58 protein-coding genes (1 of these 58 running past the window's edge) are annotated in these 54,974 nt (G+C 64.9%); 26 read left to right on the top strand and 32 right to left on the bottom strand.

Features of this window, described 5'->3' with window-relative positions; all coding sequences use genetic code 11:
* On the bottom strand, window positions 1-351 hold the start of the coding sequence (locus tag E5X34_RS26900; protein WP_292571178.1) for a peptidase S10. It extends 1,149 nt beyond the left edge of the window; only the first 351 of its 1,500 coding nucleotides appear in the window; it begins with the start codon at window positions 349-351; the stop codon falls past the left edge of the window.
* Window positions 352-652: 301 nt separating this feature from the next.
* Here E5X34_RS26900 and E5X34_RS26895 point away from each other — a divergent pair, with 301 nt between their 5' ends.
* Complete coding sequence (locus E5X34_RS26895; protein ID WP_292571175.1) at window positions 653-1,159, top strand: OsmC family protein; 507 nt, start codon at window positions 653-655, stop codon at window positions 1,157-1,159.
* 145 nt (window positions 1,160-1,304) lie between these two features.
* Here E5X34_RS26895 and E5X34_RS26890 read toward each other — a convergent pair whose 3' ends face one another.
* The 14 genes from E5X34_RS26890 to E5X34_RS26825 form a co-directional block, all read right to left on the bottom strand.
* On the bottom strand, window positions 1,305-1,529 hold the full coding sequence (locus E5X34_RS26890; protein WP_041008353.1) for a hypothetical protein: 225 nt from the start codon (window positions 1,527-1,529) through the stop codon (window positions 1,305-1,307).
* Between the two features lie 168 nt (window positions 1,530-1,697).
* Window positions 1,698-2,441: an SDR family NAD(P)-dependent oxidoreductase gene (locus E5X34_RS26885; protein WP_292571172.1), complete on the bottom strand. Its 744-nt coding sequence runs from the start codon at window positions 2,439-2,441 to the stop codon at window positions 1,698-1,700.
* A gap of 144 nt (window positions 2,442-2,585) precedes the next feature.
* Entirely contained in the window at window positions 2,586-4,067 is a 1,482-nt protein-coding gene (purF, locus tag E5X34_RS26880) for an amidophosphoribosyltransferase (RefSeq protein WP_042637921.1), read from the bottom strand.
* Between the two features lie 114 nt (window positions 4,068-4,181).
* Entirely contained in the window at window positions 4,182-4,856 is a 675-nt protein-coding gene (locus E5X34_RS26875; RefSeq protein WP_042637922.1) for a CvpA family protein, read from the bottom strand.
* 42 nt (window positions 4,857-4,898) lie between these two features.
* Window positions 4,899-6,302 carry a DNA repair protein RadA gene (gene radA, locus E5X34_RS26870; RefSeq protein WP_126061851.1) on the bottom strand — a complete coding sequence of 468 codons (1,404 nt, stop codon included), beginning with the start codon at window positions 6,300-6,302 and terminating at the stop codon, window positions 4,899-4,901.
* The gene (locus tag E5X34_RS26865) at window positions 6,302-6,907 is read right to left on the bottom strand and encodes a hypothetical protein (protein ID WP_292571167.1); all 606 of its coding nucleotides are present in this window, start codon (window positions 6,905-6,907) and stop codon (window positions 6,302-6,304) included. Before E5X34_RS26865 ends, radA begins: the two co-directional genes overlap by 1 nt.
* Before the next feature lie 23 nt (window positions 6,908-6,930).
* A complete protein-coding gene (locus E5X34_RS26860) occupies window positions 6,931-8,421 on the bottom strand; it encodes a replicative DNA helicase (RefSeq protein WP_042637924.1) in 1,491 nt (496 codons plus the stop codon).
* A 197-nt stretch (window positions 8,422-8,618) separates the two neighbouring features.
* A complete protein-coding gene (locus E5X34_RS26855; protein ID WP_292571161.1) occupies window positions 8,619-9,584 on the bottom strand; it encodes a small ribosomal subunit Rsm22 family protein in 966 nt (321 codons plus the stop codon).
* 3 nt (window positions 9,585-9,587) lie between these two features.
* A complete protein-coding gene (locus E5X34_RS26850; protein ID WP_292571158.1) occupies window positions 9,588-9,911 on the bottom strand; it encodes a YnfA family protein in 324 nt (107 codons plus the stop codon).
* Window positions 9,912-9,978: 67 nt separating this feature from the next.
* Window positions 9,979-11,274, bottom strand: coding sequence for a cyclopropane-fatty-acyl-phospholipid synthase family protein (locus tag E5X34_RS26845; RefSeq protein WP_292571155.1), 1,296 nt, complete (start codon window positions 11,272-11,274; stop codon window positions 9,979-9,981).
* Window positions 11,275-11,504: 230 nt separating this feature from the next.
* Window positions 11,505-12,089, bottom strand: coding sequence for a 50S ribosomal protein L9 (gene rplI / locus E5X34_RS26840; RefSeq protein ID WP_292571152.1), 585 nt, complete (start codon window positions 12,087-12,089; stop codon window positions 11,505-11,507).
* A 216-nt stretch (window positions 12,090-12,305) separates the two neighbouring features.
* Window positions 12,306-12,554 (bottom strand): 30S ribosomal protein S18, encoded by a 249-nt coding sequence (rpsR, locus tag E5X34_RS26835; RefSeq protein ID WP_006203718.1) that lies wholly within the window; start codon window positions 12,552-12,554, stop codon window positions 12,306-12,308.
* The gene (rpsF, locus tag E5X34_RS26830) at window positions 12,554-13,048 is read right to left on the bottom strand and encodes a 30S ribosomal protein S6 (RefSeq protein WP_127228415.1); all 495 of its coding nucleotides are present in this window, start codon (window positions 13,046-13,048) and stop codon (window positions 12,554-12,556) included. Before rpsF ends, rpsR begins: the two co-directional genes overlap by 1 nt.
* 318 nt (window positions 13,049-13,366) lie before the next feature.
* Complete coding sequence (locus E5X34_RS26825; RefSeq protein ID WP_292571149.1) at window positions 13,367-15,292, bottom strand: LTA synthase family protein; 1,926 nt, start codon at window positions 15,290-15,292, stop codon at window positions 13,367-13,369.
* Between the two features lie 275 nt (window positions 15,293-15,567).
* Between E5X34_RS26825 and fabD the strand changes: the two genes are divergently transcribed.
* From fabD to gmk, 7 genes are all read left to right on the top strand, one after another.
* Window positions 15,568-16,509, top strand: a complete 942-nt coding sequence (gene fabD, locus E5X34_RS26820) for an ACP S-malonyltransferase (RefSeq protein ID WP_292571146.1) — start codon at window positions 15,568-15,570, stop codon at window positions 16,507-16,509.
* A 60-nt stretch (window positions 16,510-16,569) separates the two neighbouring features.
* Entirely contained in the window at window positions 16,570-17,307 is a 738-nt protein-coding gene (fabG, locus tag E5X34_RS26815; RefSeq protein ID WP_042637932.1) for a 3-oxoacyl-[acyl-carrier-protein] reductase, read from the top strand.
* A 204-nt stretch (window positions 17,308-17,511) separates the two neighbouring features.
* Window positions 17,512-17,748, top strand: coding sequence for an acyl carrier protein (locus tag E5X34_RS26810; RefSeq protein WP_006203723.1), 237 nt, complete (start codon window positions 17,512-17,514; stop codon window positions 17,746-17,748).
* A gap of 34 nt (window positions 17,749-17,782) precedes the next feature.
* Complete coding sequence (fabF, locus tag E5X34_RS26805; RefSeq protein ID WP_112125619.1) at window positions 17,783-19,045, top strand: beta-ketoacyl-ACP synthase II; 1,263 nt, start codon at window positions 17,783-17,785, stop codon at window positions 19,043-19,045.
* 160 nt (window positions 19,046-19,205) lie between these two features.
* Window positions 19,206-20,477 carry an endolytic transglycosylase MltG gene (gene mltG, locus E5X34_RS26800; RefSeq protein WP_292571142.1) on the top strand — a complete coding sequence of 424 codons (1,272 nt, stop codon included), beginning with the start codon at window positions 19,206-19,208 and terminating at the stop codon, window positions 20,475-20,477.
* 130 nt (window positions 20,478-20,607) lie between these two features.
* Complete coding sequence (locus tag E5X34_RS26795) at window positions 20,608-21,498, top strand: YicC/YloC family endoribonuclease (protein WP_292571139.1); 891 nt, start codon at window positions 20,608-20,610, stop codon at window positions 21,496-21,498.
* 5 nt (window positions 21,499-21,503) lie between these two features.
* Window positions 21,504-22,178: a guanylate kinase gene (gene gmk / locus E5X34_RS26790; protein WP_112125616.1), complete on the top strand. Its 675-nt coding sequence runs from the start codon at window positions 21,504-21,506 to the stop codon at window positions 22,176-22,178.
* 9 nt (window positions 22,179-22,187) lie between these two features.
* Here gmk and E5X34_RS26785 read toward each other — a convergent pair whose 3' ends face one another.
* From E5X34_RS26785 to lptF, 8 genes are all read right to left on the bottom strand, one after another.
* Window positions 22,188-22,766, bottom strand: a complete 579-nt coding sequence (locus E5X34_RS26785) for a Fic family protein (protein ID WP_292571136.1) — start codon at window positions 22,764-22,766, stop codon at window positions 22,188-22,190.
* 254 nt (window positions 22,767-23,020) lie between these two features.
* Window positions 23,021-23,314 carry a DUF1330 domain-containing protein gene (locus E5X34_RS26780; protein WP_292571133.1) on the bottom strand — a complete coding sequence of 98 codons (294 nt, stop codon included), beginning with the start codon at window positions 23,312-23,314 and terminating at the stop codon, window positions 23,021-23,023.
* Between the two features lie 82 nt (window positions 23,315-23,396).
* The gene (gene rsmA / locus E5X34_RS26775) at window positions 23,397-24,242 is read right to left on the bottom strand and encodes a 16S rRNA (adenine(1518)-N(6)/adenine(1519)-N(6))-dimethyltransferase RsmA (RefSeq protein ID WP_292571130.1); all 846 of its coding nucleotides are present in this window, start codon (window positions 24,240-24,242) and stop codon (window positions 23,397-23,399) included.
* A 7-nt stretch (window positions 24,243-24,249) separates the two neighbouring features.
* Window positions 24,250-25,284, bottom strand: coding sequence for a 4-hydroxythreonine-4-phosphate dehydrogenase PdxA (gene pdxA, locus E5X34_RS26770; RefSeq protein ID WP_292571127.1), 1,035 nt, complete (start codon window positions 25,282-25,284; stop codon window positions 24,250-24,252).
* Between the two features lie 244 nt (window positions 25,285-25,528).
* Window positions 25,529-26,452 (bottom strand): peptidylprolyl isomerase, encoded by a 924-nt coding sequence (locus tag E5X34_RS26765; RefSeq protein ID WP_292571124.1) that lies wholly within the window; start codon window positions 26,450-26,452, stop codon window positions 25,529-25,531.
* A 218-nt stretch (window positions 26,453-26,670) separates the two neighbouring features.
* Window positions 26,671-29,085, bottom strand: coding sequence for an LPS-assembly protein LptD (locus E5X34_RS26760; RefSeq protein WP_292571119.1), 2,415 nt, complete (start codon window positions 29,083-29,085; stop codon window positions 26,671-26,673).
* Window positions 29,085-30,167, bottom strand: coding sequence for an LPS export ABC transporter permease LptG (lptG, locus tag E5X34_RS26755; RefSeq protein ID WP_292571116.1), 1,083 nt, complete (start codon window positions 30,165-30,167; stop codon window positions 29,085-29,087). The genes E5X34_RS26760 and lptG overlap by 1 nt, the downstream gene beginning before the upstream one ends.
* A gap of 2 nt (window positions 30,168-30,169) precedes the next feature.
* Entirely contained in the window at window positions 30,170-31,366 is a 1,197-nt protein-coding gene (lptF, locus tag E5X34_RS26750) for an LPS export ABC transporter permease LptF (protein WP_292571113.1), read from the bottom strand.
* Between the two features lie 377 nt (window positions 31,367-31,743).
* Between lptF and E5X34_RS26745 the strand changes: the two genes are divergently transcribed.
* Both E5X34_RS26745 and E5X34_RS26740 read left to right on the top strand, forming a co-directional pair.
* Complete coding sequence (locus E5X34_RS26745; protein ID WP_292571110.1) at window positions 31,744-33,246, top strand: leucyl aminopeptidase; 1,503 nt, start codon at window positions 31,744-31,746, stop codon at window positions 33,244-33,246.
* Between the two features lie 3 nt (window positions 33,247-33,249).
* Complete coding sequence (locus tag E5X34_RS26740) at window positions 33,250-33,699, top strand: DNA polymerase III subunit chi (RefSeq protein WP_292571108.1); 450 nt, start codon at window positions 33,250-33,252, stop codon at window positions 33,697-33,699.
* A gap of 3 nt (window positions 33,700-33,702) precedes the next feature.
* On the opposite strand, the gene E5X34_RS26735 is transcribed toward E5X34_RS26740, so the two are convergent.
* On the bottom strand, window positions 33,703-34,269 hold the full coding sequence (locus tag E5X34_RS26735) for a T6SS immunity protein Tdi1 domain-containing protein (RefSeq protein ID WP_292571106.1): 567 nt from the start codon (window positions 34,267-34,269) through the stop codon (window positions 33,703-33,705).
* A gap of 136 nt (window positions 34,270-34,405) precedes the next feature.
* Here E5X34_RS26735 and E5X34_RS26730 point away from each other — a divergent pair, with 136 nt between their 5' ends.
* The 6 genes from E5X34_RS26730 to E5X34_RS26705 are packed head-to-tail and all read left to right on the top strand — an operon-like array spanning window position 34,406 to window position 40,587.
* Window positions 34,406-35,395 carry a 3-oxoacyl-[acyl-carrier-protein] synthase III C-terminal domain-containing protein gene (locus E5X34_RS26730; RefSeq protein ID WP_292571104.1) on the top strand — a complete coding sequence of 330 codons (990 nt, stop codon included), beginning with the start codon at window positions 34,406-34,408 and terminating at the stop codon, window positions 35,393-35,395.
* A gap of 3 nt (window positions 35,396-35,398) precedes the next feature.
* The gene (locus E5X34_RS26725) at window positions 35,399-36,382 is read left to right on the top strand and encodes an NAD(P)-dependent oxidoreductase (RefSeq protein ID WP_292571102.1); all 984 of its coding nucleotides are present in this window, start codon (window positions 35,399-35,401) and stop codon (window positions 36,380-36,382) included.
* Complete coding sequence (locus tag E5X34_RS26720; protein WP_292571100.1) at window positions 36,379-37,203, top strand: MBL fold metallo-hydrolase; 825 nt, start codon at window positions 36,379-36,381, stop codon at window positions 37,201-37,203. The genes E5X34_RS26725 and E5X34_RS26720 overlap by 4 nt, the downstream gene beginning before the upstream one ends.
* A complete protein-coding gene (locus E5X34_RS26715) occupies window positions 37,200-38,456 on the top strand; it encodes a F390 synthetase-related protein (protein ID WP_292571098.1) in 1,257 nt (418 codons plus the stop codon). Before E5X34_RS26720 ends, E5X34_RS26715 begins: the two co-directional genes overlap by 4 nt.
* Window positions 38,453-39,595 carry a GNAT family N-acetyltransferase gene (locus E5X34_RS26710; RefSeq protein ID WP_292571096.1) on the top strand — a complete coding sequence of 381 codons (1,143 nt, stop codon included), beginning with the start codon at window positions 38,453-38,455 and terminating at the stop codon, window positions 39,593-39,595. The genes E5X34_RS26715 and E5X34_RS26710 overlap by 4 nt, the downstream gene beginning before the upstream one ends.
* A complete protein-coding gene (locus E5X34_RS26705; protein WP_292571094.1) occupies window positions 39,592-40,587 on the top strand; it encodes a Rieske 2Fe-2S domain-containing protein in 996 nt (331 codons plus the stop codon). Before E5X34_RS26710 ends, E5X34_RS26705 begins: the two co-directional genes overlap by 4 nt.
* A 221-nt stretch (window positions 40,588-40,808) precedes the next feature.
* On the opposite strand, the gene E5X34_RS26700 is transcribed toward E5X34_RS26705, so the two are convergent.
* From E5X34_RS26700 to E5X34_RS26685, 4 genes are all read right to left on the bottom strand, one after another.
* The gene (locus E5X34_RS26700; protein ID WP_292571092.1) at window positions 40,809-41,972 is read right to left on the bottom strand and encodes a hypothetical protein; all 1,164 of its coding nucleotides are present in this window, start codon (window positions 41,970-41,972) and stop codon (window positions 40,809-40,811) included.
* Window positions 41,973-42,058: 86 nt separating this feature from the next.
* Window positions 42,059-43,138 (bottom strand): glycosyltransferase family 2 protein, encoded by a 1,080-nt coding sequence (locus E5X34_RS26695; RefSeq protein ID WP_292571090.1) that lies wholly within the window; start codon window positions 43,136-43,138, stop codon window positions 42,059-42,061.
* A gap of 5 nt (window positions 43,139-43,143) precedes the next feature.
* On the bottom strand, window positions 43,144-44,061 hold the full coding sequence (locus E5X34_RS26690) for a lysylphosphatidylglycerol synthase domain-containing protein (RefSeq protein WP_292571088.1): 918 nt from the start codon (window positions 44,059-44,061) through the stop codon (window positions 43,144-43,146).
* A 251-nt stretch (window positions 44,062-44,312) separates the two neighbouring features.
* On the bottom strand, window positions 44,313-44,786 hold the full coding sequence (locus E5X34_RS26685; protein ID WP_292571086.1) for a carboxymuconolactone decarboxylase family protein: 474 nt from the start codon (window positions 44,784-44,786) through the stop codon (window positions 44,313-44,315).
* 135 nt (window positions 44,787-44,921) lie between these two features.
* Between E5X34_RS26685 and E5X34_RS26680 the strand changes: the two genes are divergently transcribed.
* The 3 genes from E5X34_RS26680 to E5X34_RS26670 all read left to right on the top strand — a co-directional run bounded on the left by E5X34_RS26680 (window position 44,922) and on the right by E5X34_RS26670 (window position 47,171).
* Window positions 44,922-45,536: a TetR/AcrR family transcriptional regulator gene (locus E5X34_RS26680; RefSeq protein WP_292571084.1), complete on the top strand. Its 615-nt coding sequence runs from the start codon at window positions 44,922-44,924 to the stop codon at window positions 45,534-45,536.
* Between the two features lie 98 nt (window positions 45,537-45,634).
* A complete protein-coding gene (locus E5X34_RS26675) occupies window positions 45,635-46,264 on the top strand; it encodes a hypothetical protein (protein ID WP_292571082.1) in 630 nt (209 codons plus the stop codon).
* A gap of 58 nt (window positions 46,265-46,322) precedes the next feature.
* The gene (locus tag E5X34_RS26670) at window positions 46,323-47,171 is read left to right on the top strand and encodes a 23S rRNA (adenine(2030)-N(6))-methyltransferase RlmJ (protein WP_292571080.1); all 849 of its coding nucleotides are present in this window, start codon (window positions 46,323-46,325) and stop codon (window positions 47,169-47,171) included.
* A 15-nt stretch (window positions 47,172-47,186) separates the two neighbouring features.
* Here E5X34_RS26670 and E5X34_RS26665 read toward each other — a convergent pair whose 3' ends face one another.
* Window positions 47,187-48,029 carry a helix-turn-helix domain-containing protein gene (locus E5X34_RS26665; protein ID WP_292571078.1) on the bottom strand — a complete coding sequence of 281 codons (843 nt, stop codon included), beginning with the start codon at window positions 48,027-48,029 and terminating at the stop codon, window positions 47,187-47,189.
* A gap of 95 nt (window positions 48,030-48,124) precedes the next feature.
* Here E5X34_RS26665 and E5X34_RS26660 point away from each other — a divergent pair, with 95 nt between their 5' ends.
* The 4 genes from E5X34_RS26660 to E5X34_RS26645 all read left to right on the top strand — a co-directional run bounded on the left by E5X34_RS26660 (window position 48,125) and on the right by E5X34_RS26645 (window position 50,135).
* Entirely contained in the window at window positions 48,125-48,547 is a 423-nt protein-coding gene (locus tag E5X34_RS26660; protein WP_292571076.1) for a VOC family protein, read from the top strand.
* Between the two features lie 31 nt (window positions 48,548-48,578).
* Window positions 48,579-48,941 carry a DoxX family protein gene (locus E5X34_RS26655; RefSeq protein WP_292571074.1) on the top strand — a complete coding sequence of 121 codons (363 nt, stop codon included), beginning with the start codon at window positions 48,579-48,581 and terminating at the stop codon, window positions 48,939-48,941.
* Between the two features lie 110 nt (window positions 48,942-49,051).
* Complete coding sequence (locus E5X34_RS26650; protein ID WP_292571072.1) at window positions 49,052-49,504, top strand: hypothetical protein; 453 nt, start codon at window positions 49,052-49,054, stop codon at window positions 49,502-49,504.
* A 16-nt stretch (window positions 49,505-49,520) separates the two neighbouring features.
* Entirely contained in the window at window positions 49,521-50,135 is a 615-nt protein-coding gene (locus E5X34_RS26645) for a LysE family translocator (RefSeq protein ID WP_292571070.1), read from the top strand.
* A 57-nt stretch (window positions 50,136-50,192) separates the two neighbouring features.
* Here E5X34_RS26645 and E5X34_RS26640 read toward each other — a convergent pair whose 3' ends face one another.
* The 3 genes from E5X34_RS26640 to E5X34_RS26630 all read right to left on the bottom strand — a co-directional run bounded on the left by E5X34_RS26640 (window position 50,193) and on the right by E5X34_RS26630 (window position 52,623).
* On the bottom strand, window positions 50,193-51,452 hold the full coding sequence (locus E5X34_RS26640) for an RNA polymerase sigma factor (RefSeq protein ID WP_292571068.1): 1,260 nt from the start codon (window positions 51,450-51,452) through the stop codon (window positions 50,193-50,195).
* On the bottom strand, window positions 51,449-51,853 hold the full coding sequence (locus E5X34_RS26635; RefSeq protein WP_126061798.1) for a YciI family protein: 405 nt from the start codon (window positions 51,851-51,853) through the stop codon (window positions 51,449-51,451). The genes E5X34_RS26640 and E5X34_RS26635 overlap by 4 nt, the downstream gene beginning before the upstream one ends.
* A 179-nt stretch (window positions 51,854-52,032) precedes the next feature.
* Window positions 52,033-52,623 carry a TetR/AcrR family transcriptional regulator gene (locus E5X34_RS26630; RefSeq protein WP_292571187.1) on the bottom strand — a complete coding sequence of 197 codons (591 nt, stop codon included), beginning with the start codon at window positions 52,621-52,623 and terminating at the stop codon, window positions 52,033-52,035.
* 104 nt (window positions 52,624-52,727) lie between these two features.
* Between E5X34_RS26630 and E5X34_RS26625 the strand changes: the two genes are divergently transcribed.
* The 3 genes from E5X34_RS26625 (at window position 52,728) to E5X34_RS26615 (ending at window position 54,909) form a co-directional block, all read left to right on the top strand.
* Window positions 52,728-53,273, top strand: a complete 546-nt coding sequence (locus E5X34_RS26625) for a DinB family protein (protein WP_292571066.1) — start codon at window positions 52,728-52,730, stop codon at window positions 53,271-53,273.
* A gap of 383 nt (window positions 53,274-53,656) precedes the next feature.
* On the top strand, window positions 53,657-54,043 hold the full coding sequence (locus E5X34_RS26620; protein WP_292571064.1) for a hypothetical protein: 387 nt from the start codon (window positions 53,657-53,659) through the stop codon (window positions 54,041-54,043).
* Between the two features lie 269 nt (window positions 54,044-54,312).
* A complete protein-coding gene (locus E5X34_RS26615) occupies window positions 54,313-54,909 on the top strand; it encodes a glutathione S-transferase family protein (protein WP_292571062.1) in 597 nt (198 codons plus the stop codon).
* Window positions 54,910-54,974: the final 65 nt, after the last annotated feature.

The following is a 54,974-nucleotide window of genomic DNA, read 5'->3' as shown; positions in this document are numbered from 1 at the left end:
CCCGATCGCGCCGAGATGCAGATAGGCAGACGCCGCGCCTGGCCCGCCATTGAAAACGAAGGTGACCGGCCGATCCTTCGCCGGAGCAGACGACTGCTGCGTGTAGGCGACATAGAAGATCTCGGCCGTGACCTCGCCCTTGCCCGACAGGAGCGAGACCGTGCCGGCCTTGGCCTGGTAATCCAGCTTGCGCCCGCCAAGCGTGATCGAATGCTCGGTCACCTGCGGCGGCGGCAACAGAGATAGCACGCCGCCTTGGGGCGCGGGGCGCTCGGGTGCTTCCGCGGCGAAGCCCGGCTGGGCGAAAGCGGCAAGCGCCAGAAGGATAAGGGGGACGAGCTTGGATCGCATGACGGCTCCGCGGAATGACATCGCAAAGGTATGGCCGGAACGAAGGAAGTCAAAGAAACTATTCGCAAACGTCGAGTTCCTTCGCGCCCCCCTCAGGCCTGCCGGCCATCTCCCCCACGAGGGGGGAGATCAGATGTCGCGTCGGCCTTCGCCAATTTCCGACGTTGACGAAAGGGCGCCGCCGGAGAAGCTGCCAATTCTCCCCCCAAGTGGGGGAGATGTCCGGCAGGACAGAGGGGGCGCTGTCGCGCCAGCATAACAGTGCTATCAAGTTCGGAGACTTATCGAAAAGGACAGCACCATGGACGCCACCGCACTCAAAGCCATGCAGGCTCCGCTGAAGGAAGCCTATCGCGACGACGCCGCCAAGGCGCTGATCACGCTGAGAGCGCGCGGCACGCTGGACGATCAGTCGATCGCCTGCAAGGTGGAGACGGGCAGGGCGCTCGCGGTTGCCGGCCTTCATCCAGCCACCGGCGGCTCGGGCCTGGAGCTATGTTCTGGCGACATGCTGCTGGAGGCGCTGGTCGCCTGCGCGGGCGTGACGCTGAAGGCTGTGGCCACCGCGCTGGAGTTCAAGCTCGGCAACGCCAGCGTCGAAGCCGAGGGTGACCTCGATTTCCGCGGCACGCTCGGCGTTGCCCGCGACGCGCCGGTTGGTTTTCGCGAGATAAGGCTGGAGTTCGACCTCGACACCGACGAGCCGCAGGAGCGCATCGATTCGCTGATGAAGCTCACCGAGCGCTACTGCGTGGTGTTCCAGACGATCAACAACAAGCCGGCGCTGAGCGTAAGCGCGGGGCGGTGAAGCGCGACGCCCCCTCATCCGGCCGCTACGCGGCCACCTTCTCCCCGGTGGGGAGAAGAGATTGGCACCGGCGCTGACAGCCTCCTCTCCCCAGCGGGGAGAGGTCAGCCGAGCGAAGCGGAGGCTGGGTGAGGGGGAGTGTTGCCTACTGCGCCGACGGCGTCTCCGCGTCCCCTTCATCCGTAAACGGCGAGGCGCTCGGCACGCATTGCACGGCCCAGCCCTGCGGGGTCGGCTGCTTCTGATATTCGGTGATGGCGTTTGTGCATTGCTCGCGGGTGTCGAAGGTGCTGGGCAGCACCACCATGCCGCCTTGCGGGCCGGCGATCACCAGATACCAGACCAACGCTACGCTGGGAGTAGCAGCCATGGGAATTCCTCACTTTGCTTGAATGTCGGAGTCGGACCGATCCTAGCAACTCCCTCAGCACGGCGAAAGCAGGGCGGCGGGACATGCTTCCGCAGCACCGTTCACAGACCCGTGAAGAGGGCTTTCGCCAGGCGGGCTCGGCCTGCCGCGACGCTTTTTGAACTCGAATTATTCCGGTTGCCGGTAGGCGACGAAGCGGTTGTGCTTGGCCTGGAAGATCAGGCCCGTCTCCTTCAGTCCCGGGCTTGCCAGCGGCACGATGCGCCTGGCGATCTCGGACGGATGCGGCAGCGTCTCCGGATCCTCGCCGGGCATCGCCTGCGCGCGCATCGCCGTGCGGGTGGCGCCGGGATCGGCGGCGTTGACCCTGAGCGGCAGGCTCTCGGTCTCATGCGCCCAGGAGCGCATCATCGTCTCCACCGCCGCCTTGGACGCCGCGTAGGGCGCCCAGAAGGCACGCGCCGAATGGGCGGAGTTGGCGGACATGATGATGGCGCGGCCGGCATCGGAAAGCCTGAGCAGCGGGTCGACCGATCGGATCAGTCGCCACGTCGCGGTGACGTTGATGGTCATCACCTTCTCGAAGGTCTTGGCCTCGACATGGCCGATCGGCGAAATGACGCCGAGCACGGCGGCGTTGGCGACAAGGATGTCGAGCTTGCCCCAGCGCTCATGGATGGCGCCGCCCAGCCGGTCGATGCCTGCCATGTCGGTGAGGTCGAGCGGCACCAGCGTTGCCTGTCCGCGCCCATCAGCCTTGATCTGGTCGTCGAGCTCTTCCAGCCCGCCCACCGTGCGCGCCACCGCGACGACATGCGCGCCGGCTGCCGCCAGTTCCTTGGCGATGAAATAGCCGATGCCGCGCGAGGCGCCGGTGACGACCGCCACGCGGCCGGAAAGGTCGAGGGTCATGCGAGAATGTCCGTGAGCTAAGCAATTCCAGGAAAAGTGTCTAACGGTTTTCCGTCCGGAATTGCGTCAGAAACAAACACTGCAATTCCAGGAAAGTGTCTGACGGTTTTCCGTCCGGAATTGCGTCAAAACAGATACCGCGGCCTACGACCCGCTCGACGCCAGCAGCGACAGCGTGCGCACATTGTCGTGGCCTTCGAAGTCGAGCAGGCGGGTGGGGTACTGTCCCGTGAAGCAGGCGTCGCAGAATTGCGGCTGGTCGTTGTCGCGGCGCGCCTCGCCGACGGCACGATACAGCCCGTCGATCGACAGGAAGCCGAGCGAATCGACACGGATGAACTCGGCCATCTCCTCGACCGACATGCGCGATGCGAGCAGCTTCGACTTCTCCGGCGTGTCGACGCCGTAGAAGCAGGATGCGCTGGTCGGCGGCGAGGCGATGCGCATATGCACTTCCTTCGCGCCGGCATCGCGCACCATCTGCACGATCTTCTGGCTGGTGGTGCCGCGCACAATCGAATCGTCAACCAGCACCACGCGCTTGCCCTCGATCATGCGGCGGTTGGCGTTGTGCTTGAGCTTCACGCCCATGTGGCGGATCGAATCGCCAGGCTGGATGAAGGTGCGCCCGACATAGTGGTTGCGGATGATGCCGAGCTCGAAGGGAATGCCGGCGGCCTGGGAGAAGCCGATCGCCGCCGGCGTGCCGGAATCCGGCACCGGCACGACGATGTCGGCCTCGACCGGGTTTTCCTGCGCCAGTTCCGCGCCGATGCGCTTGCGCACCTCATAGACGTTGCGGCCCTCGACCGAGGAATCCGGCCGCGCGAAATAGACATATTCGAAAATGCAGAAACGCGTCTTCTGCGGCTCGAACGGGAAGATGCTCTCGATCCCCTTGGAGGTGATGACCACCATCTCGCCGGGCTTGATGTCGCGCACGAAGCGTGCGCCGATGATGTCGAGCGCGCAGGTCTCCGAAGCGAGGATCCAGGCGCCGTCGAGATCGCCCAGCACCAGCGGCCGGATGCCGAGCGGGTCGCGGCAGCCGATCATCTTCTTGGCCGTCATCGCCACCAGCGAGAAGGCGCCCTCCACCTGGCGCACCGCCTCGATGAAGCGCGAGTTCAGGTCGCGCTCCTTGCTGGTCGCGACCAGATGCAGCAGCGTCTCGGTGTCGGAGGTCGAGGAGAAGATCGAGCCCTGCTTCTGCAGCGCGCGCTGCACGGTGAGGGCGTTGGTGAGGTTGCCGTTGTGGGCGACGGCAAGACCGCCCTCCGCAAGCTCGGCGAAGAAGGGCTGGATGTTGCGCAGGCCGGCGCCGCCGGTGGTGGCATAGCGCGTATGGCCGATGGCGCGATTGCCCTGCAAGCTGTCGATGACACGCTGCTTGGTGAAGGTGTCGCCGATCAGACCGACATGGCGTTCGACATGGAACTGGGTGCCGTCATAGGAGACGATGCCGGCCGCTTCCTGGCCGCGATGCTGCAGGGCGTGCAGGCCGAGTGTGACGATTGCCGCCGCGTCCTGCCGGCCGAAAATGCCGAACACGCCGCATTCGTCATGGAAATGGTCGTCGGCCTCGGCGGAAAGGACATTGCCTGCATCTGCCGTTGAGTCTGCCATCTGGTGCTCAAGCTCCGCTAAAGCCGCCATATAGGGCGATCTCTGACGGAACGCAACGCACCTCGTCAGGCATTCACAAAATGCCTCACGCCAGCGCTATGGCCGGCCTGGATTTCAGTTTGCCGGCGCTGGAGCGGGAGCCGGGGCGGGCGCCGGAGCCGGCTCGTTGTCGGCAGGCGCCTCACCCTCGCTGTCGTCGGGCGCCGGCGCGTTGTCGTCGCCGGCCGGCGGCTCGGCCGCGGGCTGGTCGGTCGTGGCCGGCGCGCCAGCCTGGGGCGTGCCCTTATGCGTGTATTTGTTGACCAGTTCCTCGGTGTTTTCCGGCAGCACGCTTTCGAGCTTGGCGCCGATCGTCTCGAGCAACGGCCGCGACTTGGCGTTGGCGATCCAGGCGGGCGCCTTGGCGCCGGCCAGCCAGTTGAAGAACAGAAGCGCCACCGCAACCACCAGGATGCCGCGCGCCGCGCCGTAGAGGAAGCCGAGGGTGCGGTCGAGCGCCCCGATGCGCGAATCGATGATCCAGTCGGCAAGCTTCATCGTGATGACGGAGACGACGATCAACGCGATCAGGAAGACGATACCCGCTGAAGCGGCCATCGCGATCTTGTCGTTGTCGATATAGGGCTGAACGTAGGGCAGGACCGGCTTGTAGAAGAAGAAAGCCGCTGCCGCCGCCGCTGCCCAGGAAACCACCGACAGCACTTCGCGGGAGAAGCCGCGCACCATGGCGAGCATTGCTGAAACCAGGGTGAAGCCGACGAGAATTCCGTCAAGCAGCGTAATCGGCATGGTCCTCGCCCCACTTCCTGTCTAACGGCCCGACGAGCCGCGTCACTCATCGTCGTCGGCACGGCTGCGCCGTGAGCCGGCTATACGCGCCACAAGGTCGGCAAGCTCGGTGGGCTGGAACGCGCCGGCCCCGATCCCCCCGGCAACTTCCTCGCTGCCGAGCGGCAGCACCGCGCTTCCAAAGCCCAGCTTTTCGGCTTCCTTGAGGCGTTGCTGCGCATGCGCAACCGGCCTCACGGCGCCCGATAGGCTGATTTCGCCGAAATAGACGCAATCGGCGGGAAGGGCAAGACCGGTGAGCGACGAAACCAATGCCGCGGCCACCGCCAGATCGGCCGCCGGCTCCGAGATCCGGTACCCGCCGGCGACGTTGAGATAGACGTCGTGCTGGCCGAAGCGCACGCCGCAATGCGCCTCGAGCACGGCGAGCACCATCGACAGCCGCGCTCCGTCCCAGCCGACGACGGCGCGGCGCGGCGTGCCGAGCGAGGAGGGAGCGACCAGCGCCTGGATCTCGACCAGCACCGGCCGCGTGCCCTCCATGCCTGCGAAAACCGCGGCGCCCGGTGATTTCGCGTGGCGTTCGCCGAGGAAAAGCTCGGACGGATTGGAGACCTCGCGCAGGCCCTTGTCGGACATTTCGAAGACGCCGATCTCGTCGGTCGGCCCGAAACGGTTCTTCACCGTGCGCAGGATGCGGAAGTGATGGTTGCCTTCGCCCTCGAAATAGAGCACGCCGTCGACCATGTGCTCGACGACGCGAGGGCCAGCGATCTGGCCTTCCTTGGTGACATGGCCGACGAGCACGATCGCAGCACCCGTGGATTTCGCGTAGCGGATCATCGCTTGAGCGGCGGCGCGCACCTGGGTGACGGTTCCCGGCGCCGAATCGGCAAGATCCGTCCACAGCGTCTGGATGGAATCGAGGATGACGAGGTCCGGCCGCTTGCCGTCGGCGATGGTGGCGAGGATATCCTCGACATTGGTTTCGGCGGCAAGCTCGACCGGCGTCGAGGCGACGCCGAGCCGCTGGGCGCGCAGCCTGATCTGCGCGACGGCCTCCTCGCCCGAGACATAGACGATGCGGTGGCCCTTCGAGGCGAGCGCGGCGGCGGCTTGCGTCAAAAGCGTCGACTTGCCGATGCCCGGGTCGCCGCCAACCAGCAGCGCCGAGCCGCGCACGAAGCCGCCGCCGGTGGCGCGGTCGAGCTCGCCAATGCCCGACACGATGCGCGGCGCATCCTCGATGTCGCCGGCGAGACTGGTCAGCACCACGGCGCGGCCTTTTCGCGCGTTGCGCGTGTTGGCCGGCCCCGATCCGATGCCGCCGGCGGTGCCTTCCTCGACCAGCGTGTTCCACTCGCCGCAGGCGTCGCATTTGCCGGCCCAGCGCTGATGCACCGAGCCGCAATTCTGGCAGATGAACTGAACGCGCGATTTGGCCATCAGTTTATTGGTTCCAAGAGGTATTTCTGGCGATCCCAATAGATCGGCAACGCCTCTTCGATCGTATCGAAATGGATGCGGCGCTGTCGGTTGACCTGAGCCCAATTGTCATACGCGGACCAACAGGCATGAATGAAGAGGCCGACTGCCAATTCGTTATCTCGTCTGAGTTCTTCGTGCAGCGTCTCCAACAATTGCCCGAGCGCCAGAGAGAGACGACGGTGCTGAAGGCGATGCATGAGAAGGAATGCGCATCCGATCGCGGAAATAGAGGTGGAGTACCGAGAATCTTCTGGCCAAAGTGCTACAAGGCCGAGAAGATCGTCGATATCGGAGGTCGTTCCCAGCTTCCAGATCCGATAAAGACCAGTCACCGCTGCGCTTCGTGAGTAGTCCTCAACATCTTTGGCAAGGAATTTCCTGACTAACTCAACGTTCTCGCGCGCCGGCTCGCTCGAATAGCAAAAAACTAGCAATCCGGCGTGAGATTTCGCGCTAGAAATTGACCCAGGAGATCTCAAATAACTGGTCAGTTGTGTCCGTTCTTCCTCGGAGATTTCGTATTCTTCGAACTTCATCCGCTGATAGATGTCGCTGAAATCCAATCAGCTACTCCCAAATTGAGAGATCACTCAAACCTCTCCGGCAGATGGTGCTCTTCCGCAAGGTCGGAGAACCGCGTGAATTCGCCGTGGAAGGCGAGGCTGACGGTGCCGGTCGGTCCGTGGCGCTGCTTGGCGACGATGCACTCGGCCTTGCCGCGCGCCTCGTTCATCTCGTTTTCCCACTTGACGTATTCCTCGGTGCCGAGCTTCGGCTCGCGGTTCTTCAGATAATATTCCTCGCGATAGACGAACAGCACCACGTCGGCGTCCTGCTCGATCGAGCCGGATTCGCGAAGGTCCGAGAGCTGCGGGCGCTTGTCGTCGCGGCTTTCGACCTGGCGAGAGAGCTGCGACAGCGCGATGATCGGCACGCCGAGCTCCTTGGCCAAAGCCTTCAAGCCCGTGGTGATCTCGGTGATTTCCTGCACGCGGTTCTGCGACGCGCGGGCGCTCGATCCCTGCATAAGCTGGATATAGTCGATGACGATGAGGTCGAGGCCGCGCTGGCGCTTCAGGCGCCGCGCCCGGGCGGAAAGCTGCGCGATCGAGATGCCGCCGGTCTGGTCGATGAACAGCGGGATCTTCTGCATCGTCTGCGAGCAGGCGACCAGCTTTTCGAAATCCATCTCGGTGATCTCGCCGCGTCGGATTTTTGACGACGAGATCTCGGTCTGCTCGGAGATGATGCGGGTGGCAAGCTGCTCCGACGACATTTCGAGCGAGAAGAAGCCGACGACGCCGCCATTGGCGGCTTTGAACGTGCCGTCGGCCTGCTGCGCCGGGACATAGGCCTCGGCGATGTTGAAGGCGATGTTGGTGGCCAAGGAGGTCTTGCCCATGCCCGGGCGTCCGGCGAGCACGATCAAGTCGGAAGGCTGCAGGCCGCCCATGCGGCGGTCGAGGTCGCGCAGGCCGGTCGAGATGCCGGAGAGATGGCCGTCGCGCATATAGGCGGCATTGGCCATGTCGACGGCGGTCTTGACCGCGTCGTTGAAGCTCTCGAAGCCGCCATCATAGCGGCCGGTTTCGGCGAGCTCGAACAGCCGCCGCTCGGCGTCCTCGATCTGCTCTGACGGCGACATGTCGACCGGCGCGTCATAGGCGATGTTGACCATGTCCTCGCCGACGGTGATCAGCGCGCGGCGCGTGGCAAGGTCGTAGATGGCGCGGCCATAGTCGGTGGCGTTGACGACGGTGACGGCTTCGACGGCAAGCCGCACGACATATTGCGCCACCGTCATGTCGCCGACCTTCTCGTCGGCCGGCAGGAAGGTCTTGAGCGTGATCGGCGTCGCGATCTTGCCCATGCGGATCAGCTCGGACGCCACCTCGAAGATGCGGCGATGCAGCGGCTCGTAGAAATGCGCCGGCTTGAGGAAATCCGAGACCCGGTAGAAGGCGTCGTTGTTGACGAGAATGGCGCCGAGCAACGCCTGCTCGGCCTCAATGTTGTTCGGTGCCTCGCGATAGAGCGGTTGCTCCGCGACGCCCAGTTTGCGCGCTGCTTCTGCCATGATATCCCCGATTCCGATCCCGCTTCCTCGATATCAGAACTGGACAAGCCGGTGCTGACTTATATGCAACACTGAGTTTCGAACCGGCCTTGATACTCGCGATTCACAGCCAAAATTTTCTCGTGGAAAGAATCGTCATTGACTCGAATCGAAGGGGCGGAAGATAGCCGCTCAAACGAGAACAAAACAAGAAGATTTTATCCGAGCGTTTCGCCCCAGTCCACCCGACGCGCCGCCTTGAAGGCATCGCCGTCGCGCTTGCTGAACAGCTGTTCGCTCGCGCTGCCGTCCGGCTGGCAGAGTTTCAGCACCACCTTGCCGGAACCGCCCTTCGGCGGCGCCAGCACCCGCGCCGGGCGCGCCGGCGCGGGCTGCCGGGAGGCGGCAAGATAGATGAACTTCTCGTCCTCCCACGGCACGTCGGCTTCCTTGACCAGGCGATGCATGCGCGAACGCGCGACCCGGCGCGAGAAATGGCACCAGTCGGGCGGCGCGAGCGGGCAGGGCGCCGCGTGGGGACACGGCGCCAGCATATGCGCGCCGGCGGCAATCAGTTGCTGCCGCGCGGCAAGGATGCGCTGCCAGCCGGCGGGCGTGCCGGGCTCGACGACGAGCAGCGTGTCGGCGGTCAGCTGCCAGAGGCGGTCGACGAGCTTCGGCAACGAGGCCGGCGCGACCTCATCGAGTACATAGGCGATGCTGACGAGGTGGGCGGCCTTGAGGCCGTCGAGATCGATGGTGGCATCGCCGGCGACCCAGTCGGTGCGGGTGGCGATTGTGCCGGCTGCAAGCGACTGCCCGACCTTGCGTACCGCTGCGCTTGCCTCGACCAGAACCGCCTGTTCCAGCTCCGGCCAAGCGTCTGTCGTGGCCCAAAGCATCGTGCCAGGCCCGGCGCCGATGTCGAGCAAGGTCTTGGGTTGGAAATCCGGTCGCGCATCGGCGAGCGCCTCGAGGCTGGCGCGCACCGCGGCATAGGTGGCCGGCAGCCGCGTCGCCAGATAGGCCTTGACCGCCATCTCCTCGCCCATATGCAGGCGGCCGTCGCGCAGCTCCGCGCGGTAGCGTTCGGACAGCGTCCTTGCCGCCTGCTTCAGCGCCGGCAGCGGCACCTTCTCGAGCAGGCTGTCGACGCCTTGGCGCAGCTGGGCAGGAAGCTCCATCGCTCAAATCTCGCGCGGCGCAAGCAAGATGACGGAGGCGCCGACGATGCAGAGCGCTGCCCCCGCCAGGTCCCAGCGGTCGGGACGCACGCCTTCGACCAGCCACAGCCAGCCGAGTGAAGCCGCAATGTAGAAGCCGCCATAGGCGGCATAGGCGCGGCCAGCCGCGTTGGTGTCGACCAGCGACAGCAGGAAAGCGAACAGCGCCAGCGAGACGAGGCCGGGGAGAAGCCACAGCGGCGATTTCTCCAGCCGCCACCACGCCCAGAACGAGAAGCAGCCGGCGATCTCGGCAAGCGCTGCGGCGATATAGATGAGATAAGTCATGAAAAAGGTCTCGCGAACGAGACCTTTTTCATGGGCTTAGCCCGCAATGGCAAGCGGCAATGCGCGTCTACTCCACCGCCTTGCGCCTGCGCGTCGGCTTGGCCGGCTGGGCGGCAGGCGCTTCCGGCTCCGGATGGCCGTGGTCGCGCAGCTCCAACGCTTTCTCGCACTTGGCGATGTAGTCGCGGGTCACCGGCAGCGTGTCGTTCTTCTTGGCGAGCTGGAACTGGAAGATCACCAGGTCCTGCCAGCGGAAAGCGGCCTCCGAGGCGGCGAGATAGAATTCCCACATCCGACAGAAGCGCTCGTCATAGATCGCCTTGGCTTTGTCGCGGTTGGCGGCGAAGCGGGCGCCCCAGTGCTTCAGCGTGTCGGCATAGTGCAGCCGCAGGATTTCTATGTCCGTCACCACCAGGCCAGACTTCTCGATGGCCGGCATCACCTCCGACATCGCCGGGATGTACCCGCCCGGGAAAATGTATTTGCGGACGAAGGCGCTGGTCGCCCACGGCACGCCGGAACGGCCGATCGTGTGGAGCAGCATCACGCCGTCCGGCTTAAGCAGCGTCGCGGTCTTGTCGAAGAAGGTTCGGTAATGGTTGACGCCGACATGCTCGAACATGCCGACCGAGACGATGCGGTCGAAGCGCTCGTTGATGTGCCGATAGTCCTTGAGCTCGAAATGCACGCGGTCCTGCAGGCCTTGCGCATGCGCGCGGTCGGTGGCAACGCCATGCTGCTCGATGGACAGCGTGACGCCCTGCACGTCCACGTCGAAGATCTTGGCGAGATAGAGGCCGAGCCCGCCCCAGCCGGAGCCGATGTCGAGCACCGTCTGGCCAGCCTTGAGCCGCAGCTTGGCGGCGATATGGCGCTTCTTGGCAAGCTGCGCTTCATCCAGCGTCATGTCGGGCTGCTCGAAATAGGCGCAGGAATACTGCATGTCCTCGTCGAGGAACAGCTTGTAGAGCTCGCCCGACAGGTCGTAGTGGCGCTGCACGTTGCGGCGCGAGCGCGCGGCGGTGTTGATCTGCTGCAGCCGGCGGAAGGCATGGCGCAGGCCCTCGATCGCCTTCGACCAGGACACGTCGATGCCGCTCGAGCCCATGTTCTGGAACGCGATGCGCATCAGCCCGAGAACGCCGCCCTCCAGCACGTCAAGCTCGCCGTCCATGTAGGCCTCGGGCACCGCAAGCATCGGATCGAAGGTGATGGCGCGCTCGGCATGCGAGGTCTTGATGTGGATATGCACCGGCTCGCCGCTGCCGTCGCCGAACTTGTGCGTCGTGCCCTTCGGCCCGGTCACCTTGAGGTCGCCGACCCGCACCAGGCGTTCGAGAACGTGTTTCAACAGGATGTTCATGACCAAATGTCCCCTCAGTCGGATCACCCGGTAATCAGACTGGAATGCCTAAGCGAAGATGCCACAGCGCATCGCCCGCGTCCAATCGACGCGCTACGCTGTAATGTGCACAAGATATGGGGTGTCGAAAAGTTCCTTTTGGCACAAAAAAGCCCGGGTCTGAGACCCGGGCGTTGGTCCAGAAATCCTGGACGTCTGCGAGCCGAAGCGACGCTTCGGAAATGCAGTGATCAGGCGTTCTCTTCGCCGCCTTCGAATTCGGCGTTCGGGTCGAAGAAATTCTCCGGCCGGGCGTTGTCGTTGATGTCCTCGCCATAGATGGCTTCGGCGGTGGTCAGCGTCTCGCCCTTGGCCTGGCGCTCCGCCTCGTCGGCCGAACGGGCGACGTTGAGCGTCACGGTGACCTCGACTTCCGGATGCAGCGCGATCGCCACGTTGGAGAGGCCGATGGTCTTGATCGGCTGGTTGAGCTCGATCTGGTTGCGGTTGACGGTGAAGCCTTCGGCGGTCAGCAGCTCCGCGATGTCGCGGGTCGACACCGAGCCGTAGAGCTGGCCGGTCTCGCCGGCCGAGCGCACGACGATGAAGCTCTTGCCGTCGAGCGTCTCGGCAATCTTGGAAGCTTCAGACTTGCGCTCCAGGTTGCGGGCTTCTAGCTGGGCGCGCTGGCCCTCGAACTTCTTCTTGTTGGCTTCGTTGGCGCGCAGCGCCTTGCCCTGCGGCAAAAGGAAATTGCGGGCGAACCCGTCCTTGACCTTCACGGTCTCGCCCATCTGGCCGAGGCGGGAAATGCGCTCGAGGAGAATGACTTCCATGGTTTCGTTCCTTCGTCTGTGCGTCGATCAACGATCGACGCTGAATGAATTGGAACAGGTCAGGAAGCTTGGCGCGGCGTTGCCGCTTTCGTCGCTGTCCTGCCTGTCTGGGCAGTTAGAGGCAATTGGCCCCAACTCGGGATTTTGATCGAGACCCAGCGGCGCCCGTCGCCGTGGGTGAAAGAAGCGGGCGGCAAGCCGCCCGCTTCGGAAATCTTAGCGAACCACGTAGGGCAGCAGGCCGAGGAAGCGGGCGCGCTTGATCGCCTTGGCGAGCTCGCGCTGCTTCTTCTGGCTGACAGCGGTGATGCGCGAGGGCACGATCTTGCCGCGCTCGGAAATGTAGCGCTGCAGCAGACGCACGTCCTTGTAGTCGATCTTCGGAGCGTTGGCGCCGGAGAACGGGCAGGTCTTGCGGCGGCGATGGAACGGGCGCCGGGTCGGGATCTGGTTGATGTCGACCATTATTCTGCACCTCCTTCAGAGCTTTCGCGCGGACGGCGCGGACCACGGTCGCCGCCGTCACGGTCGCCGAACGAACGCGGACCACGGTCGCCGCGGTCGCGGTCGCCGAAGGAGCGCGGGCCACGATCGCCACGGTCACGGTCGCCGAAGCCGCCGCGCTCGGAGCGCTCTTCGCGCTTCTGCATCATCGCCGAAGCGCCTTCCTCATGCGCCTCGACCTTGACGGTGAGGAAGCGAAGGACGTCTTCCGACAGGCCCATCTGGCGCTCCATCTCGTTGAGCGCGGCCGGCGGGCAGGTGATGTCCATCAGCGTGTAGTAAGCCTTCCGGTTCTTCTTGACCCGGTAGGTGAGGGACTTCAGTCCCCAGTTCTCGATCCGGCCGACCGAGCCGCCATTCGCGGTGATGACGCCCTTGTACTGTTCGACAAGCGCGTCAACCTGCTGCTGCGACAGGTCCTGCCGGGCAAGAAACACATGTTCGTAAAGAGCCATTATGTCTTTCTGCCTTTCTTCGTTTCTCTGTCCGGCCCTCGCGGCTAAGCCTCTGCAACTTGTCTGACCCGACGGAACGGGGAAGAAAGGAGCATCACGAGCGGTCGAGAGCGGAGACACGGGAGGCTAAAAGCGCTTCTGGCTTCGTGTCGCGGCTTCGAAAAGCCACGGCCCTCCGTTCAGCCCCCAGCAAGGACCGGCAGATTGGGGGCGTCTATATAGCAATTTCGCGGGAACGCAAGGCCGGCAGCCAGGATCCAGGATTCCACAATGCCGCAGGGCCTGATTTCTCCGACGCCTGCGGAATGGTGGCCGATCTCAACTCGTATGCGCAACCAGCTTGTTCACCGTCTCGGGGAAGAAGTCGGGCGCCGAGTGGCGCTTGCCGAACATCATGTCGTATTGGATGAGCCGGAAATCGTTGATCTTCGGATCGATCTGCTTCTGCCGCGCCCAGTCCGGCGTCGCTTCGCCCGCGGGCGACAAAAGCAGGTTGCGGTCGACCACCCGGTAATGCTCGCGCAGCGCGCCGAGGAAGCCGGTGTAATAAGGATGCGTGATGCCGGCCGTGGTCAGGATGTGGTAGGGCAGGAAGGCCGGGCTCACGGCGCCCAGGTTCTGCACCGGACCGGAGCGGTTCGACCAGATCACCAGCGGCGTGTCGTGGTGCTCGAGCGCGGCGTCGCTAGGCTCCTTGCGCGGCGCGACATTGTCCTTGAGGAAGCCGGTCTCGACATAGACGGGTCCGAGCGGCGGCAGGTGGTCGCCGAAGAAGGCGATGATGGTCGGCCGCTCACGCTTCTTCGCCCAGTCGATCAGCCGCTGCAGGCCATGGTCGGCGTCGGCCGAGCCCTCGGCGTAGGAAAGCAGCGATTCCCGTGCCCAGGAACTGATCGGCGCCTCGACCGAATGCGTCGGATTGTAATAGCGATAGGGCTCGTAAGGGCCATGGTTCTGCAGGCTGACGGCGAACAGGAACACAGGATCGTCGCTGGCGTCGGCCTCGCGGATGATCTCATCGGTCATCGCCGCGTCGGACGCCAGCGGCCCGCGCTTTTCCATCGGCGGCAGCGTCTCCTCGGAGCGAAAGTCGCTGAAGCCGAAATCGGCATAGACGGCACCACGGTTCCAGAACCAGTTGGTGCCGGGATGGATGGCGCGCGCCCGGTAGCCCTCGCTCTTCAGGAAGGTCGCCAGCGAGGGCGTCGGCGTGCGCACATATTGCTGGTAGGGGATCGAGCCGGCCGGCAGGAAGGCGTTGGAGAAGCCGGTCAGCGCCTCGAACTCGATGTTGGCGGTCATGCCGCCGAATTCGGGCGAGAACATCGAGCCGGAGCGCAAGGCGCGCACGGTCGGGATCGGGTCGGGCTTGATGGTGACGCCCGGCAGTCGCGTCGGATCCCAGAAGGATTCGCTCATCACCACCACGATATCCGGCTTCTCCTCCGGCACCGAAGCGGCGACGTCGGAGCGCTGGATCGCGTCCATCGCCATTTCGGAATAACCAGGCGGCGCCGAGACATGCGCCATCGGCACATTCATCGCGAAGGCCAGCGCAAAACCGTTCGAGGCGTAGTTTTCCTTCTGGTCCCACATGATCGGGATGATCTGCAGCCGGTCGCGCGTCCACGAAAAGGTGGCGTAGTCCATGATCGAGACGAAGAAGGCGAGCAGCGGCACGGCAAGCGCCAGCCGCGCCAGGCGGCCCTTGCGGCTGAGGATCGGCACCCGCCGGCGCCAGGTCCGCCAGCCATAGACCAGCAGCGCCAGCCCGCCGACGATTGCCGCGGCCAGCATGATGGCCGTCCATGGCCGTTCGCGCACCAAAAGGGGCATCAGCGCCATGATCTGGCGGGCGAACAGGAAATCCGTCGGATAGAGCGGATCGCCGAGATAATGCGATTTCTGGTGACCGACAAAGGCCAATGCCAGCGTTAGCGGCGCCACTATCATCAGGCTCTGGTGGCTGCGGCCAATCACGGCATCCAGCCCGACCAGCACCAGCGCGAAGACGATGATGGTGGTCCAGCCCGGCTTGAAGGGCTGCAGGAAGAAATCGACCGTGCCGAAGAAATCGCCGCGCACAATCCATTCGATCGCGAACACAAGAAGAGCGGAGACGAGCAGCGTCGCCAGGCCGTAGCGTACAGTCGGCCAGGGTCGCCCCGGCAGGTAGCCGGTGGACGGATCGTCTTCCAAAAATTGCGGCACGGGCTTGGCCGCGCCTTTCCTGATCCTTGCCACTGAACTCCCCCGGCCCACGCAACACGTCTTCCGCGCGCGTCACGGCTTTGTCATCAAAGTGTCACGCAAAGCTAGCGCCTGTGGCGGAAATAAGAAGAGCCAGCAAAGTAAACGTGAGCGGTTTTCATCAGGTGTGATCGCCAAAAAGCCTTTTGGAACAGGGAGTCAGCCGGGTTTTCCGGCTGAAAGACGGGTTAAAGGGATGCCCGCGGGCTTGACTTGGCCGTCCGCCTTGCGCCAGAGGCAGGGAAAAACCAGCCTCTGGAGAGACCAAAATGGCCGTCGCATTCACCTTTCCGGGTCAGGGCAGCCAGGCCGTCGGCATGGGCAAGGACCTCGCCGATCAATTCCCGGAAGCGCGCCGCGTCTTCGAGGAAGTGGACGCAGCACTCGGCGAAAACCTGTCGAAACTGATCTGGGAAGGCCCGGAAGAGACGCTGACGCTGACCGCCAACGCCCAGCCGGCGCTGATGGCGGTATCGCTGGCGGCGATGCGGGCGCTAGAAGCGCGCGGCTTCTCGCTGAAGGACAAGGTGGCCTATGTGGCCGGCCATTCGCTAGGCGAATATTCCGCCCTTGCCGCCGCCGGCTTCGTTTCGGTCGGCGATGCTGCGAAGCTGCTCAGGACCCGCGGCAATGCCATGCAGGCGGCGGTGCCGGCCGGCGAGGGCGCCATGGCCGCCATCATCGGACTCGAACATGCCGATGTCGAAGCGGCATGCGCGGAAGCGGCCAACGGCTCCGTCTGCCAGGTCGCCAACGACAATGGCGGCGGCCAGCTGGTGATTTCAGGCGCCAAGGCGGCGGTCGAGCTGGCGGCGAAGCTGTGCACCGAAAAGGGCGCCAAGCGGGCGCTGATGCTGCAGGTTTCGGCCCCCTTCCACTCGGCGCTGATGGCGCCGGCGGCCGACATCATGCGCGAGGCGCTGGCCGGCGTGGCAAAGCAGGCGCCGGTGGTCCCGGTCGTCTCGAACGTGACGGTGACGCCGACCAGTGACCCGGATGAGATCGCTCGCCGGCTGGTCCAGCAGGTGACCGGCCGCGTGCGCTGGCGCGAGACGGTGGAATGGTTCGGCGCCAATGGCGTCGCCACGCTTTACGAGGTCGGCGCCGGCAAGGTGCTGTCGGGCCTGGCGCGCCGCATCAACCGCGACATCGTCACCGGCGCCATCGGCACGGCGGCGGACGTCGAGGCGGCGCTGGCGGCGCTCGCCTGACAGGCTGGCGATTTGACGGCGCCTGTGCCAAGGGTGCCCCTCTGAGATCAGGAGAGAAAAATGTTCGAACTGACCGGCCGCAAGGCGCTCGTCACCGGCGCATCGGGAGGCATCGGCGAGGCGATCGCCAGGGTGCTGCACAGCCAGGGCGCCATCGTCGGCCTGCACGGCACGCGCGTGGAGAAGCTGGAAGCGTTGGCGGGTGAGCTCGGCGACCGCGTAAAGCTGTTTCCGGCCGACTTGACCGACCGCGACGCGGTGAAGGCGCTCGGCCAGAAAGCGGAAGCGGATCTCGAAGGCGTCGATATCCTGGTCAACAATGCCGGCATCACCAAGGATGGCCTGTTCGTGCGCATGTCGGACGCTGACTGGGACAGCGTGATCGAGGTCAACCTCACCGCCGTGTTCCGGCTCACCCGCGAGCTGACCCATCCGATGATGCGCCGCCGCCATGGCCGCATCATCAATATCACTTCCGTGGTCGGCGTCACCGGCAATCCCGGCCAGACCAATTACTGCGCCTCCAAGGCCGGCATGATCGGCTTTTCCAAGTCGCTGGCGCAGGAGATCGCCACCCGCAACATCACCGTCAACTGCGTCGCCCCGGGCTTCATCGAATCGGCCATGACCGACAAGCTCAACGACAAGCAGAAAGAGACGATCATGGCCGCCATCCCGACAAGGCGCATGGGCACCAGCGCCGAGGTCGCGTCCGCCGTCGCCTACCTTGCTTCCAATGAGGCGGCTTACGTCACCGGCCAGACCATTCATGTGAATGGTGGCATGGCGATGATCTGACCGGGCAAGGTCGGGCAGGCCTGTGAAAACAGCCATTTCGGCTTGGACGCCCGGCATTTTTCGTGTAATGCGGCCCGCAACCCGGCGGTTCGGGCAAAAACCGGTCCTGTGGCGTTGCGTTGCCCGCAGGACCATCTTTCAGCTTGATTAGCGGCATTCCGCCCGCTAACGAAGATCGACAAACATAAGACGAGGATTGCCCAAATGAGTGACACCGCAGAGCGCGTCAAGAAGATCGTCATCGAGCATCTCGGCGTCGATGCCGACAAGGTGACGGAGCAGGCGAGCTTCATCGACGACCTGGGCGCGGACAGCCTCGACACGGTCGAACTCGTCATGGCGTTCGAAGAAGAGTTCGGCGTAGAGATTCCCGACGATGCCGCCGAGACCATCCTCACCGTCGGCGACGCCGTGAAGTACATCGACAAGGCCTCGGCCTGAGTTCTTTCGCAGGCATAATCGGGGAGGACCTGCGATGAGGCGTGTCGTCGTCACGGGCCTTGGCCTGCTTTCGCCGTTTGGCATGGGCGTCGAGCATAGCTGGCGGGAATTGCTCTCCGGCCGCAGCGCCTGCCGCCGCGTCACCGAGTTCGAGGTGGACGATCTTGCCTGCAAGATCGCCCACATCATCCCGCGCGGCGACGGCTCGAATGGCACCTTCAATCCAGAGGCCGTGCTCGAGCCGAAGGAACTGCGCAAGATCGGCGACTTCATCCTTTACGGCATCGCGGCCGCCGACGAGGCGCTGGCCGATTCCGGCTGGAAGCCTGAGACACATGAGGATCAGTGTGCCACCGGCGTGCTGATCGGCTCAGGCATCGGCGGCATCGACGGCATCGCCGAAAACGCGATGATCCTCAAGGATCGCGGACCGCGCCGCATCAGCCCGTTCTTCATCCCCGGGCAGATCATCAATCTGGTCTCTGGCCAGGTCTCCATCCGTCACGGCCTGAAAGGCCCGAACCATGCGGTCGTCACCGCCTGCTCGACCGGCGCGCACGCCATTGGCGACGCGGCCCGGCTGATCATGTGGGGCGATGCTGACGTCATGGTGGCGGGCGGCGCCGAGGCGCCGGTCACCCGGCTGTCGATCGCGGGCTTCGCCGCCTGCCGCGCGCTCTCCACCGACCGCAACGATACGCCTGAGACCGCCTCGCGTCCCTATGACCGCGACCGTGACGGCTTCGTCATGGGCGAGGGCGCCGGCGTTGTCGTGCTGGAAGAGCTCGAGCACGCCAAGGCGCGCGGCGCCAAGATCTATGCCGAAGTCACCGGCTACGGACTGACCGGCGACGCCTACCATATCACTGCCCCGGCCGAGGACGGCGACGGCGCCTTCCGCTGCATGACGGCGGCGCTGAACCGGGCGAAGCTTTCTCCCGCCGATGTCGATTACATCAATGCCCATGGCACCTCGACCATGGCCGACACGATCGAGCTTGGCGCGGTCGAGCGTCTGGTCGGCAATGCCGCCTCGAAAATCTCGATGTCGTCGACCAAGTCGTCGGTCGGCCATCTGCTGGGCGCCGCGGGCGCCGCGGAAGCGATCTTCTCGATCCTTGCCATCCGCGACAACATCGCCCCCGCCACGATCAATCTCGACAATCCGGAACGCGAGACGGCGATCGATCTCGTGCCGAACAAGCCGCGCCAGCGCCAGATCGACGTCGCGCTGTCGAATTCCTTCGGTTTCGGCGGCACCAACGCATCGCTCGTCTTCCAGCGCTACAATGGCTGAAAGGCCAACCGGGGCAATCCCGGGAAGAGGGCGCGGCGCTCTTCCTCGGATTGCTCGGACAACCAGTCGGCAGTCCCGCCACCTGCCGTCATTTTTGCCAAATTCTCCCCTAGCTTGTTGCTGGGGGATTCGTTGCAAGATCAAACGGTAGGGCGCGCCCATGAGCACAGATCCGGGGAGCACAAATCCGGGCGGCGGGGATTTTGGACGGCAAGGCACGAAGGGTCCGATCGTGCCCAAGACGGCCGCCGAGGCATTGCGCCCGGAAGCCGGCACGCCGCCGCCGTCGAAGCGCTCGCGCGCCTCGCGCAGCCAGGTCGTGGTATTCCTGAATTTCTTCCTGTCCGTGGCGATCCTTCTCGTGCTCGCCTCGGGGGCCGCGCTCTATTTCGGCATGCAGGCATTCGTCGAGCCCGGCCCGTCCGCCAATGGCGACACCTTCATGATCAAGCCCAACACCGGCGTGCAGGAGATCGCCGATCAGCTGGAACGCCGCAGCCTGATCAGCGATGCCCGCATCTTCCGGCTCGGCGTGCGCGCCACCGGCAATGAATCGGCCCTGAAGGCCGGTGAATACGCCATCAAGCCGCGCGCCTCGATGCGCGACATCATGGAGCTCTTCAAGAGCGGCAAGTCGGTGATGTACTCCCTCACCATCCCCGAAGGGCTGACGGTTGAGCAGGCGTTGCAGCGCGTGGCCGATCAGGAGGCGCTCACCGGCGACATGCCGGCGAGCCTGCCGCCGGAGGGCAGCATCGCCACCGACACGTTGCGCTTCACCCGCGGCGCCACCCGCCAGCAGATGATCGACAAGCTTGTCGCCGACCAGAAGAAGCTGGTCGAGGACGTCTGGTCGCATCGCGCGCCCGACCTGCCGATCGCCAACATCGATGATTTCGTCACGCTGGCCTCGATCGTGGAGAAGGAAACGGGCCGGAGCGACGAACGTTCGCGCGTTGCCGCCGTCTTCCTCAACCGGCTGGCCAAGGGCATGCGGCTGCAATCCGACCCGACCATCATCTATGGTCTGTTCGGCGGCAAGGGCAAACCCACCGACCGGCCGATCTATCAGTCCGATCTCGACAAGCAGACGCCCTACAACACCTATCTGGTCAAGGGCCTGCCGCCGACGCCGATCGCCAATCCCGGCCGTGCGGCGCTCGAAGCGGTTGCCAATCCGTCGAAGACCGACGATCTCTATTTCGTTGCCGACGGCAATGGCGGCCACGTCTTTGCCGCGACGCTGGAAGAGCACAACCAGAATGTCGCCCGCTATCGGGCGCTGCAGAAGAAGCAGGCGGACGCCGCCGCCAAGGCTTCCGGCCAGACGACGGCCCCGGCCGTTCCCGACGGCAATGCCGATGGCGGCGACGCCGGAGACAATGGCGACAGCGGCGAGAATGGCGACGCGGGCGGCGACGCGGCTCAATAAGCATGCCGCACGCGTCCTTTGACGCAACGCCATATTCATGTTTTGAGGGGGCGCCGGCCGATCGTCCGGCGGTTTTTAGGGCGTGTAGCGCCGGGCCGCGTGCGTTGGCCTGCGACAGGGGGACAGGGCAATGAGCCTGCAAAGCATGACCGGTTTCGCGCGGTCCGCCGCGGAAAGCGAGGGCACCTCGATAGCCTGGGAGGTGAAATCGGTGAACGGCAAGAGCGCCGAGGTTCGGCTGAGGTTACCGCAGGGTTTCGACCGGCTGGAGACCGCCGTCCGGCAGACCGTTCAGAAGCGTTTCGCGCGCGGCAATTTCCAGGCGACATTGACCGTCGGCCGCGCCGCTGCCAGGCAAGCCCAGCCGGTCGTCAACGAGGCGTTCCTCAAGGATCTGGCGGGGCTTGCGAAGCGCTTGCAGGAGCAGTTCGGCACTGAGCCAGCCACCGCCGACGGCCTGCTCTCGCTGCGCGGCGTGCTCGACATTCCCGAGGCGATAGAGACCGAGGAGGAGCGCGCCGCGCTTGATGCCGCGATCCTGTCGGCGCTCGAGGCAGCGCTCACCGGGCTGGAACAGGCGCGACAAGGCGAGGGCGCGGCACTTGGCGCGCTGCTTTCCGGCCATATAGACGCCATTGAGGCGTTGACGCTCAAGGCCGAAGCCGATCCCTCGCGCGAGCCTGCGGCAATCCGCGAGCGCATCACGGAGCAGGTACGCCTGTTGATGGATGCCTCGGCCAATCTCGATGCCGTTCGGCTGCATCAGGAGGCCGCCTTCCTCGCCACCAAGGCCGACATCCGCGAGGAGATCGACCGGCTGAAGACGCATGTCGCTTCGGCGCGGACGCTGCTCAAGGGCGGCGGCGCCATTGGCCGCAAGCTCGATTTTCTGGCGCAGGAATTCAATCGCGAATCGAATACCTTGTGCTCCAAGTCGAACGCCGCCGCGGTCACCGCGATCGGGCTGGACCTCAAGGCGGTGGTCGACCAGTTTCGCGAACAGGTCCAGAATCTGGAGTGACGGGAATGGTTGCCAAGGAACCGACGGCTGCCAGGGATCTGGGATCCCGCATCCGCCGCCGTGGATTGATGCTGGTGCTTTCGTCGCCGTCGGGCGCCGGCAAGTCGACGATCGCGCGCAACCTTCTGGAGAGCGATCCAAGCCTGGAGCTTTCGGTCTCCGTCACGACGAGGCCGCGCCGCGGTTCGGAGATCGAAGGCGTCCACTATCATTTCCGCTCCATGCGCGAGTTCGAGCGGCTGCGCGATTCCGACGCGCTGCTCGAATGGGCCGAGGTGCACGGCAATTGCTATGCGACGCCGCGCGAGCCGGCGGAAATCGCGCTGGCCGAAGGCCGCGACATGCTGTTCGACATCGACTGGCAAGGCGCCCAGCAGCTCAAGGAGAAGATGCGCGCCGATATCGTCTCGATCTTCATCCTGCCGCCGTCGATGAAGGAATTGAAGGCGCGCTTGAAGCGACGCGCCGAGGACCAGGAATCCGTCATCGAGACCAGGCTGAAGAACGCTCGCCTCGAGATCGAGCATTGGAAGGAATACGATTTCGTCATTGTCAACGACGATCTCGACCGCGCCTTCGCCGAGGTCCGCGCCATCGTCGCGGCGGAGCGACTTCGGCGCGACAGGCGGCCTGGCCTGTTCGATTTCATTTCAGGATTGCTGGACGAGAAGACGGAGTAGAGTCGTCCCTCAACGACTGGCGATCTCTGTAATGAGGTGCGCCAGCGGCGCCTCTTCGCCCGCAAAGCTCTCGATCATCGCGTCAAGGACGCGCTCGCGGTCGAGCATATCGGCATTGAACGGCAATCCATCGTTCTCCATCAACATCGCCAAGAAAGTGAGCTGTGTGCGGCCATTGCCCTCTCGGAAAGGATGCACGGCATTGATCTCTGCCAGCACATGTGCCGCCTGCACAGCGAAGTCTTGGATGCCGAGCTTAGAAAGATGATCGGCTTCTGCCAATTCGCTAAAGATTCTGCGCATTTCCTGGTCGATGTATTCGGGATAGCAGAACCAATTGCCGCCTTTGCCGATGCGGATGGTGCGAACCGCGCCAGCCCATTCGTATAGGTCTTGGAAAAGGTGGTGATGAATCGCCGTGTAGTGTTCGTAATCCAGGTTGCCGGCCGGCATCTCTTCATCTGCTCTGGTTAGGAAGAGGGCCAACTCGAATTCGTCCAGTTCGGCCTGGTTCTTGATGTTCAGCTTGTTTCGAAGAACAGTTGTGCCTGGATAGCAAAGCGGATCTTCTTCAGCGGCGTAGACCACCTTTGATCCTATTTCTTGCGAGATGCCTGTTCCTTGATCAGCGTCCTGCGTTCATCACCGCTCAGGCCGCGTGCACGGCTTTCTCTTAGAATGGCGGCCATTCGATGCGACAACTTCAGGCCCTCAACGGCACTGATCTTTTCGCCCGTATCACTCGTCAGGATAAACTGACCATTTTGGATCGAGCGGGAAGGGTTCCTTTTCATGCAATCACATTATCACGCCCGATGATTTCCGGGCAATCGTGAGGTGCGTCACGAGCCAATCCCCTCGACCAGAATGAGGTTGCGGCTCAGCGCTGCATCGCGAAACTCGAGTGCGGCCGCGTATTCATCGGAGTGGTACCAGCGCCGCGCCGTCTCGATGTCGGGGAATTCGACGACGATCAGCGGTCCGGGATGCCAATCGCCTTCCAGCGTCTCCACATCGCCGCCCCGGACCAGATAGCGGCCGCCATGCGCGGCGATGGAGGCTGCGGCGCGGGTTCGATAGGCTTCGAACGCTTCCCGGTCGCGGATCGTAACGTCGGAAATGATATAGGCAGGCATTGCAGGCTCCAGGGCAGGCTCCAGGCGGTTTCGCCGCCTATCTATGGCGCCGTCTTGTGGATTCCAGTGGTGGTGTCGGTGGTCAAACGGCGTTCGTCAGCCGGACAAACTCTTCCACGCTCAGCGTTTCCGCCCGCCGCGTCGGGTCGATGCCGGCTCGTGTCAGCAAAGCCTCGCCTCCCAGGCTCTTCACGCTTTGCCTGAGCATCTTGCGGCGCTGGCCGAAGGCCGCCTCGGTGACACGGCCAAGCTTCTTCCCGTCTACGGGCAGGGGAGACGAGCGCGGCACCAGATGCACGACGGAGGACGTGACCTTGGGCGGCGGCGTGAAAGCCTGCGGCGGCACGTCGAAGGCGATCCTAGCCTCGGTACGCCAGCCCGCCAGCACGCCGAGCCGGCCATAGGCGTCGCTGCCCGGACCCGCCGTGATGCGCTCCGCCACCTCGCGCTGGAACATCAGCGTCATCGACTGGTAGAAGGGCGGCCAGTCGTTTACCGTCAGCCAGCGGATCAGAAGTTCGGTGCCGATATTGTAGGGCAGGTTGGCGGCGATCTTCACTGGCCCGCCATTCGCCGTGCCGGCAAGCGCGGCAAAATCCGTTTTCAGCGCATCGCCGGGAATGACCTCCAGGCGACCGGGATAGTGGCTGGAAACCTCGGCCAGCGCTTCGAGGCAGCGCTCGTCGCGCTCGATGGCGATCACACGCCGCGCGCCGTTGAACAGCAGCGCCCGCGTCAGCCCGCCCGGGCCGGGACCGACCTCGATCACGGTCGCCTCGCTGAGATCGCCGGCGGCACGGGCGATCTTGCTTGTCAGGTTGAGGTCGAGCAGGAAATTCTGCCCGAGCGCCTTCTTGGCCTGCAGCCCATGCCGCTCGATCACCGCGCGCAACGGCGGCAACCCGTCGATCGTCGTGCGCTCGTTCAAGGCGTCCTCACGCGACGGCGGCCCGCCGCCCGCTGTCGGCCAGTCGGCGCGCCAGCCTGAGCGCCGCGATCAGGCTGTCGGCGCGGGCAATGCCCCTGCCGGCGATATCGAAGGCGGTGCCGTGATCCGGCGAGGTGCGGACGAAGGGCAGGCCCAGCGTCACGTTGACCGCCTCGTCGAAGGCCAAGGTCTTGGCCGGGATCAGCGCCTGGTCGTGATACATGCACAGCGCCGCGTCATAGGTGGCGCGCGCGCGTGGATGAAACATCGTGTCGGCCGGCAGCGGCCCCACCGCATCGATGCCTTCCGCCTTCAGCGTCTCGACGGCCGGGGCGATGATTGCGGCATCCTCCCGGCCCATGGCGCCGCCTTCGCCGGCATGCGGGTTGAGCCCGGCGATCGCCAGCCGCGGCCGCGCGATGCCGAAGCGGCTCTTGAGATCGGCGGCGGTGATGCGCGCGACGGCGACGATCAGCTCCGTGGTGAGCACTTTCGGCACTTCGGCCAGGGGGATATGGATGGTCACCGGAACGGTGCGCAGATCGGGTCCGGCCAGCAGCATCACCGGCGTGACCTCCTTGCCGGTGTGGCGCGAAGCCAGATGCGCCAGATATTCGGTGTGGCCGGGAAAGCCGAATCCCGCATCGTAAAGCGGCTTCTTGGCGATCGGACAGGTTACCACCGCGGCGGCGCTGCCGGCGAGACAGTCGGCGACGGCCCGGTCGATCGCCTCGATGGTGCCGGCGGCATTGGTTGGATCCGGCTCTCCCGGGCTGTCGACATGACGCGCATGGAGCGGCACGACGGGGAGGACGCGGGCAAAATGATGCGCGGCCTGTCCGGGCAAGGTCTCGGCAACCGTCACATTTGCGCCGACAAGGCGGGCGCGGGCTTCGATCAGGGCCGGGTCGGCCAGCAGATAGAAGGGCGGCACCCCGGCGCTGTCGCCCGCCTGCCAGGCGGCGATGGCGATCTCGGGTCCGATGCCCGAAGGGTCGCCGACACTGAGCGCCAGCGGCGCATCGGTCTTGCGCGGGCTCATTGGGTGGGCTGACTGCGGTATCGCATGCTTGTCGCTCAGAGCATGACGCCGAAAAATGTGCTGCGGCTTTCGGACGACATCATGTTCCATTTCTCGAATTTGGGAGACGGATTCAGGCCGATCCAACCTGATGGCTCCGGCTCCAGGGCAATTCCAGGAAAAATGTGAGCGGTTTTCCGCCCCGGAATTGCGTTGAAACAATGAGATAGAGCGGTTCGCCGTTTCCGTGAAACGGTGAAACGCTCTAGCGTTCGACGATCTTGGCCTTCTGCCGCAGCTCGGCGACATATTTCTTGCTGAGCTCGTCGGCGTCCTTGTCGCTGCTGCCCTCGGCCTGGAACACCATCTGCGCGGCCTTGTCGTCGGAGACCTCGCGCGAGGAGCAGATGCCGATGAATTCGACGCCGCGCTCGGTCTCACGCGTCGGTGTCGCGCCGCCGACCTTGGTGGCCTTGATCTGCTCGGCCCAGTCGGTCGGCAATTGCGGCGCCAGCACCCGGCCGAGATCGCGCACGGTGACGTCGAGCAGACCCTTGGCGAATTCGCGCGTGGTGTTGCAGCTGCTGAAGCGGGCACGCATGGCGTCGGCCTCGCGCTTGCGCTTGGCGAGCGTGGCGGCGCGCTCCGATGCTGGAACCACGAAGATCACCTGCTGCAGCATGTACTCCGTCGCCGTCGGCTTGGCGCCGCCCTTGTCGAGCATGCGCCGCACCGCGTCCTGCTCGGTCACCGAGCCGCCCTCGCCGGAGCGGTAGCGCGCGCTGAGCGCCTGGTTCCAGGCCATCTGGGCGCGGATGAATTCCTTGAAGTGTTCCTTGGTGACGCCCGACTGGCTCATGATCGCGTCGAGCTTGGCCAGCGGCATCTTGTTGCCCGAGGCGAAGCGCTGGTAGGCGGCGTCGACCTGCTGATCGGTGATGTGGATGCCGAGCCGCTTGGCCTCGGCCAGCCGCAGCGTCTGGTCGATCATCTCCTCCTTGGCATCGCCTTTCTTATGCTGAAGCTTGAAGAACGCGGCGCGGTGCGCGATGTCGCCGGTGGTGATCGGTATGCCGTTGACGACATATTTGATCTCCGCGGCGAAAGCCGGCCGCACAACAGCCGTGACCGAAACCGAGCTCGCCGCCACCAGAAGCGCCAATCCTGCCGAAAACAGGTATTTCCTCATCTTACCTTCCAATTTCCCCGCCCCAATTTGTCGGCACGACAGCGCCGCGCGTCCTCCGAACGCCTGCGCGCTGCAGCCGACCCCATGCCTGTCCTATGCGGCGAAACGATGTCGCCGGCGCATGGCCCCGAGAATCACCGCATTTTCGGGGGTTCACGCTCCAAATCAAGACCAAGCATCATCAGCGCGCGGCTCACAGGCCGCGCACCGGCCTTCGTTTACTGGATGGTATCGATCGCGCTCGTCGACGAGCCGAAATCGCCCAACGTGCGGAACGACAGGTTGAAGCCGATATTCTGCGACACTTCCTTGGTTACGGTATCGCGTGTCTGCGAATAGGTCATGATGTAGGTGAAGCAGGAATCGTTGTAGGCGAAGCCGACCCCGTCCTTGACCAGCACGTTGCTCTGGAGGTCGTAGGTGCCGGTGCCGAACAGCCGCCAGTTCTGCGCCAGATGCGTCGAGGCGCCGAGCGTGACTTCATGGCGGTCGGTGGTGAAGCCGTAGAGCGGCTGCGCCTCGATGAAGGCATATTTGGCGCTGAGCGATATCGGCAGGCTGGAATAGGCGGCCTTCACTTCGGCGCGCCTGACCTCGAATGTCTGCTCGTCGAAACGCCCACTCACGGAACCCGAGAAACCGCTCGGGCTGTTGAAGCCGACGAGGCCGACATAATCCGAGGTCCGCTTGTCCAGGCCGGACTCGGCTCCGGCATTGACGAGATCGGGCGCGGCGAAGGAGTTCTCGCCAGCGAGCTGGTAGGACTGGCCGAAGATGGCATTCGTGGCCCAGCCATTGTCATAGGCGCCAGAATAGCGGAAGCCGACATTGGCGCGTGTGCCGCCTTCGATCCGGTCATAGCCGGAGAATTTATCGCGCTCGAACAGCGTCGTGGCGTCGAAGACGAAGCTCTGCGCGTCTTCGTTCGGAACGGCCAGTCCGCCGACATATTGCTCGTTCGGACGCACAAAGACCTGCGCGGTCGGCTCCAGGACATGGCTGGAGCTGGGCATCGAGAACAGCAGCGGCCACCGCGCCTCGAGACCGAGGGTCGCCATGTAGCGGGCAAGCGACGAGCGCATGTCGACGTCTTGGCCGAGATTCGTGCCCATCTGGTTGACGGCATCGAGCGAAGCCTGATTGGCGTTGACATAGCCGGCGTCGCCGCGGAAGGCGAGCAGCGGAGTCAACTGCAGACCGCCGTCGGTGGTGAAGGTGCGCTTCCATTCGGCCTCGGCGGTGAGCCGGCTGGATTCGCCTTCGATGCCGCGCACGTTGTTGATGGAAGTGTCGTCGGCCGGATTGGCGAGCACGGCGTCCAGCCGGTTGCGGCTGATCACGCGCGTGTTCACGTTGAACGACAACTGGCCGCCGGCCACCGACGTGTCGGGAATATACGCATAGTCGAGCGACGGCAGCACCCAGGGTTGCTTGGCGGAGCGCGACGTGGGATCGTTGGAGAGCGTGTCTTCCTGCACCTCGAAGCGCATGGCGCGGACGTCGAAGTAGTTGCGGTCGCTCAAGCCCGTCAGATAGATCGACGACTGATGGACGAGGTCGCTGTAGCCGTCGATGTTGTAGGTGCGCGAGAAATTCTTGTCGGTCTGCAGCAGCACATCCCAGCCGAAGTCCCAGCGCTCGTTGATCGCGAACTGGCCCGTGGTGCCCATCATGCCGCGGAACTTGTTCGGATCGCCGGGCTCGCCCGAATCAACGGTGTAGCGGTTGCCCGTGCCGATGAACGCGTTCGGGTCCTGCTGGTTGATGCCGGCGATCTTCAGCGTGTACTGGCCGTTGTTGAAGCGCTGGCGCCACTCGGCCTCGCCGAGGAAGCCCTGCTTGGTATAGCCGCTGCCGGTGACGGTGAGGTCATAGGTCGGGGACAGCGCGAAATAATAGGGGACTTTGACGCCGACGCCGAGATGGTTGTTGTAGACGATGCCGGGGATCAGGAAGCCGCTCTTGCGCTTCACCGTCGGGTCGGCGATCTCGAAGGCCGGCAGATAGGCAAGCGGGAAGCCGAAGAATTCGAAATTCGAGTTTTCGAAGCGGACCGTCTTCTTCTCGCCGTTCCAGATGATCTTGCGTGCTTTGATGCGCCAGGTCGGCGCTTTGTCCGGCTTGTCCTCGCAAGGCTCGCAGGCGGTGTAGACGCCATTGTGGAAGGTGGTCAGCACGCCGCCCATGCGCTCGCCGCTCTCGGCGGCAAAATAGGCCTTGTCGATCGTCTCGACGCGCAACGCGTTGGTGAACCCGTCGGCGAAGTCGTCGGTAATGTCGATATGATCGGAATTGATCTTGGTGCCGTCGCTGTTGATGAGCTCGACGGCGCCGCTCGCGACGAGGCGCTTGGTGTCGCGGTTGTACACCACGCGCTGGGCGACCAGCTTGTTGCCGCCATAGTCGATCTGCACGCCGCCGACGGCCGTCACCGTATGCTGGTCGTTGTCATAGACAAGCGTATCGGCGGCCAGCAGCATCTGCGTGCCGGACGGCACGGGCTTGGCAGCGATGGTCTGCGCCTGCGCGGGTGCCATCGGCACCGCACAAGCGAACAGACATGCCAAGGCGGTCGCCCCATAAAGGCGTGCCAAACCGGCCTGCCTATGGCTGCGCAAAACCGCCTCCCTCACTAGCCGTCTTCCTTGTATAGCAGAAACGTCACCCCAAAGAACATAGCCACGACGACCGGAACCCATGCAGCCACCACCGTAGGAACGAATCCGGCCACACCGAATGCCTTGACCAGTACCGAAACGACATAAAGCAGAAAGCCGGCCACGACGCCACCCAGAATCATCGTTGCCGACTGCCCCATTCGCGCAAATCGCATTGAAACCGTTGCAGCAATCAGCGTCATGGCGACGAGAAGGAACGGCAACGCCACCAGCGAATCAAACTGCATGGCGAAGGCATTTGCCTTGAGCCCGAAGGAACGGGCAACCTCGATCTTGCGCGGCAGCTCGTAGAATGGGATGGTTTCCGGGCGGGCCAGGCGCTCCTGAACGAATTCCGGCTTGAGGTTGGTCGGCACCTTGTCGGCCACCAGGGTCTGGATATTGCCCCCCTTGAAGACCTTGACGTCCTGCAATTCCCAGTAGCCGTCGCGCAGGAAGGCCTTGGCCGCGTCCTTGCGCTCGGCGATGTTGCCCTGCGGGTCGAGGATGAAGAACACCGCGTCCGCCATCTCCAGCCCCTGATTGAGGATGGCGCGGGCGCCGATGATGGTGTCGCCTGATTCGGTTTTCTGCCTGAGCCAAGGCGTGACATTGGTGGTGACGGCATTCGATTTGCCGGCCCGCAGATCGTTCTCCATCTGCTCGGACCAGGAAAAGCCATGCGCGGCGATGGGGTTCATCACGGCCACCGACAGCACGCCGAACATCAGCGCGCCGACGCAGCACGGAAACAGGAACTGCCAGGCCGAAACGCCGGCCGAGCGCGCGATCACCAGCTCGTAGCGGCGGTTGAGCGACACAAGCGTCGCCATTGCCGAGAACAGCCCGACGAACGGCACCGTCTGCAGCATGATCATCGGCATCCTGAGCGCCGAAATGGCGAAGGCCGTGCCATAGGTGAACCCCGGCAGCCCGGTCGTGCGGCCGGAGAGCTCGGTGAAATCGATCAGGAACACCAGCGCCAGCAGGCCCAGGAAGAACCAGAAGGTGATCGAGACGTAGCGGAAGAAGAAATAGCGGCCAAGCGTCCAGCCCATGGTCAGGCTCCCTGGCCGGAAGTGCGCCGCGTGAGCCACAGCTTGAATGCCGTCCAGTTGTCGCTGGCGCGCTTGGCGAGGTTGGTCAGCCAGTCCGCCCAGCTGACCGGCAATTCCATGGTGCGGGACGAGACGATGAACCAGATCGAAACCGCGGACGCAATCAGCGGTATGCCGTAGAGCAGGTAGATGTAGTACGAGACCCGGTCGGCCTTGCCGGCGGCGAAGAAGCCCAGCCATCGCACGAAAAGCGCTATCGCGATCGCCGTGATCAACGGATTGATGCGTGCTTCGCGATGCGAGCGCGCATCGCCCGCGACGGCCAGCGCGATCAGCGCGAACACCAGCGAATAGGACCACTCGGCAAAGCGCTGGTTGAGCTCCGCGCGGTAGCTGCCCGGTTCGCGCTGGAACATCTTGTCGTTGGGATCGGGGTTGAGCAGATACGCCGTCGTGCGGTCCTTGGGCAAAAGCGTGATGTCGTTCGCCGCCGACAGGAAGGCGGACATGTCGAAGGCGTAAGAGGTGAAGCGGATGACCGAGAGGTCGCCGGTGACCGATTTGCGGTTGATGACGCCGTCATTCATCATCAACACCTTCTCGTCGCCTTTTTCGACGATGCTGCCGGTCTTGGCGTAGTAGGTGAGGCTGGCGCCTTCCTCGCGTGAATCGGCGACGAAGATGCCGCCCAGCCGGTTGCCGGGAAGCCGCTCGCCGACCTGCAGGTAGAGGCCCTCGTCGATCTTGCGGAACGTGCCTTCCTGGATGATCAGCGACACGAGGTCGGCGCGCGAAGCCGCCACCAGCTGGCGGTTCTTCTGCCTGGCATAGGGGTCGATGGCGTTGTCGACGATGAAGGAAAAGGCGCAAGCTGCGATTGCGAGGAGCAGGATCGGCCGCGCGATGGTCCAGCGCGAGGCGCCCGCGGCGCTGAGCACGGCGAGCTCCGAATCGGTATTCATGGCGCTCAGCGTCTGCGCCACCGCCACCACCAGGGCGAACGGCACCACGATCGGGATGATCGAGGGAATGATCAGCGCCGCGACCTCGAAGAAGGTCAGCGCCGACTGGCCGTTGTCGGTGACGAGGTCGATCTTGGCCAGCACCTGCGTCGTCCACACGATCGCCAGCGTCCAGACCAGCGCGGCGAGGAACATCGTCAGCGCGCGGCGCATGATGTAGCGTTCAACGACCTTCATGAAGGCTTTTCTCGATTTTGCCGAACGGCATCATGCCCGCCGACAAGGTAGTGATCCGGCGTCGCCCGCACAACTGCGTCATAGGCGGCTCGCTCCGGTTTGTCGCCCCACGCCACATGCCCCGGCGCGGCGGAGTCTCCGCGCCAATGAATAAGAAATGCAAAACATCGATGGTTAACAGCAGGTTGCGGCAGCAAGCTAAGGTCGTGCCGAGGCGAATCCTTTGTCTATGGTGGCGCTGATATAGGCAGCGATTTCGGCCAAAGTCTTGCCAAATGGCTGAAAACGACCAAATGTCGCGCACGCTTGCCAAACCCCTAGCTCGCTGAAAATTACCTTTGCCGGCACCTTACGGCCATCCCCGAAAGCAGGACCTGATGACGTTGAGACCATCCATTTCTTTCGCCAAATTCGCCGTGCCGAAAAAGGGCAGCGTCTTCGTGTTCGCTGCCGACGGCGGGGGGCTCGGCGAGGTGGCGAAGGCCTGCGATCCCGCCGGTGCGCTGGCTCGCGCGTTTCCGGTCGCCGATTTTTCCGGCAAGTTCGCGAGTTCCGCCGAGGTGCTGGCGCCGGAAGGAACGTCCGTCGACCGGCTGGTGGCGATCGGCGCCGGCAAGGTGTCGGCCCTCGACGACAATTCCTGGCTGAAGCTCGGCGGCACTGTCGCCGCTTCGCTGCGCAAGGCGACCGAGGTGGCCGTCATCCTCGATTTGCCGGACTTGCAGGCCGATGGCCGCCAGGCGGCGAGCCTTGCCGCCGGCATCCTGCTGCGCAGCTACGCCTTCGACAAGTACAAGACCAGGAAGGACAAGGACGACGGCCAATCCGACGCGAAGCCGGCGAAGCCCGCCAAGGTCACGATCCACTGCGCCGATCCGGCTGCCGCGAAGAAGGCCTTTGCCGGCGAGGAAGCGGTGGTCGAGGGCGTGCTGCTGGCGCGCGACCTCGTCAACGAGCCGGCGAATGTGCTTGGGCCCGTCGACTTCGCCGAACGCGTCAAGGCGCTGGAGACGCTCGGCGTCGAGGTCGAGATCCTCACCGAAAAAGAGATGAAGAAGCTCGGCATGGGTTCGCTGCTCGGTGTCGCCCAAGGCTCGCCACGCGGCGCCCGCCTGGTGGTGATGCGCTGGAACGGCGGCAAGGCCAAGGACGCGCCGCTTGCCTTCATCGGCAAGGGCGTCACCTTCGATACCGGCGGCAATTCGATGAAGCCGGCCTCCGGCATGGAGGACATGAAGGGTGACATGGGCGGGGCGGCCGCCGTCACCGGGCTGATCCATGCGCTCGCCGCGCGCAAGGCCAAGGCCAATGTGGTTGGCGTCATCGGCCTTGTCGAGAACGCCGTCGACGGCCACGCGCAGCGCCCCGGCGACATCGTCACCTCGATGTCGGGCCAGACGATCGAGGTGCTCAACACCGACGCCGAAGGCCGCCTCGTGCTGGCCGACGCGCTCTGGTACACCAACGACCGCTTCAAGCCGAAATTCATGATCAATCTGGCGACGCTGACCGGCGCCATCATGGTCGCGCTCGGGCAGCATTATGCCGGCCTGTTCTCCAACAACGACGAGTTGGCGGGCAGGCTCTTCGGCGCCGGCCAAGCCAGCCAGGAGCGGCTCTGGCGCATGCCGCTCGGCCCCGAATACGACAAGCTGATCGATTCCAAGAATGCTGACATGAAGAACATCGGCGGCCGTTATGGCGGCGCCATCATCGCGGCGCAATTCCTGCAGCGCTTCGTCAGGGAAACGCCCTGGGCGCATCTCGACATCGCCGGCACCGCGATGGGCGCGCCGTCGAGCGAGATCAACCAGTCCTGGGGTTCGGGCTTCGGCGTCAGACTGCTCGATAGGCTGGTGCGCGATCACTACGAAGGGTAGGGGATGGCCGACATCCTGTTCTACCATTTGACCGAATCGACGCTCGAGGAGGCGCTGCCCGGCCTGCTCGAGCGCAGCGTCGAGCGCGGCTGGCGCGCGGTGGTGCAGACCGGCACGGAAGAGCGGCGCGACGCGCTCGACCAGCATCTGTGGACTTTTCGCGACGATTCCTTCCTGGCGCATGCCACCGACCGCGAGGCCTATCCGGCCGAGCAGCCGATCCTGCTCACCACAAGCGAGGGCAACCAGAATGCCGCGCAGATCCGCTTCCTGGTCGACGGCGCAAACCCGCCCGAGCTGTCGGGCTACGAGCGCGCCGTCTTCCTGTTCGACGGCCATGACGCGGCACAGCTCGAAGCCGCGCGCGGCCATTGGAAGACGATGAAGGAAGCCGGTCACGCCGTGACCTACTGGCAGCAGACGCCGGACCGGCGATGGGAGCGCAAGGCGTGAACGTCAGCGATCGCCGATCGTCACTTTGTTGATCTTCGTACCGTGCGGGAGGTCTTTTACTTGCCGGTGAATCTGGCCGGCTATGTGCACTTTGACCACGAAGAAAGTCTTGTTGATTTGCTCAGCGGACATTTCGCCACCGAGTACGGGTGGCGTTTCGAAATCGTAACATTCGCCGTCCGCCAAGACCAATCCCTTCTTTCGTGCCGCCGCCGCTAAGCCAGCCAGCAACAGTTCGTCGCGACGATCAGGATCGGCGAGCTGGGCTATAACCGCCGGCCACGTTTCTGACACTTGGGTCAATCGGCCTCCGATCATGTCCAGCAATTTGACGGAACCATCGGGAGCCCGGAAGAAAATGTCGCCGAATGCAGAGACTGCGGCGGGCTCCAGGCCATCAAGCCCAATCCACTTCCAGCCGTCCAGCGCCTCCCAGACATCCTTCTTGGATGGCTTGATAAACAGATACTGGAGACCGTCCGGCCACGGGCTTCCGGCAGCGTCTGCATTTGGCTTCGAAACAGAATTCCCGAAGACAGAAGAAATAAAGCGAGAAAAAGAATTAGCCATATCTCACCCCCTGTAGGATCGCATTCTTATCGCAGAATTATTTGCGATCAAACGTCGTCACCAGTCGCCGGTGATGGCCGTCGCCCCACGCCAGTTTTTGCGCTAGATAGAGCCGAACTCATGCGGCGAGGGGGGAATGCGGATCAAGGTCGTCGGAACCGGCAGGGCGGTACCGGCTGAGCGGGTGACGACGCGCGCGCTGGAAGAGCGGCTCGGCCTCGGCAAGGGCACGCTCGAAACCGCAACCGGTGTCGTCGAGCGCTATGTCTGCGAAACCGAATCGCAGATCGACCTCGCCTGCATGGCCGCGGGCCTTGCACTTGCCGATGCCGGCCTCGATCCCAGCGCCGTCGATCTGATCGTCGGCGGCTGCGGCGTGCCCTACCAGCCGCTGCCGGCGACCGCGCCGCTGGTCATGCAGCGCCTCGGGCTGGCGGACGGCTCGGCCGCCGCCTTCGACGTCAACAGCACCTGCCTTGGCTTCCTAACCGCTTTCGAAACCGCGGGCCGCATGATCGAGGCCGGGCAATGCGAGACGGCCCTGGTCTTTTCATCCGAAGTCGCCTCGCGCGCGCTGCCGTGGCAGGACGCGCCGGAGATCGCCGCGCTCTTCGGCGACGGCGCTGCGGCGGCTGTGCTGCGCAAGGCCAGGCCTGGCGAGGGCAAGGTGGCGGCGAGCCTGATGCGCACCTATCCTTCCGGCTGGGAAGCCTGCGGCATCGGTTCGGGCGGCACGCGCTTCGATTTCCGCAAGGAACCGGAAGCGTTCGCCGCGCACAGCTTGTTCCACATGGACGGCAAGGAACTGTTCCGGCTCACCGCGCGCCACTTCAACGGCTTCGTCGACACTCTGCTCGAGCGCGCCGGCTGGCAGCGGGAGGATGTCGATCTCGTCGTGCCGCATCAGGCGAGCCCCTTCGCGCTTGCGCATATGGCGCGCCAGACCGGCTTTGCGCCGCAAAAGCTGGTCGACATCTCTGCCCGCTTCGGCAACCAGATCGCCGCGTCCATGCCCTTCGCGCTCGACGTCGCGCGCCGCGAGAGCCGCGTGGCGTCCGGCATGAAGCTGCTCTTCCTCGGTACGTCCGCCGGCGTCTCCTTCGGCGGCATGGCGCTGGAGGTCTGAGCGATGGCCGTCCTCGTCACCGGCGCAAGCGGGTTCTTGGGCTCCCATGTGCTCGAGCGGTTGGCCGCTTCCGGCACGCTGGCGCTCGGGCTCGGCCGCGATGAAGCGCGCTGCGCGGCGCTCGAAGCGGCCGGCCATCGCATCATCCGTCACGATTTGGCGCAGCCGCTCGATGCCGCCCTCGACCCCAGGCTGGGCAGGGTCGAGCGGATCATCCACTGCGCGGCGCTTTCGTCGCCCTTCGGACGCCTCGCGGATTTCGAGGCGGCCAATGTCACGGCAACGCGCAACCTTGTCGATTTCGCCATGCGGCAGGGCGTCAGCCGTTTCGTCCACATCTCCAGCCCGTCCGTCTGCTTCGCCTTCCGCGACCAGCTTGGCCTTGCCGAGGACGCGGCCCTGCCGGAGCCGGTCAATCACTATGCCCGCACCAAGCGCGAGGCCGAAAGGATCGTGCTCGGCCAGCCCGATGTTCATCCTGTGGTGCTGCGGCCGCGCGGCATCTACGGCAAGGGCGATCGGGCGTTGCTGCCGCGCCTGATCAAGGCGGCGAAAAGACGGCCGCTGCCGCTGTTTCGCGACGGCCGTGCGGCCATCGACCTCACTTTTGTCGACGATGTCGTCGATGCGGTGATGGCGGCGCTCGCCGCACCTGGCGAAGCCGAGGGTCGGATCTTCAACATCTCCGGCGGCGAGATGCTGCCGGTCCGCCGCATCGCCGACGCGGCCTGTATCCGCGCCGGCTTGCACGCGCGCTGGCGGCCGATGCCGCTCGCGCCGGCGATGCTGGCGGCGGGCTTGATGGAAGCGGTGGCGCTGCGGTTGCCCGGCCGGCCCGAGCCGCCAGTCACCCGCTATGGGCTCGGTCTCTTCGCCTATGCGCAGAGCCTGGATATTTCCAATGCGAAACGCGTTCTCGGCTGGGCGCCGAAGATCTCGTTCGAGCAAGGGCTCGACCGCACCTTTGCTGGCGGGGCCAGGCCATGAAGGTCGTCTTCGCCAACAGCGCCTGGGTCAACGCCGCCGAGCGGCTGATCCTGCGCGGCGGCACCTGGCAAAGCGTCAGGCTGCGTGTCCGCTACGGGCTGTTCTTTCACCCCGCCGCCGGACCGGTGCTGGTCGACACCGGCTACACGCCGGAAGCGCTGAGCGGCGAGCGGCGCGGCCGCATGCTTCGGCTCTACGGCGCGCTGCTGAAACCTCAGCTCAATGCCGACGAGCAGGTTCTGTCGGTGCTGCGCCGTTTCGGCCTGTCGCCTGACAATATCCGCACAGTCATCGTCACGCATTTTCACGCCGACCACATTTCCGGCCTGTCGCTGTTCCGCAACGCGCGTTTCATCGCCAGCGACACCGCCTGGGCGCGGGTCAAGGCGCGCACGCCGCGCCAGAATTTGCGCCATGGCGTCTTCACCGAATTGTTTCCCGCCGACTTCGAGTCGCGGCTCGACGGACTATCCGGCAAGCCGCGCACCGAGCCTCTCGGCGACATGCCGGGCGGCACGGATCTCTTCGGCGACGGCAGCGTCACCGCGGTCGATCTTCCAGGCCACGCCGATGGCCAGTTCGGCCTGTTGTTCAATGGCCTCGACCGCCCGCTGCTCTACGCCGTCGACGTGCAATGGCTGCTTGCCGCGTTGATCGAGAACCGCACGCCCGGTTTCCCGGCCACCCTGATCGCCGAGGACGCGGCCGCGATCGAGCCGACCAGCGCCATGCTGCGCCGCTTCCTCAGCACGGGCGGCGAGGTGATGCTCTGCCATGATCCCGCGCCGACGCCTTATGACCTCGCGCTGGAGGTTTCATGAACGGGCTGGCGGAAGCGGCAGCGTCTTTCGCCCTGACGCGCTGGGTGTCGCGGAAGAGCCGTGCGGATTTCGATCGCTGGCAGGCGGGCGCCTTGCGGCACTTCCTCGACAGTGACCTGCCGCGCGCGCCCTTTTACGGCAAGGCGCCGGCGAATCTTGCCGATCTGCCGGTCACCGACAAGGCGCTGGTGATGGCGCGCTTCAAGGATTTCAACATCCATGGCCTCACCGCCGCGCAAGCCTGGGCGGCCCTGGCGCGTGACGGCCGCGCCGGCGCGCTCACCGTCGGCGCCAGCACAGGGACCTCCGGCAATCGCGGCCTGTTCGTGATCTCGGAAGCCGAAAAATATCGCTGGCTGGGAACGATCCTCGCCAAGGCGGCGCCTGATCTTGTCTGGCGCGGCATGCGTGTCGCCGTCATCCTGCCGCAGAACACCGGGCTTTACGACAGCGCCCGCACATCGCACCTGATCAAGCTTGCCTTCTTCGACCTAACGAAAGGGCCGGAAAGCTGGCGCGGCGCGCTCGAAGCCTTTGACCCGACGGTCGTCATCGCGCCGCCCAAGATCCTGCGCCATTTCGCAAACGAGGGATTTCGGCTGCGTCCGAAGCGCGTCTTCTCGGCAGCGGAAACGCTCGATCCGGTCGACCGTCCGGTTATCGAGAATTTCTTCCGACTGCCGCTCGACCAGATCTACATGGCGACCGAAGGCCTGTTCGCCGTGACCTGCAGGCAGGGCGGACTGCATCTGGCGGAAGACTCCGTCTTCTTCGAATTCGAGCCGGCGGGCGAGGGGCTGGTGACGCCGCTGGTGACGGCCTTTCGCCGACGGACACAGATAATGGCCCGTTACAGGATGAACGACGTGTTGCGCTTGTCCAAAGAACCTTGCCGCTGCGGTTCGCCGTTGCGCTGCGTCGACGAGATCGTCGGCCGCATGGACGATGCTTTCCGATTCACGTCGCCGGACGGCCCGATCCTGGTCACGCCCGATGTGCTGCGCAACGCCGTGCTCAAAGCCGATCGCCGCATCGACGATTTCCGCCTCTTCCAGACCGGGCCGGAGAGCATCGAGCTCAGGCTTCCGCCGACGCTCCCGGACGATGCGGCGGTGGCCGCGCATCAGGCGGTTCGCGCGCTCGTGGAAATACGAAAGGCGGCCGCCACCATAACGCTGGTCCGCGCGTCGCTGCCGTTAGAAACAGGCCGCAAGCTGCGCCGCGTCGAATGCCGCCTGGAGCTGGCGCGATGACAGGCGCGGCGACGATGGCAAGGTGCGTGCAGGCCGACCGCGTCGAGAACAAGCCGGCGAAGGTCGCGGCTTTCGTAAGCCTCTTCAACGAAGTGCCGGTGCGCGATCTCATCGCCAACCTCAAGACGAAGGTGGAGACCTTCGAAATTGCCGGCCGCGTTTTTCCGCTGACGCTGAACGATGCCGATGATGCGCCCAACTGCTATATCTGCTGCCCGACCAGCGCCTATATCGACTACGCGATCGACGAGACGCGCAACTTCGCCGCCCATCCGCTGCTGCGGCGCGTGTTGAACGCCCTGATCAGGGCCTGCGCGCCTTTGGTCAGAGCAAGCGGCCTCGACCATCAGGCGCAGGTCAACAACTGGCTCTATTCGACCAATCCGGTGCCGCTGCTCGACCGGCCGACAGTCGCGTCGCTGCGCTCGGCCTTGACCGCGCGTTTCCCCGATCGCGCCATCGTCATCCGTTCGTTGAACGATATCGCCGATCCGGCGACGATTGCCGTCTTGAAGGCCGAGGGGTTCCGCATGCTGGCGGCGCGCCAGATCTACATCTTCGCCGACCGCAGCGCCGCGCCCGCCATGACGCGCGACATGAAGCGCGATCGCGCCCGCCTGCGCGCGACACCGTTCGAGCGGGTCGGAAACGGCGATTTCAGCGAGGCTGACTATGCCCGCGCCGAGCAACTCTACGATATGCTCTACCTCGACAAATACACGCCGCTCAATCCGCACTACACGGCCCGTTATATCGCCGGGATGCACCGGCGCGGCATCATCAGCCTGGCGGGATTGCGCCGGCCCGGCGGCGAGCTGGTCGCCGTCACCGGCTTGTTCGAAAACGGCCGCACGTTGACCCAGCCGATCGTCGGCTACGACACCAGCCTGCCGGCGGCCGACGGGCTCTACCGCATGATGATGGCGGTGGCGCAGGACCACGCCACGTCGCGCGGCCTGTTCTTCAACATGAGCGCGGGCGCCGCCGGTTTCAAACGCCGGCGCGGCGCGGTCGCGGCGATCGAATACAACGCCGTCTATGCCGGGCATCTCCCGCTTCGCCGGCGCGTGGTGATCCGTGTCATGGAAACGGTGCTGGCGCGGGTCGGCATTCCCCTGCTCAGGAGGTTCGAACTGTGAGCGAGCGCCGCGCGGAAGCTCATTGGCAGGCGGTGGCGCTGTCCGCGGATATCGGCAAGCGGCCGAAGCGTGTCCTTTTCGACGGCGAGCCCCTGGTGCTGTTCCGCTCGACGCAAGGTGTCGCCGCGTTGTTCGACCGCTGCCCGCACCGGCTGGTCGAGCTGTCGACCGGCAAGGTGGTCGGCGGCGAGATTGAATGCCCCTATCACGGCTGGCGTTATGACGGCGAGGGACGCTGCACGGCGATCCCCGGCCATGTCGGCGCCATGCCGCATTACCGCGTCCGCCGCTATGCCGCGATCGAGCGCGACGGGGTGGTCTTCATCTCGTCCGGCACGCCGCGGGGCGAGCCCTACCTGCACTGCATGCAGGGCAAGGATATCATCGTGCGGCGCGTGCGCTCGTCGACGCAGTCGACGGTCATCGATGCGGCGGAAAACATCCTCGACGCCACCCATACCCATTTCACCCATAAGGGCCTGCTGCGCGGCCTCACCTCGAAACGCCGTCTGGTGCGGGTCGAGGTGACGGGCGGCGAGGGCTGGGTCGAGGCGAGCTACACCGGCGAGGACCGCCAGCAGGGCCTGATCAGCCGGCTGCTGGAAGGCGAGCGTGCCAGGACTATCGGCCGCTTTCGCCATCCCGGCATCGCCGAGCTCGAATATTGGGGCAAGGACGGGCTGGTTCTGGCCACCACCTTCCATCTGCGCCAGGCCGACGAGCGCACCGTCGAGGGCGTCGGCTGGCTGATCGGCCGGCGCCAGGGCTTGCTCGGCGAGCTGAAGGCGCTGGCCTTCAAGCCGCTCTTCACCATCGCGCTGCACCAGGACCGCCGGGTGTTGAAATCGGCAAGCGACAGTGCCCGTTTCGCGCCACTGGCTCTGCCGGTCATCGGCCCGCTCGATTTCCTGCGCCGCGACATAGCGGCGATCATGGAGGGCAGGATGCCGGGAGCAGCGAGCGAGGCCAGGGTGCACGAGATCGAATTGTGATTGTTTGCTGCTGAAGAAGGATAGGCCGCGTTCCTTCGCGCCCCCCTCTGTCCTACCGGCCATCTCCCCCACGAGGGGGGAGATTGGCTGTCGCACCGGCTTTCGCCAATCGCCGACATTGCAAGATGAGCTAGGCGCCGAAACTGCTGATCTCCCCCCTTGTGGGGGAGATGTCCGGTAGGACAAAGGGGGGCGCTGTCCCGCCGACTTCTACAGTCTGCCTAGCCCGAACCCGGCCCGTTCCACTCGATATCCCGCGTCGACGCCGCCTGCAGGCTGATCCGCTCACGCCACGCCATCCCGGCGATCTCCGCCAGCGCCGTCCATTGCGCCCTGACCGGGGCTGAATCGCCGGGCCAGTCTAGCAACTCCTCGCTCCCGCGCATCGCCTCGCGAAAGCGAGCGAGCGCTCGCGCACGCAGCGCCGCCGGCAGCCCATAGATCCACATCGCGAGCCGCACTGTTTGCGGCGCAGTGACGTCCGGCCTGACTTCCGGACCGCCGCCAAGCACAGCAGCGGCAAACCGCGCCGGATCGCGGAAGAAATGCAGGCCGCTGACCGCCCGCGGATTGCATTCCAGCGGCAGCACGCGGCCATTGGGCTCACGCATCAGGTCGAAGGAGATCTGCCCGGTCCATGCGGTTCCGGCGACGATGCGCTCGACCAGTTCGCGCACCGCATCGTCCTCGACCCGCTCGAAGAAGATGCCGGCGCCCTTGCCGGCGCGATAGGGAGAACGGTAGAGCGCCAGCGCCTTGAGCCGTCCCTCGCGCGCCACCGCATAGGCGCTGATCTCCTCGCCCTCGACGAAACGCTGCGCCACCCAGGGCATGGCGGGCGAGGGCGCGATCGCATCGAGGAAATCCGGTGTCGGCCGCAGCAGGACATGGCTGGCGAAGCGCGACCAGACCGGCTTGAACACCAGGTCGCGCGAGTGGCCGCGCACCGACTGCAGATCGTCGCGGGAATTGAGAAGCGTCGTCTCCGGCACCGCCAAGCCGAGCTGTTCGGCAAGCCGGATGAAGCTGTGCTTGTTGTGGACCTGCGCCAGCAATCCGATGTCGGGGGCGAACAATTTTCCCGGCATGGTCCTGCCGCGCCAGGCCAGCGCAAGGTGAAAGACTTCCTCGCAGGTCGGGATGACCAGTTCGACGCCTTCAGCCCTTATCAGCGCTTCCACCGCATTCGCATAGGCCTGCGGTTCGAAGCGCGGCGGCGGCAGGCGGTGGTGGCGCGCGCAGGCCTTGCTCGCCGCCGCGATCGGCCGCGCCGGCGTGTCGGCCAGGATCACCCTGCGACCGGCGCCGTGGACAAGGCGCGCCAGATGCAGCGCCACCGGCGCGCGTGCGCCGGTTATCAGGATGGTTCCGTCAGCCCCCGGCATCGCTCATTCGCGGTCGTTCCTTGGGAGGACCGTTGCGCGAAATCAATGCGATTGGCAATGCCGCCACTGCCGGCCAGCCAGCCCGGTCACTTCCGACGCGTCTTCGGTATTTCAACTGCCGCCGCCTTGCTCGGCCAGTGCCAGCCGTCACCCTCGCCATGCGCGGGCTGCGGCCGCGCCACATAGGCGAGCGCGCCGTTGGCCTCCAGATAGACGCGTGACAGCATCTCGGCGAGCACGCCCGAGGTTACAGCCTGCAACCCGGCGATCACCAGGAAGAAGCCGGTGATCAGCATCGGCCTGGTGCCAATGTCCTGCCCCCAGAAAACCTTGATCGCGAAGAGATAGGCCAGGATCAGCGAGCCGAGCACGCCGAGCACGATGCCGATGCCGCCGAAGAAATGGCCGGGACGCGTGCGATAGCGCAGGAAGAAGAACATGAAGACGAGGTCCAGCACCACACGGAAGGTACGCGAGATGCCGTATTTCGACTGGCCGTGGATGCGGGCGTGATGGGTCACCACTTCCTCGGCTATGCGCCGCGGCGTCGTCACCGTCGCGAGCCACGCCGGGATGAAGCGGTGCATCTCGCCATAGAGCCGCACGCTGCGGATGACGCTGCCGCGGAACACTTTCAGGCTGCAGCCATAGTCCTTGAGCTTAACGCCGGTGACCCGCGCGATCAACCTGTTGGCGATGCGGGACGGCAGGCGGCGCAACCAGAACCCTTCCTTGCGGTCCTTGCGCCAGCCGGCGACGAGGTCGAGATCCTCGGTCAGCAGGCGATAGACCATGCGCGGAATGTCGAAGGGGTCGTTCTGCAGGTCGCCGTCGAGCGTCGCGATGACATCGCCGCGCGCGGCGTCGAGGCCGGCCTGCATGGCGGCGGTCTGCTTGTAGTTGCGCACCAGCTCCACGCCATGCACATGCGGTCCGTATTGCGCCGCCAGCCGGCGGATCTCGGCGGGGGTGGCGTCGGTGCTGCCGTCGTCGACCAGCACCACCTCCCATGGCTGGCTGTAGTTCTCCATCGCCTGATGGATGCGCACAAGCAGCGGCTCGACATTGTCGGCCTCGTTATACATCGGGATGACGATGGAGAGCTTGTGCTCGGGCATGACGGCGCCCTCGGGCAATCCCGATGCGGGGATGGGAAGCACGTTCATGGCGGTCATTTCCTTGCCGGTCCCGCCGCCGGGTTTTCCGGCAGCGTCGATTTCGAGGGGAACAGCCAGGCGATCGCACCGGTTGCGACCGCCGAGCACAGGATGAAGAGATGCAGCGCGAGCGCCGCCTGCAAGCCGTCCTTCATGGCAACGCCGGAATAGAGCAGCGCCGCGGCGGCGCCCGCCTCATAGGTGCCGAAGCCGGCGACGCCCTGCACCGGCAGGATGGCGGCTGCTTCCGCGCCGACGGCGCCGGGAAAGGCGGTCTGGAACGAGGTGTTGAGCAGCATGGCGAGCAGCCAGCCCTGCACGCCGAGCTTCAGCGCCCAGTTGGCGATCGTCCACCACCAGCCATAGCGCGAGCGCCCCGTCGCCTCGGTGAAGATGTCTCGCAATTTGCCGAGCTTGGAGACGATCCTGCCGCCGGCTGTCCAGTTGTGCGGCGCGCGGGCCCAGCGCGGCAGGTACCAGGCGGCGGCGATCAGCGCCGCAATGCCGGCGGCCCGCAGCGCCAGATGGAGGCCCGGCCATACGAGGCAGGCCAGCACGCCGACGACGAAAGCGTCCTGCAGCCTGAACCAGAGAAGAGAGGCGCTGGCGCGCACGATCGACACGCCGAACACCTGACGCAACAGGATCGGGAAGGCCGTCTCGCCGCCGCGGAAGGGAACGACATTGATCATGGCATTGTGGATCAGGATGATGCGCAGCGCGGCGCCGAAGCGGCCGTTCACATCGTCGCGGAACTCGTCGCAGACGCGCAGCGCCCTGAGCACATAGGTGACGAACAGCGCTGCCGCGACCGCCAGGAAGGCGGCGGGAGTAATCGAGGCAAATGCATCGCCAACCATCTTCCAGCGCTGGTCGCTGGCAAGCCATGCCAGCAGCGCCAGGGTGACGACTATCGATATCGCTCGCTTCAACAAGGTCTCCAATGGGCCGCCAGTTCGGGACGGGCGCTATTCGAGGGCCTGCGGAGAGGCAACTCTCCAATGTCTGCCCGGCCGGCGCCGGTCCGATATCGGATTTGTGCCGGCTTTTAACAAGGCGCTGTTCCTATAGAGCAGCGGCGGCGGCGAATCCATAAGCTTGGTTGGAGCCCAGATCGACAGCGAAAGGCGGGCGAGGTTCGCGCCCGCCCGCTTTGCCAGACAAGTTGTGTCGAGATAAGGCTTTACTCTCCGCCCATCTCTTTCTTGAACTGGTCGAAATCGACCTGCATGCCGTTGAAGATGGTGCTCCAGTGACGCGTCAGCGCCGCCATGGCGACGGCTTCCTGGATCTCCTGGTCGGTGGCGCCGGCGTGCCTGGCGTTTTCGGTGTCCGACCAGATGCAGTAGCTGCAGGGAATCTGCGCCGCGACCGCCAGCGAGATCAGCGACTTCTCCTTCGGCGTCAGCGCCGTCTTGTCGCTGAGCTCGATGGCCTTGACCTCGGCCCAGGCGCCAGGCAGACCGGCTTTCGGGAATTGTTTGACGAAGCTCGGCACGCCGCCCATCGTCGACTGGATGTCCTTGAGGGTGGCGTCGTAATCATCGGCCCGGGCAGGCGCGGAAGCGAACGCCACGGCAAACATGCCGGCGGCGGCGATGAGCGAGGCGGAACGAAGGCAGAAATGCACAGCTGAGACGATGCGAATGACTGACATGATGTTCTCCTCTGGTTTTTGTTAGCCTTACGATGTAAGGTATGCGAACGATGAACCTTACAGTGTAAGTTGTCAAGCGCCGCCATGGATGCATCGAGCAAAAAAAAGCGCCCCCGCGGAAAGCTCTCCCGCGAGATGATCGAGGATGCTGCCTTCGAGGTGATCGAGCGGGAAGGGCTGTCCGGCTTTTCGATGCGCAAGCTCGCCGCCAGGCTCGGCTGCGAGGCGATGAGCATCTATCACCACTTTCCCTCGCAGGCGCATCTCTACGAGGCGCTGGTCGACCGCCAGATGAGCGGGCTCGTCATCCCTGGCGGCGATCTGCCCTGGCGCGAACGGGCCCGCATCGGCATGCAGGAATTCCGCCGTGTCGCCACCGAGCACCCGGCCTTCGCGCCCTTCATCGTCGTCTACCGCATGAACTCGCCGCCCTGCCTTGCGAAGCTCAACGCCATTATCGGCCTGTTCGAGGACGGCGGTTTCGGCCCCGAGCTCAGCGCCCGCCTGTTCCGCGCCGCCGGCTACTATCTGATGGGCGCGATCCTCGACGAGACGGCCGGCTACGCCAAGGGACCTTCGGCCGTCACCACGGTCAGCGACGAGGAACTGGCGCGCGACTATCCGAGCGTTGTGAAGGCCGGGGCCTATTTCGGCAGCGCCGGCTTCGACAAGACATTCGAGCTTGGCCTGGAAATGTTTCTGGACGAGATGGAGCGGGTTCGCGAAGCTGCCCGAAACGAAAACCGCTAGAGCAATTCCAGGAAAAGTGTGGGCGGTTTTCCGTCCGGAATTGCGTCAAAAAAGTAGGGCGGACAGCCGCCAGCCGTACGAAACAGCCAAGGGTCTGAATGCGCTTCCTCTCTGTCCTTCTCCTCGTCGCCGGCGCCGCCATCGGCATCTTCTATCCCTGGGCGATGAGCAACTTTTCCGGCCACGCCATCGGCACTTACCGGGTCTATGAGGGCGGCCGCTTCCGGCCGGTCACTGTGCAGCTCGCCGCAAGCGACGCGCCGGTGCGGGTGCTGGTCGACTTGACCGCGCGGGCCGAGCAGGTCGCGGGCCAGCAGCGCACCGTGCTGACGCTGACCGCGGCGAGCGGCGGCCGCACCGCGCTGGCCTCGGCGCTCTCTTTCAATGACACCGACAATCCGCGCCAGGCCAGCCCGCAACTGACCGACAAGATCTTTCGCGACGAGGCCGGCGTCATCGACAGGGTCACGCCTGGCCCTTACGTCTTCACCGTCGGCCCCGGCGATGCCGACGGCATCGACATGCGCGCGGTCGATCTCGTCCTGCGCGCCGGCACCGGCTCGATCGACGAACGCGCTGAGCCGGCCGGCTACACGCTGATGGGCGTCGGCCTTGCCGGGCTGGTGCTGTCGCTCGTCTTCGGCCGCCGCGACGGAGGCCACCCGCAGAATCCCAATTCGCAGCCGCCACCGCCGCGCTGGGGCCGCAACGGTTCGCCACGAGCATGATGCCGAAAAGTGTGAAGCGGTTTTCGGACGACATCATGCTTACTAAAGTGAGGCCGGCATGAATTATCGCCACGCCTACCACGCCGGCAATTTCGCCGATGTCGTCAAGCATGCCGTGCTCGCGCGCCTCGTCGAATATCTCAAGCAGAAGGACAAGGCTTTTCGGGTCATCGACACCCATGCCGGCATCGGCCGCTATGATCTTGCCTCGGTCGAAGCCGGCAAGACCGGTGAGTGGCAGGGCGGCATCGGCCGGCTCACCGAGGCGACGCTCGAGCCGCAGGCGGCGGCGCTGCTTCAGCCCTATCTGGAAGCGGTGCGCGCGCAAAATCCCGACGGCGGCCTCAAGCATTATCCCGGCTCGCCGCTGATCGTTCGCCATCTCCTGCGCAGCCAGGACCGGCTGACGGCGGTCGAGCTGCACCCCCAGGATGCCGCTCGGCTCAAATCGGTTTTCGCCGGCGATTTCCAGGCAAGAGTGATCGAGCTCGACGGCTGGCTGGCGCTCGGCGCGCAACTGCCGCCGAAGGAAAAGCGCGGCTTGGTGCTCATCGATCCGCCCTTCGAGGAGGAAGGTGAGTTTTCTCGCCTCGTCGAAGGCCTGCGCAAGGCGCACCGGCGCTGGCCGGGTGGCATCTACGCGCTCTGGTATCCGATCAAGGACCGCAGGGCGGTGACGGCCTTCCGCGCGGCGCTGAAGGAGACAGGCATTCCAAAGCTGCTCGACATCGCCTTCGAGATACGGCCCGCCTCGGACGAGCCCAGCCTCGACGGCAGCGGGCTGGTGGTGGTCAATCCGCCCTATACGCTGGAAGGCGAATTGAAGGTCCTGTTGCCCGCCCTCCATAAGGTGCTCGCCGTCCGGCAGCCATCGCGCTGGACCTCTGATTGGCTGGCGGGCGAGTAGGGCGCCTGCGTTCGCTCAAGCCAGCGCCGAGGGCGTCACGCCCGTCAGCCGCCGGCTTTCGCGGATCAGATGCGCCTGGTCGGCATAGCCGGCCTCGATGGCAAGCAGCGCGGTCGAGGCTTCGCCCTGCTGCCGCTGCATGCGCCGGAACCGGTGGAAGCGCAGGATGCGGTCGAGTGTCTTCGGGCCATAGCCGAAGGCGTCCTCGAAACGCCGGCGCAGCGTCCGCTCGCTCATATGCAGCTGGCGTTGCAGGAACGGAACCAGCGGCGTTTCCGCCGGCAAGCCTTCGCATATGACGTCGAAGGCCCGGGCCATCTGCGGGTCGAGCGCAGCGCGTCCTTGCGTGTGCGCGCCGATCGTCTCCTCCAGGCGCCGAATCAGATCGGGGAGGTTGGGCGCCGCTCCGATACGGTCCGAAAGCTCGCGGCTGCGCGTGCCCCACAATTCGCCGAGATCAAGCCGCCCGCCGACGATTTCGCCGGCCGGCACGCCGAGCCAGCCCGCCGCCGCGCCTGGCCGGAAGCGGAAGCCCACGATCACCGCCCCGGCGGCAGGCTGCTCGATCTGCGGCTCCTTGTCCGGGCCGGCGATACGGAAGCGGCCATCGATCCATTGCAGGTCGATCGTCGCGTCCGGCGTGATGACGATAGGCGGAACGGCCCTCTCGTCCATGCGATGGACCCAGACAGCGGAGAAGGCATCGGCCAGCCCGCCGGCGGCGGGCCGCTCCCGAAAGAAGCCGGTGGTCTGTGCCAGGACCGGTTCCATCTCCTCTCCGATCTGCTCCAGCGAGGTTGCCGGATCGGTGTGACGGTCATTTTGGCCGAAATATTCAATGCCGGCCGCGTCATCCATGGCAAAACGGACGGAACTTCACGGCGCTTCACGCGCTCGCATCGGACCGCATCCGTTTGCGACTGTGGTCACAAATATAGAAAGGAGTGAGAGAAATGAAAGCTCGCATCACCGTATTGACGCTCGGCGTCGATGATCTGGAAGCCTCCCTCAAATTCTATCGCGACGGCCTCGGTCTGCCGACCGAGGGCATCATCGGCCGCGAATTCGAGCATGGCGCCGTCGCCTTCTTCGATCTCGCCGGCGGCCTGAAATTCGCCATCTACGAGCGCGCCAGCATCGCCTGGGATGCCACGGTGCCGCAAAGCGGCCGCAGCCCGACCGAATTGACCATCGGCCACAATGTCGGCAGCGAGGCCGAGGTCGACGCGGTGATGGCCGAGGCCGTCAAGGCCGGCGCGCGCGTGATCAAGCCGGCGCAGAAAACCTTCTGGGGCGGCTATGCCGGCTATTTCCAGGATCCCGACGATCATCTGTGGGAGGTCGTCTACAACCCGACCTTCATCCCCGAGGACTGAACGGAGCCACGCACGTCGAGAGGAGGCCGCCATGCCTGTTCAAATGATCCAAGCTGTCGGCGCTCTCCTCATCGGCGGCGTGTTCGTCTTCGCCGGTATCGAGCATTTCCTCAAATTCGGGGCGATGCGCGACTATCTGGCCGCGCAGAGATTTCCGGCCCCCACCTTGATGCTGGCCGCCGGTTCGGCGGTCGAGGTCATCGCGGGCTCGCTGCTCGCCGTTGGCATGACCAAGCCATTAGCCGCGGGCGCACTGATCCTCTTCACACTAGCGACGAACCTCATGCTGCTGCGTTTCTGGGCGAGCGCGGAGCCGGAGCGCCAGGTGCTGCGCAACGCCTTCCTGATCAACATTGCCGTCATCGGCGGGCTGCTGCTTGCCGGCACTTACTGATCGAAGGGCAAATCCGCAACGAAGTTTTACGGAAACCATTGTTTTCGCGACCGCTTGACCGCCGCCAAGCGAATCCGCACAGTGCGTGCAACCGACCTTGAGAGGCTGTCATGACTCGCTTCGCCCATTCCGCTCTTGCCGCGCTGGTAGCGCTGTTCACTCCCTTCGCCGCTCCGCTGGGCTTTACCCAGGCGGCGCAGGCCGCCGACCTTTCCGTCTACAGCGGCGACGATGGCAGCGTCTGCGGCGAAAGCTGGGTGCTGAACAAGATCACCGACCGCTTCTCCTATCAGGTGCATCACGTGCCGCATCTGCCGGACGTCGCGATCACCGATTTCCGCGACATCCGCCAGCATCGCTACGAGCCGGCGAGCGAGGAATGGCCGATCGGCCGCCACTATTGCCGCGCCACCGTCAACCTGTCCGACGGCCGCGACCGCTCGATCTTCTATCTGATCGAGGAAGGCCAGGGCTTTGCCTCGATCGGCGACAATGTCGAGTTCTGCGTCTCGGGCTTCGACCGCTGGCTGGTCTATAACGGCCGCTGCCGCGTGCTGCGCTGAGGCGGCGCTGACGGGCATGGATATCACGACGCTGCTTGCCTTCGCGGCGGCCTTCTTCGTGTTCGCCGCCAGTCCGGGTCCCGACAACATGACGATCGTCGCCCGCACGATCTCCAGCGGCGCCGCGTCGGGCATCGCCTATGGGGCCGGGACGGTGGTCGGTATCCTCATCTTTCTGGTGCTCGCCACCTTCGGGCTGTCGATCCTCGCCGCCAAGATGGCGGTCGTCATGACCGTGCTTCGCTATGGCGGCGCGGCCTATCTGATCTGGATGGGCGTCAGGCTGTGGACCGCCATTCCCGTGGTCCCGGCATCGCAGCCGGTATCGAACCGGCGCGGCTTGCTGGCGACCTTCGCCGCCGGCATCGCGCTCAACCTCGGCAATCCGAAGATGCCGCTGTTCTATGTCGCGCTGCTGCCCAACGTGGTCGGCGCGTCGCTCAACACAGGCGATCTTGGCGTGTTGGCGACGGTGATCCTGATCGTCGAGGTCGTGGTCATCGGCGGACATGTCCTGCTCGCCGGCCGAGCCCGCGGCCTCTTGCGCACACCAGCGATCGTGCGCCGCGTCAACCGCGCCGCCGGTGGCGTGATGATCGGCGCCGGCGTGGCCGTGGTCGCCACGCGCTGAGCGACGCCGGTTCAATGGCAGGCGATAGACAGCTGAGGTAGGCGCTGTCCCGCCGGCCTATCTTGAGTTGGCTTCTCCACCACCAGCCCGCGCAAGCAACAGCGCCCGTTCCCGCTCATTGCCGGCCAACCCGGCTGCGCGGCGGAATTCGGCGCGGGCTTCGTCCATCCGTCCGAGCTTCGCCAGAAGATCGCCGCGCACCGTGGGCAACAAATGCGTATCCTTGAGCCGCGGTTCGTCCCGCAGCGCGTCGACGATGACCAACCCTTGCGCCGGTCCGAACGCCATGCCGGCAGCGACCGCCCGGTTGACCTCGACGATGGGCGAGGGCGCTGCAAGCGCAAGCGCCTGGTAGTATGCCGCGATGGCGATCCAGTCGGTGTCGGCCGCGCTCACGGCGCGCGCATGGCAGGCGGCGATCATCGCTTGCAGCTGATAGGGGCCAGGTGTCGGCGTCAGCGCCATCGCGCGGTTTAACCCATCGAGGCCGCGCCGGATCAGCGACCAGTCCCAGCGGCTGCGGTCCTGGTCGAGCAGAAGGACCGGGTTGCCCACTGCGTCGATGCGGGCGCCAAAGCGCGACACGCTGAGCTCCATCAGGGCCACCAGGCCGAGCGTCTCGGGCTCCTGCGGCACCAGGGCCGCCAGCTGACGGCCGAGGCGCATTGCCTCGCCACAGAGATCCGTGCGCAGCCAGTCCGGTCCGGCGGAAGCGACGTAGCCTTCGTTGAAGATCAGGTAGATCACCTCCAGCACGGCGCCGAGGCGCTCGCGCCGCTCCTGCCCGCGCGGCATCTCGAAGGCGATGCCGGCTTCGCGCAGCGTTCTTTTGGCGCGCACGATACGCTGGGCGACGGTCGCCTCCAGCACCAGGAAGGCGCGTGCGATCTGAGGCGTCGACAGGCCGCCGAGCATCCTGAGCGCAAGCGCCGCGCGCTGTTCGGCCGGCAGCACCGGATGGCAGGCGGTGAAGATCAGCCGCAACAGATCGTCGTCTATGTCCTCGTCCAGCGCCGCCTCGATGTCGGGCATCTCACGCTCCAGCTCGGCGAGGTCGATGGCCAGCTGGCGATGCTTGCCGTCGATCAGCACGGTTCGGCGCAGCCGGTCGAGCGCCCGGTTGGTGGCGACCCGGGTCAGCCAGGCGGCCGGATTGTGTGGAATGCCTTCCCCGGGCCAGCGTTCCAGAGCAGCCAAGAAAGCATCCTGCACCACCTCCTCGGCCAGCCCGACATCGCGCAGGCTGCGGGTGAGCCTGGCGGCGAGTTTTGGCTGCTCGATCCGCCAGACCGCTTCGATCGCCGCCGTGGCGGTCAACCCTTAAGCTCGTCGAACCCGTCAACGACCTTCTGGACGTCCTCTGGAAAATCGGTCATCTCGAAAACGCGCCGGACCTCGATGACGTCGTTCTCGCCGGCGGGGCAGCGGCGCGCCCATTCCACGGCTTCCTCGGGCGAGCGCACGTCGATGACCCAATAGCCGCCAAGCACTTCCTTGACCTCGGCGAACGGACCGTCGGTAACGGTGGGCTTGCCCCCCTTGAAGGAGACCCGTGCGCCCGAGGACGGTGGATGCAACCCGTCGAGCGCCAGCAGCACCCCGGCGCGCTTCAGCTCTTCATTGTATTTCATCATCGTCGCCACGGCTTCGGCTTCGGGCCTGACGTCGGGAGCCGCGGTCGCGTAGCCGCCAGGGATCATCAGCATCATGAAACGCATCGGTGTGTCGTCCTTCGTTGTTTGGTTGCGATGATACGACGAACGGGGATCGGCGGAATCGACAGACGATGCGAAATATTTTGCGATGCCGGCGACCGGGCGAAGTGGCGTGGCGGTATGCGAGCCACCGCAGGCCTCTTCCGCTGGCGCCGTCCCAGGCTGCCTTGCCGCCCGACAGGTCAGGTAGCCCGGCTACCTGACAGATAGGCCGAGATCAGCTCGACGAGTTGCTTCTGCAGTTCCGGCGCTTCGAGCATGTTGCGCCGTGCCGCATTGTGGATCACGCCCTCGATCGCCGAGGAGAGCACGCGCGCCATCGTCTCGGTGTCCTTGCGGCGCTTGCGGTACTGCGCGACGGCCGCGGCGTAATGTTCAAGATAGCGCGCCTGGAACAGGGCATGCGCGGCGCGCGAGCCGCGGTCGCCCGGCGCCTCGTCGAGCAGCACCTGGTGCAGCGTCGGATGGATCGAATGTGCGCCGATCATGCCGCGCACCAGCTCGCGCGCGAATTGCCTGAGCGGCTTCTCCTCCGCCGCCGCTTCGCGAATCACCGACAGCACATGATCGAAGTGACGGCGCCGGATCGCTTCGACCAAAGCGAGCTTGTCGGGAAAATACTGATAGAGCGAGCCGATGCTGACGCCCGCGGCCTCGGCCACCTTGTTGGTGGAGAAGCCGGCCCAGCCGAGCTCGCTCAGAACGTGAGCACCGGCTTCGATGATCGCCTCGACAGTGGCGATCGAACGCGCCTGGCGCGGCTGCTTGCGCATGCGCGCGGCCGGCTTTGCAATGCGAGTCGACATGCTGGCCCGTCTCCCGAGAATATGAAGAGGATACTCACATTCATTTCACCAACGCAAATGGGGCCGCGAAGATGAGTGCCAAGACCTTGCTGAAGAGCCTGCTTGCCTATCAGGCCTGGGCGAATGATGAGCTCTTGGAGACGCTTGTCGGCTTGGATCCGTCCCGCGGCGCGGCAGAGCGACACGCCGCGATCCGCCTGATGAACCACATCCATGTCGTTTCGCGGATCTTTGCCGCGCATCTGAGGGGCGTGGCTCCCGGCTATGCGGGCGACAATACGCCGGACACACCCGAGCCGCGTGCGTTGCGCGCCGCCCTGGTCGAGGTCGATCGCTGGTATCGACCATCTCGAAACCATTTCGGAGCAGGCACTTGCCGAGCCGATCGCTTCACCTTCACCGATGGCGACAAGGGCTGCATGACGAGGCAGGAGATGCTGACCCATGTCGTCCTGCACGGCGGCTATCATCGCGGCGAGGTCGGCCGCATGCTGGCCGGGATCGCTGTCTCGCCACCCTGGGATACCTACGCCGTGCACCTGCACCGGGTCGAACCGGCGCGCTGCCTGCAGGGCGAATGCAAGTCGATCGGGATGGCGGGTGGACCCAGAATATGAGCTTGAAGCTCGCTTTCAAACGCGTAAGCTTTGACCGCCCCGCATGGCCGGTTCATCTGTAGATGTTTTCGCTGGACAAGATGAAGCCGGTGTTCGGCAGCGTGTTCTCTATTGTGAGCACTCTGCTCACATTACGATATAAGCTTATGCCGCGAATGGATGGATCATCGGGCGATAGAAGGCGGGCTAAAATCTGTGCGCCGGGCCGTCACTTCGAAAGTGACAGATTCGCTCACAATTTTTCCATGAGATGCATCTTCGTGTAACCAAAATTCAATAACTGAAAATCATTGTGTTGCTTCGCTGGCTAGACAGTCGCGAGTCAGATATGCATGAGCATGCCGGGTCACTCACGACCTTAGGCAAAACGCAAGGGGCATCGCATGGCAAAGACCACAACCAAGGCGCCGGCGGCGAAAGCGCCGGCAAAGAAGCCGGCAGCTAAGGCTGCCGCGAAACCTGCAGCAGTGAAGAAGGCAGCGGCACCGAAGGCCGCCGCCAAGGCTCCGGCCAAGGCAGCAGCGAAGCCGGCCGCGAAGGCCGCGGCGAAGCCCGCTGCCAAGGCAGCAGCAAAGCCGGCCGCGAAGCCGGCCGCGAAGGCAGCGGCAAAGCCCGCCGCGAAGGCAGCAGCCAAGCCCGCCGCCAAGAAGCCGGCAGCGAAGGCCGCGGCCAAGCCCGCCGCCAAGGCTCCGATGAAGGCCGCCGCCGCCAAGGCTCCGGCAGCCGTGAAGAAGGCAGCTCCGGCGAAGAAGCCGGCCGCCAAGAAGTAATCGCGTAGCTTCGCTTGGCGAACCGCAACGGGTGAGGGCGGGTGCCACCTGGGCACCGCTCTCGCCAATTCGGTGTGACAGCGAGCGGAGTCGGAGCGGACGCTCCTCCTAAAGCTCTCGGAAATTTGCCACCAGGCAAACCTTCCGGGAGCTTTTTTGTTGCCGCGTCCGCGCCGGCAGGACGTGGCCAATCCGGATCAGCTTTGTTGGGCCGTTGCCCAGGAGGTCCCATTCGGTCAACAGTGCGGCAGACAACTGGGAAATCGATCATGCCGAAACTGCTCTATGCTTCCACGTCCCCCTACAGCTCGAAGGTCCGCATGGCGGCCGTCTACGCCGGCATCGTCATCGATCTCGTGCCGGTCAAGACGGAGGATAAGCCCTCCGAACTGATCTCGGCCAATCCGCTCGGCAAGATCCCGGTGCTGGTGCTGGAGGATGGCCGCTCGATCCATGACAGCCGCGCCATTACCCAGCATCTCAACCGGCTCTCGAAGAACGCGCTGTTCCCGCGCAATCCCGACAAGCGGCTCGAGGCGGAAGTTCTCGAGGCGCTGGCCGACGGCATTTGCGACTGCGCGCTGTCGATGGTCTATGAGCGGCGCACGCGGCCCGAGGCGATGGTCTATCAGCCCTGGCTCGACCGCCAGTGGGGCAAGATCACCACCGCGCTCGACCTCATCAACGCCAACCCGCCGAAACTGCCGAAGAAGATCACCGCCGGCCACATGGCACTGCGCGCCACACTTGGCTATCTGTCGCTGCGGTTCGTCGGGCAATGGGAGAAGGGCCGCAGCCGTCTCGTGCGCTGGGCCGCAAGGTTTGACGAGAAGTTTCCGGAACTGAAAGCAAGCGTGCCGGGGTAGATACAGCTAATCTCCCCCACAAGGAGGGTTTTGCACGGGAGCCGATATTTAGCGCACGAGGCAGA

Source organism: Mesorhizobium sp. (assembly GCF_004963255.1).
Classification (GTDB): Bacteria; Pseudomonadota; Alphaproteobacteria; order Rhizobiales; family Rhizobiaceae; genus Mesorhizobium.
Note: the sequence above shows the minus strand (reverse complement) of the source record. Positions and strands in the feature narration are given on the sequence as shown.

Excerpts from the sequence above, each read along its gene's own strand:
- E5X34_RS26620 (WP_292571064.1), top strand. The coding sequence starts at position 53,657 with ATGGCAAAGACCACAACCAAGGCGCCGGCGGCGAAAGCGCCGGCAAAG.
- fabG (WP_042637932.1), top strand. The coding sequence starts at position 16,570 with ATGTTCGAACTGACCGGCCGCAAGGCGCTCGTCACCGGCGCATCGGGA.
- E5X34_RS26655 (WP_292571074.1), top strand. The coding sequence starts at position 48,579 with ATGCCTGTTCAAATGATCCAAGCTGTCGGCGCTCTCCTCATCGGCGGC.
- E5X34_RS26625 (WP_292571066.1), top strand. The coding sequence starts at position 52,728 with ATGAGTGCCAAGACCTTGCTGAAGAGCCTGCTTGCCTATCAGGCCTGG.
- fabD (WP_292571146.1), top strand. The coding sequence starts at position 15,568 with ATGGCCGTCGCATTCACCTTTCCGGGTCAGGGCAGCCAGGCCGTCGGC.
- purF (WP_042637921.1), bottom strand. The coding sequence starts at position 4,067 with ATGGCAGACTCAACGGCAGATGCAGGCAATGTCCTTTCCGCCGAGGCC.
- fabF (WP_112125619.1), top strand. The coding sequence starts at position 17,783 with ATGAGGCGTGTCGTCGTCACGGGCCTTGGCCTGCTTTCGCCGTTTGGC.
- E5X34_RS26685 (WP_292571086.1), bottom strand. The coding sequence starts at position 44,786 with ATGTCAGTCATTCGCATCGTCTCAGCTGTGCATTTCTGCCTTCGTTCC.
- rplI (WP_292571152.1), bottom strand. The coding sequence starts at position 12,089 with ATGGAAGTCATTCTCCTCGAGCGCATTTCCCGCCTCGGCCAGATGGGC.
- E5X34_RS26695 (WP_292571090.1), bottom strand. The coding sequence starts at position 43,138 with ATGAACGTGCTTCCCATCCCCGCATCGGGATTGCCCGAGGGCGCCGTC.
- radA (WP_126061851.1), bottom strand. The coding sequence starts at position 6,302 with ATGGCCAAATCGCGCGTTCAGTTCATCTGCCAGAATTGCGGCTCGGTG.
- E5X34_RS26845 (WP_292571155.1), bottom strand. The coding sequence starts at position 11,274 with ATGAACATCCTGTTGAAACACGTTCTCGAACGCCTGGTGCGGGTCGGC.
- E5X34_RS26885 (WP_292571172.1), bottom strand. The coding sequence starts at position 2,441 with ATGACCCTCGACCTTTCCGGCCGCGTGGCGGTCGTCACCGGCGCCTCG.
- E5X34_RS26765 (WP_292571124.1), bottom strand. The coding sequence starts at position 26,452 with ATGAGGAAATACCTGTTTTCGGCAGGATTGGCGCTTCTGGTGGCGGCG.
- E5X34_RS26675 (WP_292571082.1), top strand. The coding sequence starts at position 45,635 with ATGCGCTTCCTCTCTGTCCTTCTCCTCGTCGCCGGCGCCGCCATCGGC.
- E5X34_RS26700 (WP_292571092.1), bottom strand. The coding sequence starts at position 41,972 with ATGCCGGGGGCTGACGGAACCATCCTGATAACCGGCGCACGCGCGCCG.
- E5X34_RS26670 (WP_292571080.1), top strand. The coding sequence starts at position 46,323 with ATGAATTATCGCCACGCCTACCACGCCGGCAATTTCGCCGATGTCGTC.
- E5X34_RS26895 (WP_292571175.1), top strand. The coding sequence starts at position 653 with ATGGACGCCACCGCACTCAAAGCCATGCAGGCTCCGCTGAAGGAAGCC.
- E5X34_RS26860 (WP_042637924.1), bottom strand. The coding sequence starts at position 8,421 with ATGGCAGAAGCAGCGCGCAAACTGGGCGTCGCGGAGCAACCGCTCTAT.
- E5X34_RS26780 (WP_292571133.1), bottom strand. The coding sequence starts at position 23,314 with ATGCCTGCCTATATCATTTCCGACGTTACGATCCGCGACCGGGAAGCG.
- E5X34_RS26850 (WP_292571158.1), bottom strand. The coding sequence starts at position 9,911 with ATGACTTATCTCATCTATATCGCCGCAGCGCTTGCCGAGATCGCCGGC.
- E5X34_RS26740 (WP_292571108.1), top strand. The coding sequence starts at position 33,250 with ATGGCCGACATCCTGTTCTACCATTTGACCGAATCGACGCTCGAGGAG.
- pdxA (WP_292571127.1), bottom strand. The coding sequence starts at position 25,284 with ATGAGCCCGCGCAAGACCGATGCGCCGCTGGCGCTCAGTGTCGGCGAC.
- lptF (WP_292571113.1), bottom strand. The coding sequence starts at position 31,366 with ATGAAGGTCGTTGAACGCTACATCATGCGCCGCGCGCTGACGATGTTC.
- E5X34_RS26735 (WP_292571106.1), bottom strand. The coding sequence starts at position 34,269 with ATGGCTAATTCTTTTTCTCGCTTTATTTCTTCTGTCTTCGGGAATTCT.
- E5X34_RS26890 (WP_041008353.1), bottom strand. The coding sequence starts at position 1,529 with ATGGCTGCTACTCCCAGCGTAGCGTTGGTCTGGTATCTGGTGATCGCC.
- E5X34_RS26745 (WP_292571110.1), top strand. The coding sequence starts at position 31,744 with ATGACGTTGAGACCATCCATTTCTTTCGCCAAATTCGCCGTGCCGAAA.
- E5X34_RS26645 (WP_292571070.1), top strand. The coding sequence starts at position 49,521 with ATGGATATCACGACGCTGCTTGCCTTCGCGGCGGCCTTCTTCGTGTTC.
- E5X34_RS26725 (WP_292571102.1), top strand. The coding sequence starts at position 35,399 with ATGGCCGTCCTCGTCACCGGCGCAAGCGGGTTCTTGGGCTCCCATGTG.
- E5X34_RS26715 (WP_292571098.1), top strand. The coding sequence starts at position 37,200 with ATGAACGGGCTGGCGGAAGCGGCAGCGTCTTTCGCCCTGACGCGCTGG.
- E5X34_RS26730 (WP_292571104.1), top strand. The coding sequence starts at position 34,406 with ATGCGGATCAAGGTCGTCGGAACCGGCAGGGCGGTACCGGCTGAGCGG.
- E5X34_RS26680 (WP_292571084.1), top strand. The coding sequence starts at position 44,922 with ATGATCGAGGATGCTGCCTTCGAGGTGATCGAGCGGGAAGGGCTGTCC.
- E5X34_RS26710 (WP_292571096.1), top strand. The coding sequence starts at position 38,453 with ATGACAGGCGCGGCGACGATGGCAAGGTGCGTGCAGGCCGACCGCGTC.
- E5X34_RS26635 (WP_126061798.1), bottom strand. The coding sequence starts at position 51,853 with ATGCGTTTCATGATGCTGATGATCCCTGGCGGCTACGCGACCGCGGCT.
- rpsF (WP_127228415.1), bottom strand. The coding sequence starts at position 13,048 with ATGGCTCTTTACGAACATGTGTTTCTTGCCCGGCAGGACCTGTCGCAG.
- E5X34_RS26650 (WP_292571072.1), top strand. The coding sequence starts at position 49,052 with ATGACTCGCTTCGCCCATTCCGCTCTTGCCGCGCTGGTAGCGCTGTTC.
- E5X34_RS26795 (WP_292571139.1), top strand. The coding sequence starts at position 20,608 with ATGAGCCTGCAAAGCATGACCGGTTTCGCGCGGTCCGCCGCGGAAAGC.
- E5X34_RS26615 (WP_292571062.1), top strand. The coding sequence starts at position 54,313 with ATGCCGAAACTGCTCTATGCTTCCACGTCCCCCTACAGCTCGAAGGTC.
- E5X34_RS26810 (WP_006203723.1), top strand. The coding sequence starts at position 17,512 with ATGAGTGACACCGCAGAGCGCGTCAAGAAGATCGTCATCGAGCATCTC.
- E5X34_RS26665 (WP_292571078.1), bottom strand. The coding sequence starts at position 48,029 with ATGGATGACGCGGCCGGCATTGAATATTTCGGCCAAAATGACCGTCAC.
- rpsR (WP_006203718.1), bottom strand. The coding sequence starts at position 12,554 with ATGGTCGACATCAACCAGATCCCGACCCGGCGCCCGTTCCATCGCCGC.
- E5X34_RS26720 (WP_292571100.1), top strand. The coding sequence starts at position 36,379 with ATGAAGGTCGTCTTCGCCAACAGCGCCTGGGTCAACGCCGCCGAGCGG.
- lptG (WP_292571116.1), bottom strand. The coding sequence starts at position 30,167 with ATGGGCTGGACGCTTGGCCGCTATTTCTTCTTCCGCTACGTCTCGATC.
- E5X34_RS26660 (WP_292571076.1), top strand. The coding sequence starts at position 48,125 with ATGAAAGCTCGCATCACCGTATTGACGCTCGGCGTCGATGATCTGGAA.
- E5X34_RS26855 (WP_292571161.1), bottom strand. The coding sequence starts at position 9,584 with ATGGAGCTTCCTGCCCAGCTGCGCCAAGGCGTCGACAGCCTGCTCGAG.
- E5X34_RS26630 (WP_292571187.1), bottom strand. The coding sequence starts at position 52,623 with ATGCGCAAGCAGCCGCGCCAGGCGCGTTCGATCGCCACTGTCGAGGCG.
- mltG (WP_292571142.1), top strand. The coding sequence starts at position 19,206 with ATGAGCACAGATCCGGGGAGCACAAATCCGGGCGGCGGGGATTTTGGA.
- E5X34_RS26875 (WP_042637922.1), bottom strand. The coding sequence starts at position 4,856 with ATGCCGATTACGCTGCTTGACGGAATTCTCGTCGGCTTCACCCTGGTT.
- gmk (WP_112125616.1), top strand. The coding sequence starts at position 21,504 with ATGGTTGCCAAGGAACCGACGGCTGCCAGGGATCTGGGATCCCGCATC.